The 56264-nt window shown below is 72.7% G+C and carries 52 protein-coding genes and 1 pseudogene (1 of these 53 only partly in view); 18 read left to right on the top strand and 35 right to left on the bottom strand.

Annotated elements, in window-relative coordinates:
- Positions 1-646, top strand: the 3' portion of a protein-coding gene (locus ACIREO_RS15965; protein WP_404109703.1) for an ankyrin repeat domain-containing protein. It extends 455 nt beyond the left edge of the window; only the last 646 of its 1101 coding nucleotides appear in the window; its start codon lies off the left edge, out of view; the stop codon is at positions 644-646.
- 107 nt (positions 647-753) lie between these two features.
- On the opposite strand, the gene ACIREO_RS15960 is transcribed toward ACIREO_RS15965, so the two are convergent.
- From ACIREO_RS15960 to ACIREO_RS15950, 3 genes are all read right to left on the bottom strand, one after another.
- Positions 754-2409 carry a DEAD/DEAH box helicase gene (locus ACIREO_RS15960; RefSeq protein ID WP_404109700.1) on the bottom strand — a complete coding sequence of 552 codons (1656 nt, stop codon included), beginning with the start codon at positions 2407-2409 and terminating at the stop codon, positions 754-756.
- A gap of 197 nt (positions 2410-2606) precedes the next feature.
- Complete coding sequence (locus ACIREO_RS15955) at positions 2607-2810, bottom strand: cold-shock protein (protein WP_015607926.1); 204 nt, start codon at positions 2808-2810, stop codon at positions 2607-2609.
- 498 nt (positions 2811-3308) lie between these two features.
- Positions 3309-3824: a pyridoxamine 5'-phosphate oxidase family protein gene (locus ACIREO_RS15950; protein WP_404109697.1), complete on the bottom strand. Its 516-nt coding sequence runs from the start codon at positions 3822-3824 to the stop codon at positions 3309-3311.
- A 163-nt stretch (positions 3825-3987) separates the two neighbouring features.
- On the opposite strand from ACIREO_RS15950, the gene ACIREO_RS15945 reads away from it, so the two are divergent.
- Both ACIREO_RS15945 and ACIREO_RS15940 read left to right on the top strand, forming a co-directional pair.
- Positions 3988-4902, top strand: coding sequence for a rhomboid family intramembrane serine protease (locus ACIREO_RS15945; protein WP_404109694.1), 915 nt, complete (start codon positions 3988-3990; stop codon positions 4900-4902).
- Between the two features lie 77 nt (positions 4903-4979).
- Positions 4980-6239 (top strand): SLC13 family permease, encoded by a 1260-nt coding sequence (locus ACIREO_RS15940; RefSeq protein ID WP_404109691.1) that lies wholly within the window; start codon positions 4980-4982, stop codon positions 6237-6239.
- A 121-nt stretch (positions 6240-6360) separates the two neighbouring features.
- On the opposite strand, the gene ACIREO_RS15935 is transcribed toward ACIREO_RS15940, so the two are convergent.
- The 3 genes from ACIREO_RS15935 to ACIREO_RS15925 all read right to left on the bottom strand — a co-directional run bounded on the left by ACIREO_RS15935 (position 6361) and on the right by ACIREO_RS15925 (position 13507).
- Complete coding sequence (locus tag ACIREO_RS15935; RefSeq protein WP_404109688.1) at positions 6361-7821, bottom strand: glutamate synthase subunit beta; 1461 nt, start codon at positions 7819-7821, stop codon at positions 6361-6363.
- Complete coding sequence (gltB, locus tag ACIREO_RS15930; protein WP_404109685.1) at positions 7814-12394, bottom strand: glutamate synthase large subunit; 4581 nt, start codon at positions 12392-12394, stop codon at positions 7814-7816. Before gltB ends, ACIREO_RS15935 begins: the two co-directional genes overlap by 8 nt.
- Before the next feature lie 381 nt (positions 12395-12775).
- Positions 12776-13507 carry a VIT1/CCC1 transporter family protein gene (locus ACIREO_RS15925; RefSeq protein ID WP_404109683.1) on the bottom strand — a complete coding sequence of 244 codons (732 nt, stop codon included), beginning with the start codon at positions 13505-13507 and terminating at the stop codon, positions 12776-12778.
- Positions 13508-13732: 225 nt separating this feature from the next.
- On the opposite strand from ACIREO_RS15925, the gene ACIREO_RS15920 reads away from it, so the two are divergent.
- The 7 genes from ACIREO_RS15920 to ACIREO_RS15890 all read left to right on the top strand — a co-directional run bounded on the left by ACIREO_RS15920 (position 13733) and on the right by ACIREO_RS15890 (position 21612).
- Positions 13733-14905 carry an ADP-ribosylglycohydrolase family protein gene (locus ACIREO_RS15920; protein ID WP_404109680.1) on the top strand — a complete coding sequence of 391 codons (1173 nt, stop codon included), beginning with the start codon at positions 13733-13735 and terminating at the stop codon, positions 14903-14905.
- Between the two features lie 65 nt (positions 14906-14970).
- Positions 14971-16227, top strand: coding sequence for an ADP-ribosylglycohydrolase family protein (locus ACIREO_RS15915; protein WP_404109997.1), 1257 nt, complete (start codon positions 14971-14973; stop codon positions 16225-16227).
- The gene (locus ACIREO_RS15910) at positions 16163-17356 is read left to right on the top strand and encodes an ADP-ribosylglycohydrolase family protein (RefSeq protein ID WP_404109677.1); all 1194 of its coding nucleotides are present in this window, start codon (positions 16163-16165) and stop codon (positions 17354-17356) included. The genes ACIREO_RS15915 and ACIREO_RS15910 overlap by 65 nt, the downstream gene beginning before the upstream one ends.
- Positions 17353-18720, top strand: coding sequence for an ADP-ribosylglycohydrolase family protein (locus ACIREO_RS15905; RefSeq protein ID WP_404109674.1), 1368 nt, complete (start codon positions 17353-17355; stop codon positions 18718-18720). Before ACIREO_RS15910 ends, ACIREO_RS15905 begins: the two co-directional genes overlap by 4 nt.
- Complete coding sequence (gene rbsK, locus ACIREO_RS15900; protein ID WP_404109671.1) at positions 18717-19601, top strand: ribokinase; 885 nt, start codon at positions 18717-18719, stop codon at positions 19599-19601. The genes ACIREO_RS15905 and rbsK overlap by 4 nt, the downstream gene beginning before the upstream one ends.
- A complete protein-coding gene (locus ACIREO_RS15895; RefSeq protein ID WP_404109669.1) occupies positions 19598-20794 on the top strand; it encodes a CaiB/BaiF CoA transferase family protein in 1197 nt (398 codons plus the stop codon). The genes rbsK and ACIREO_RS15895 overlap by 4 nt, the downstream gene beginning before the upstream one ends.
- Positions 20791-21612, top strand: coding sequence for an HpcH/HpaI aldolase/citrate lyase family protein (locus tag ACIREO_RS15890; RefSeq protein WP_404109666.1), 822 nt, complete (start codon positions 20791-20793; stop codon positions 21610-21612). The genes ACIREO_RS15895 and ACIREO_RS15890 overlap by 4 nt, the downstream gene beginning before the upstream one ends.
- An 80-nt stretch (positions 21613-21692) precedes the next feature.
- Here ACIREO_RS15890 and lgt read toward each other — a convergent pair whose 3' ends face one another.
- From lgt to hisI, 11 genes are all read right to left on the bottom strand, one after another.
- Positions 21693-22685 (bottom strand): prolipoprotein diacylglyceryl transferase, encoded by a 993-nt coding sequence (gene lgt, locus ACIREO_RS15885; protein ID WP_404109664.1) that lies wholly within the window; start codon positions 22683-22685, stop codon positions 21693-21695.
- Positions 22686-22788: 103 nt separating this feature from the next.
- Positions 22789-23604 (bottom strand): thioredoxin domain-containing protein, encoded by an 816-nt coding sequence (locus tag ACIREO_RS15880; RefSeq protein WP_404109661.1) that lies wholly within the window; start codon positions 23602-23604, stop codon positions 22789-22791.
- Between the two features lie 75 nt (positions 23605-23679).
- Entirely contained in the window at positions 23680-24492 is an 813-nt protein-coding gene (gene trpA / locus ACIREO_RS15875) for a tryptophan synthase subunit alpha (RefSeq protein ID WP_404109659.1), read from the bottom strand.
- On the bottom strand, positions 24489-25769 hold the full coding sequence (gene trpB / locus ACIREO_RS15870; RefSeq protein WP_404109656.1) for a tryptophan synthase subunit beta: 1281 nt from the start codon (positions 25767-25769) through the stop codon (positions 24489-24491). The genes trpA and trpB overlap by 4 nt, the downstream gene beginning before the upstream one ends.
- Positions 25770-25905: 136 nt before the next feature.
- Positions 25906-26082, bottom strand: coding sequence for a tryptophan biosynthesis modulator TrpM (gene trpM, locus ACIREO_RS15865; protein WP_404109994.1), 177 nt, complete (start codon positions 26080-26082; stop codon positions 25906-25908).
- 47 nt (positions 26083-26129) lie between these two features.
- On the bottom strand, positions 26130-26939 hold the full coding sequence (gene trpC, locus ACIREO_RS15860; protein ID WP_404109654.1) for an indole-3-glycerol phosphate synthase TrpC: 810 nt from the start codon (positions 26937-26939) through the stop codon (positions 26130-26132).
- 116 nt (positions 26940-27055) lie between these two features.
- The gene (locus tag ACIREO_RS15855; RefSeq protein WP_404109651.1) at positions 27056-27535 is read right to left on the bottom strand and encodes a DUF2752 domain-containing protein; all 480 of its coding nucleotides are present in this window, start codon (positions 27533-27535) and stop codon (positions 27056-27058) included.
- A 104-nt stretch (positions 27536-27639) separates the two neighbouring features.
- The gene (locus tag ACIREO_RS15850; protein WP_404109649.1) at positions 27640-27891 is read right to left on the bottom strand and encodes an HGxxPAAW family protein; all 252 of its coding nucleotides are present in this window, start codon (positions 27889-27891) and stop codon (positions 27640-27642) included.
- Between the two features lie 94 nt (positions 27892-27985).
- Positions 27986-28645, bottom strand: a complete 660-nt coding sequence (locus ACIREO_RS15845; RefSeq protein WP_404109647.1) for a TIGR02234 family membrane protein — start codon at positions 28643-28645, stop codon at positions 27986-27988.
- A 14-nt stretch (positions 28646-28659) separates the two neighbouring features.
- On the bottom strand, positions 28660-30153 hold the full coding sequence (locus ACIREO_RS15840; protein WP_404109645.1) for an anthranilate synthase component I: 1494 nt from the start codon (positions 30151-30153) through the stop codon (positions 28660-28662).
- Between the two features lie 11 nt (positions 30154-30164).
- On the bottom strand, positions 30165-30545 hold the full coding sequence (hisI, locus tag ACIREO_RS15835; RefSeq protein WP_404109642.1) for a phosphoribosyl-AMP cyclohydrolase: 381 nt from the start codon (positions 30543-30545) through the stop codon (positions 30165-30167).
- Between hisI and ACIREO_RS15830 the strand changes: the two are divergent.
- Positions 30451-31182, top strand: a pseudogene (locus tag ACIREO_RS15830) (TIGR03085 family metal-binding protein); the annotation flags it as partial. The gene hisI and the pseudogene ACIREO_RS15830 overlap by 95 nt on opposite strands.
- A gap of 129 nt (positions 31183-31311) precedes the next feature.
- Here the strand turns inward: ACIREO_RS15830 and ACIREO_RS15825 are convergent.
- The 3 genes from ACIREO_RS15825 to ACIREO_RS15815 form a co-directional block, all read right to left on the bottom strand.
- Complete coding sequence (locus ACIREO_RS15825) at positions 31312-32907, bottom strand: cation acetate symporter (protein ID WP_404109639.1); 1596 nt, start codon at positions 32905-32907, stop codon at positions 31312-31314.
- 217 nt (positions 32908-33124) lie between these two features.
- Complete coding sequence (locus ACIREO_RS15820; protein WP_404109636.1) at positions 33125-34477, bottom strand: PucR family transcriptional regulator; 1353 nt, start codon at positions 34475-34477, stop codon at positions 33125-33127.
- Positions 34478-34702: 225 nt separating this feature from the next.
- Entirely contained in the window at positions 34703-37453 is a 2751-nt protein-coding gene (locus ACIREO_RS15815) for an AAA family ATPase (protein WP_404109633.1), read from the bottom strand.
- Between the two features lie 160 nt (positions 37454-37613).
- Between ACIREO_RS15815 and ACIREO_RS15810 the strand changes: the two genes are divergently transcribed.
- Positions 37614-38387, top strand: a complete 774-nt coding sequence (locus ACIREO_RS15810; RefSeq protein ID WP_404109630.1) for an alpha/beta fold hydrolase — start codon at positions 37614-37616, stop codon at positions 38385-38387.
- Positions 38388-38449: 62 nt separating this feature from the next.
- Here the strand turns inward: ACIREO_RS15810 and ACIREO_RS15805 are convergent, their stop codons facing one another.
- From ACIREO_RS15805 to hisD, 10 genes are all read right to left on the bottom strand, one after another.
- Positions 38450-39379, bottom strand: a complete 930-nt coding sequence (locus ACIREO_RS15805; protein ID WP_404109627.1) for an alpha/beta hydrolase family protein — start codon at positions 39377-39379, stop codon at positions 38450-38452.
- A 324-nt stretch (positions 39380-39703) separates the two neighbouring features.
- Positions 39704-40636, bottom strand: a complete 933-nt coding sequence (locus ACIREO_RS15800) for an alpha/beta hydrolase family protein (RefSeq protein ID WP_404109624.1) — start codon at positions 40634-40636, stop codon at positions 39704-39706.
- 190 nt (positions 40637-40826) lie between these two features.
- Positions 40827-41582 carry an imidazole glycerol phosphate synthase subunit HisF gene (gene hisF, locus ACIREO_RS15795; protein WP_404109621.1) on the bottom strand — a complete coding sequence of 252 codons (756 nt, stop codon included), beginning with the start codon at positions 41580-41582 and terminating at the stop codon, positions 40827-40829.
- Positions 41579-41977 carry a RidA family protein gene (locus ACIREO_RS15790; RefSeq protein ID WP_404109618.1) on the bottom strand — a complete coding sequence of 133 codons (399 nt, stop codon included), beginning with the start codon at positions 41975-41977 and terminating at the stop codon, positions 41579-41581. Before ACIREO_RS15790 ends, hisF begins: the two co-directional genes overlap by 4 nt.
- On the bottom strand, positions 41974-42699 hold the full coding sequence (gene priA / locus ACIREO_RS15785; RefSeq protein ID WP_404109615.1) for a bifunctional 1-(5-phosphoribosyl)-5-((5-phosphoribosylamino)methylideneamino)imidazole-4-carboxamide isomerase/phosphoribosylanthranilate isomerase PriA: 726 nt from the start codon (positions 42697-42699) through the stop codon (positions 41974-41976). Before priA ends, ACIREO_RS15790 begins: the two co-directional genes overlap by 4 nt.
- Entirely contained in the window at positions 42699-43340 is a 642-nt protein-coding gene (gene hisH / locus ACIREO_RS15780) for an imidazole glycerol phosphate synthase subunit HisH (protein ID WP_404109612.1), read from the bottom strand. The genes priA and hisH overlap by 1 nt, the downstream gene beginning before the upstream one ends.
- A 12-nt stretch (positions 43341-43352) precedes the next feature.
- Positions 43353-43520 (bottom strand): hypothetical protein, encoded by a 168-nt coding sequence (locus ACIREO_RS15775; protein ID WP_014156783.1) that lies wholly within the window; start codon positions 43518-43520, stop codon positions 43353-43355.
- The gene (gene hisB / locus ACIREO_RS15770; protein WP_031098999.1) at positions 43517-44110 is read right to left on the bottom strand and encodes an imidazoleglycerol-phosphate dehydratase HisB; all 594 of its coding nucleotides are present in this window, start codon (positions 44108-44110) and stop codon (positions 43517-43519) included. Before hisB ends, ACIREO_RS15775 begins: the two co-directional genes overlap by 4 nt.
- A complete protein-coding gene (locus ACIREO_RS15765; protein WP_404109609.1) occupies positions 44107-45225 on the bottom strand; it encodes a histidinol-phosphate transaminase in 1119 nt (372 codons plus the stop codon). Before ACIREO_RS15765 ends, hisB begins: the two co-directional genes overlap by 4 nt.
- The gene (hisD, locus tag ACIREO_RS15760; RefSeq protein ID WP_404109606.1) at positions 45222-46544 is read right to left on the bottom strand and encodes a histidinol dehydrogenase; all 1323 of its coding nucleotides are present in this window, start codon (positions 46542-46544) and stop codon (positions 45222-45224) included. The genes ACIREO_RS15765 and hisD overlap by 4 nt, the downstream gene beginning before the upstream one ends.
- A 160-nt stretch (positions 46545-46704) precedes the next feature.
- Between hisD and ACIREO_RS15755 the strand changes: the two genes are divergently transcribed.
- From ACIREO_RS15755 to ACIREO_RS15735, 5 genes are all read left to right on the top strand, one after another.
- A complete protein-coding gene (locus ACIREO_RS15755) occupies positions 46705-48306 on the top strand; it encodes an oxidoreductase (RefSeq protein ID WP_404109603.1) in 1602 nt (533 codons plus the stop codon).
- 222 nt (positions 48307-48528) lie between these two features.
- A complete protein-coding gene (locus tag ACIREO_RS15750; RefSeq protein ID WP_404109601.1) occupies positions 48529-49563 on the top strand; it encodes a hypothetical protein in 1035 nt (344 codons plus the stop codon).
- 11 nt (positions 49564-49574) lie between these two features.
- Complete coding sequence (locus ACIREO_RS15745) at positions 49575-50351, top strand: LON peptidase substrate-binding domain-containing protein (protein WP_404109599.1); 777 nt, start codon at positions 49575-49577, stop codon at positions 50349-50351.
- Between the two features lie 17 nt (positions 50352-50368).
- Positions 50369-50869, top strand: coding sequence for a Cys-tRNA(Pro) deacylase (gene ybaK, locus ACIREO_RS15740; RefSeq protein ID WP_404109596.1), 501 nt, complete (start codon positions 50369-50371; stop codon positions 50867-50869).
- A gap of 118 nt (positions 50870-50987) precedes the next feature.
- Complete coding sequence (locus tag ACIREO_RS15735) at positions 50988-51332, top strand: TraR/DksA family transcriptional regulator (protein ID WP_404109593.1); 345 nt, start codon at positions 50988-50990, stop codon at positions 51330-51332.
- 45 nt (positions 51333-51377) lie between these two features.
- On the opposite strand, the gene ACIREO_RS15730 is transcribed toward ACIREO_RS15735, so the two are convergent.
- The 5 genes from ACIREO_RS15730 to ACIREO_RS15710 all read right to left on the bottom strand — a co-directional run bounded on the left by ACIREO_RS15730 (position 51378) and on the right by ACIREO_RS15710 (position 55683).
- Positions 51378-51551: a hypothetical protein gene (locus ACIREO_RS15730; protein ID WP_404109590.1), complete on the bottom strand. Its 174-nt coding sequence runs from the start codon at positions 51549-51551 to the stop codon at positions 51378-51380.
- Between the two features lie 118 nt (positions 51552-51669).
- Positions 51670-52395, bottom strand: a complete 726-nt coding sequence (locus tag ACIREO_RS15725; protein WP_404109587.1) for an ABC transporter permease — start codon at positions 52393-52395, stop codon at positions 51670-51672.
- Between the two features lie 34 nt (positions 52396-52429).
- Complete coding sequence (locus ACIREO_RS15720; RefSeq protein WP_404109584.1) at positions 52430-53278, bottom strand: ABC transporter permease; 849 nt, start codon at positions 53276-53278, stop codon at positions 52430-52432.
- Between the two features lie 55 nt (positions 53279-53333).
- Complete coding sequence (locus ACIREO_RS15715) at positions 53334-54317, bottom strand: ABC transporter ATP-binding protein (protein WP_404109991.1); 984 nt, start codon at positions 54315-54317, stop codon at positions 53334-53336.
- Positions 54318-54423: 106 nt separating this feature from the next.
- On the bottom strand, positions 54424-55683 hold the full coding sequence (locus ACIREO_RS15710; protein ID WP_404109581.1) for an NYN domain-containing protein: 1260 nt from the start codon (positions 55681-55683) through the stop codon (positions 54424-54426).
- A gap of 267 nt (positions 55684-55950) precedes the next feature.
- Here ACIREO_RS15710 and ACIREO_RS15705 point away from each other — a divergent pair, with 267 nt between their 5' ends.
- A complete protein-coding gene (locus ACIREO_RS15705) occupies positions 55951-56130 on the top strand; it encodes a hypothetical protein (protein WP_404109579.1) in 180 nt (59 codons plus the stop codon).
- The last annotated feature ends 134 nt before the right edge of the window (positions 56131-56264 follow it).

Raw genomic sequence — 56264 nt, 5'->3', positions numbered from 1 at the left:
ATCGGTGCACACCGTACGGGCCCTGCTCAGGCACGGCGCCCGTGACCTGTCCCCCGCGCTGGAGGAGGCCAGGCGCATGCTCACGCAGGACGTGGAGCGGGAGCTGCGTGACGCGCTGCGCCGCATGTACGGGGACGGGGGCCACGGGAGTGTGGTGCGCCGTGCACCGGTGGACGGCGGGGTGACCGTCACGGTCGAACTGCTGCGGGGCGGGGAGCCGTTCGCCTCGCAGGACCTGCAGACGGGTCACGGGGCGATCGCGACGCTCCTGGAGGGCGAGCTGGGTCTGCGGTCCCCGTTCGAGGAGCTGGCCGTCCGGGCGCTGCGGGAAGGAGATCCCGGGCTGGACAACTGGCTGGTGGCGGCCGAGGCGCTGTGGCTGCGCGGCGACGAGGAGACGTTCCAGGCGGCGGCCGCCTGGACGGCGAGCGAGGATCCGCTGCTGCAGACGTTCGGCGTGGATGTGCTGGCGCGGCTCGGATTCGGCACCGGCGGAAGGCCGTTCGCCGACCGGGCGGTTCCGCTGCTGCGGGAGCTGGCCCGGACCGCGGCCCCGGCGCCGGCCGGTGCGGCCGCGCGGGCGCTGGTCCTGTACGAGGGTGAGCCCGGGGACAGCGGCCGGGCGGAGGATGAGCCAGGGGACTGAGGCCGGGCGCGAGGGAACCTGGCAGCGGGGCCCGACACGGGAACGCCCGGGGAACAGAGCCGGGGGCGGGTGCGGTGGCCGGCGGGACCGGTCACCGCACCCTGCGGTTACGCTGCCCGGCGGCCACGGCTGGGAGCACTGCCGCGCCCCGTGCCGCCCGCCCTGCCCGCGCCGGCGGAACGCGCGGATCCGCCCGCACCACCGGCGCCGCCACGTGCACCGCCGCCCGCGCCACCGCGGGCCGCGCCGCCGGCGCCGCCCTGTGCGGCGCCCGAGCCCGTGCCCGTGCCGCCGCGTCGGCCTCGGCCCCGGCTGCCCGCGCGGAAGGACCCGCCGGCCGCCGTGCCGGAGCCCTGGCTCCCGCCGCGCGTACTCGGCTTGGGCTGCGCCTGCTGCGGCACCTCGATGACAATCGCGACGCCGGACGGCTCACGGGCCCCCGTGATCCGGCTGAGCTCCTCGTCGCCGGACTTGATCCGGGTGGTGCGCGGCGCGATGCCCGCGTCCTGCATCAGCCGGGTCATCTCGCGCTTCTCCTCGGGCAGCACGAGGGTGACGACGCTGCCGGACTCCCCGGCGCGTGCCGTGCGCCCGCCGCGGTGGAGGTAGTCCTTGTGGTCGGTCGGCGGGTCCACGTTGACGACGAGGTCGAGGTCGTCGATGTGGATGCCCCGGGCCGCCACGTTCGTCGCGACGAGTGCGGTGATCTGGCCGTTCTTGAACTGGTCCAGGGTCCGGTTGCGCTGCGGCTGGGACCGGCCGCCGTGCAGGGCCGCCGCCCGCACGCCGCTGGCGAGGAGCCGCTTGGCGAAGCGGTCGGCGGCACGCTTGGTGTCGACGAACATGATCACCCGGCCCTCGCGGGCGGCGATCTTCGTGGCGACGGCCTTCTTGTCCGTCTCGTCCAGGACGTGGAGCACGTGGTGCTCCATCGTGGTGACCGCACCGGCGGACGGGTCGACCGAGTGCACGACCGGGTCGGTGAGGAACATCTTGACCAGCCGGTCGATGTTCTTGTCGAGGGTCGCGGAGAACAGCATCCGCTGCCCGTCCGGCTCGACCTGCTTGAGCAGGGCGACGACCTGCGGCATGAAGCCCATGTCGGCCATCTGGTCGGCCTCGTCGAGGACGGTGATCGCGACCTGGTCGAGCCGGCAGTCGCGGCGCTCGATGAGGTCCTTGAGCCGGCCCGGCGTGGCGACGAGCACCTCGGCGCCGCGGCGCAGCGCGCCGGACTGCCTGCTGATCGACATGCCACCGACGACGGTGGCGACGCGCAGGTTCACGGAGGTGGCGTACGGCGTCAGCGCGTCGGTGACCTGCTGGGCGAGCTCACGGGTGGGGACGAGGACGAGCGCCAGCGGAGCGTGCGGCTCGGAGCGACGTCCCGCGGTGCGGGCGAGCAGCGCCAGGCCGAAGGCCAGGGTCTTGCCCGAGCCGGTCCGGCCACGGCCGAGGATGTCCCGGCCGGCCAGCGAGTTCGGCAGGGTGGCGCCCTGGATGGGGAAGGGGTCGGTCATGCCCTGTGCGGCGAGGGTCTTCAGCAGCGCGGCGGGCATGTCCAGCTCGGCGAACGCGTCGACGGCGGGCAGCGCGGGCGTGAGGGTCTCCGGCAGGGCGAACTCGCCGCCCTGGGCGGGCGCGGGCCTGCGGCGGGCCGGTGCCTTGCCGGATCCTCGGGTGTTCGCCTGCGGCCGGTCGGTACCGCGGCCCCTTATCGGGCGGTTGCGGGCGGGTCGGTCCTGGCGTTCGGAGCGGGTCATACGGAATTGCCCTCCTGGGGGATTCCTGGGGTTACTGCCGACTGCTGTGGACTGCTTGATGTGCGCCCCAGGATGCAAGCACAGAGCAGATGTCCCGATTGCGGAACCGAACCGGGAAAGGATGAGTCGGAAACAGCACAAACCGGGGCCCGCACCTTCACGGTGCGGGCCCCGGTTGCGAGGTACGCGTCCGGCAATTAGGCCGGGACGATGTTCTCCGCCTGCGGGCCCTTCTGGCCCTGCGTGACGTCGAAGGAGACCTTCTGGCCCTCCTGGAGCTCACGGAAGCCCTGGGTGGCGATGTTCGAGTAGTGGGCGAAGACGTCGGCGCCGCCGCCGTCCTGCTCGATGAAGCCGAAGCCCTTTTCCGAGTTGAACCACTTCACGGTTCCAGTAGCCATGTCATTCTCCTAAAAGAGGTGCAGTGCCGGAAATCCGCACTTTACGAATTCCAAGTCGCCGCATTGAGCCCCATCCGGAGAAAGCCGGAAAACAATAAAGCGCCTGAGGAGGGTTCCCGTCAGGCGCACATAAAGTTCATGGGTACCAAAACTGCAACTCGACAACCGTAGCACGTTCTGTCGGCGGGAGGCAGGTCACTCCGCCCCGGCGCGTCGAAAGATCCGCTGACCAGCAGGGGGGCGGGGACCGTTCATGACGGGTTCCGGAATCGTTCCCGGACGCTTCCTGGCCCGTTCCCCCAAGGACAGGGCGCCCTCCGGCGGACGGCGGAAGACGCCGTTCCGGCGGGCGGTCCGTGAAGGGCCGGGCGCCCTCGTCCGGGAGCCGGATTCACCTGGATGCCGTATCGGCTCGCTTCGGGCCCGTGCGTCGCCCGGCAGCCGGGCCCCGCGGAAGGGGTTACGCCGAACGGGTAGCCCGCCCCGTGGTGAGCCGTGTCAGCCCTCTCGTACCGGACTGTCGTCGTTGCCCCTGCGCAAGGTGCGCGAGGGGCGGCCGGGGCGCCAGACCTGTACGACGATGTCGTCGCCGTCGATCCCGGTGCGGACCACCTCGGTGGGGTCGGCGCGGAAGAGGAGGAAGGGCTCCGGCGGCACCGCCTCCTGGACGAAGCGGGCCAGCAAGGCGGTGTCGGTGATCTCCACGGCCTGCCCCGAGATGCGTACGTCCCCGTCGGCCATCTCCGCGTCCGGCCCCGGATTGGCGTGGATGGCGAAGCGCGGGTCCCGTCGCAGGTCCAGCGCCTTGCGGGAGTTCGGCATCATGCCGAGCCACAGGGCGCCCATACGGAAGTCCGCCTCCAGGCCGGTGACCCGGGGTGAGCCGTCCGCGCGCAGGGTCGCGAGGACGTGGTGCTTGTACTGCTCGAACCGTTTCCGCACGGTGTCGGCGAAGACGGGTTCCGCCGTGTGGAAGTCCTGCCACGAAGTGGGTGTCGATGTCATGGGCGCCATGGAACCCCGTAATCAGGACATCCTCTGTCGTGTTTCCCGCTACGTCACCGGATCGGGCTCCCGGCAGCCCCCGGCACCCAGGTGTGCCGGGCTTCACCCGCGTTCGCTATCTTGAGCGCCGCCGCCCCCTGCGGCCGTCCGTCCACGAATGAAGGAGCCGGCCATGGAGGCCGCCGCCACCACGTGTTATCGCCACCCGTCGGTCGAGACGTACGTGCGCTGCACGCGTTGCGACCGGTACATCTGCCCCGGCTGCATGCGTGAGGCGTCGGTGGGGCATCACTGCGTGGAGTGCGTGCAGGAGGGCCGGCGCTCGGTCCGGCAGGCCCGCTCACTGTTCGGCGGCACGGTGCCGAGCGGGGCGGCGCCGGTCGTGACGTACGTACTGATGGCGCTGAACATCATGGCGTACGTCGTCGAGGTCTTCCGGTCCGAGACGGTGGACCGGTTCGGGATGCTCGGGGCGGCGCTGACCGGGCCGGACGGCAAGCTGTACGTGTACGAGGGCTGGACCTCGCCCGGCTTCGAGCTGACAGGGGTGGCCGACGGGGAGTGGTACCGGCTGCTGACGGGCGCCTTCCTGCATCTCCCGCCCGACGCCTCGTTCGGTGTGATGCACCTGGTCTTCAACATGCTCGCGCTGTGGAATCTCGGCCGTGTCGTGGAGGGGCAGCTCGGCCGGGCACGGTATCTGGCGCTGTATCTGCTGTCCGCGGTGGGCGGTTCGGTGCTGGTGTACCTGGTCTCGCCGGAGACACCTGCGGTCGGCGCGTCGGGCGCGGTCTTCGGCCTGGCGGCGTCCTTCTACGTCATCAGCCGGCGCCTGGGCAGGGATATGCAGGCGGTCAACCGCTTCATGGCGGGGTTCCTGCTCTGGATGGTGATCTCCGCCGTGTTCACCTCGTGGGAGGGGCACCTCGGCGGGCTGCTGACCGGCGGTCTGGTGACCTACGGGCTCGCCTACGCGCCGGCGAAGCTGCGGACGTCCGCGGTGCAGCTGGCCGGCGGGGCGGTCCTGGTCGTGCTGCTGGCGGCGGTGGTGGCCGTACGCACAGCCGCTCTGACGGGCGCGGGCTGACGGTACGGGCTGACGGGTACGGCTGACGCGAACTCGCCGGTCCATGAACTGATTCCACTTTCTGAGACCATCGTCCCATGATGAGAGAGGTGTCCGGAGGGTCCCCGCAGGCAGGGGACGACGGGGCGGCTGAAGGCCCCGGCGGCGGCCTCGGGCGGCTGCACCCGCTCGACTGGCTCGCGGGCGCTCTGCTCGCCCTGGGGCTGCTCGCGGTGGTGACCGGGCTGCTGCCCTCGGAGCCCGCCGCGGAGGAGATGCGGCGGGTCGGGCCGCTGGTGGTGTTCCTGGGCACCGTGATCGTGATGGCCGAGCTGACGGGCCGGGCGCAGGTCTTCGATGTGGTGGCGTCCTGGGTGGCGCGTGCGGGTCGGGGTCGCTATCCGCTGCTCTTCGGGCTGTGCGTGGCGTTCGCCTCGCTGACCACGATCGCGCTGAACCTGGACACCACGGCGGTGCTGCTCACCCCGGTCATGCTGGCGCTGGCCACCCGGGTGGGGATCGCACCGGTGCCGCTGGCGATGACGACGGTGTGGCTCGCCAACACCGCGAGTCTGCTGCTGCCGGTCTCGAACCTGACGAATCTGCTGGCCGCCGACCGGGTGGCGCTCTCGCCGTCGGGTCTCGCCGCGGTGATGTGGCTGCCCCAGCTCGCGTCGATCACTGTGACGGCTCTCTGGCTGTGGGTCTTCTACTGGCGGCGTGGCCGGCGCGGCGAGGGCCAGGACCGGTACACACCGCCGAAAGCGCCGGTGGCCGGGGACCTCGTCCTGCTGCGGATCTGCGCGGTGGCCTGTGCGGGCTTCCTGCTGGCGATCCTGGTGGCGGACGTTCCGCTCTGGTCGGCGTCGCTGACCGCGATGGCGGTGGTCGTGGTGGCGTTCGCCGTGCGGCGTCCGCGGGAGCTGCGGCTGTCGCTGGTGCCGTGGCGGCTGCTGGTGATGGTCCCTGGGATGTTCCTGGTGGTGGCGACGGTCGACGCGCACGGCCTGCACGAGCTGCTGGAGTCCGCGCTGGGCTCCGGCAACGACTTCGTCGGACTGCTGCGGTCGGCGGCGGTGGGGGCCGGGCTGTCGAACGTCCTGAACAACCTGCCGGCCTATCTGGCGGGCGAGGCGGTCGTCCCGGCGGAGAACCACGAGCAGTTGCTGGCCCTGCTGATCGGCGTCAACGTGGGGCCGCTGGTCACCCCGTGGGCGTCCCTGGCGACGCTGCTGTGGTTCGAGCGGTGCCGCTGGCACGGGACGCGGATCGCCATGGGCCGGTTCCTGGGTACCGGTCTGCTGCTGTCGGTGACGGGCACCCTGGCAGCCGTGTCTGCGCTGGCGCTGGTCAGCTGACGCGTTCCCGGCCGGTGCGCCCGGGAACGCGTCGCGGCGCCCGCCCTTGTCCGGTCGGGGACGGGGGCGGGCGCCGCGTTCAGTTCCGTACGCCGTTGTACGGGACGTCTGTGTGCCGTGATCAGACCATCAGGGAACGGTCCGTCGGGCGGATCGGGGCGTGCAGGGCACTGGTCCCGGTCAGGAAGCGGTCCACGCCGCGCGCCGCGGAGCGGCCCTCGGCGATGGCCCAGACGATGAGGGACTGGCCGCGGCCGGCGTCGCCGGCGACGTAGACGCCGTCGACGTTGGTCGCGTAGTCCTCGTCGCGCGCGATGTTGCCGCGGGCGTCGAGCTCCAGGCCGAACTGCTGGACGAGGCCGTTGGCCTGGTCGGTGCCGGTGAAGCCCATGGCCAGGGTGACGAGCTGGGCGGGGATGACGCGCTCGGTGCCGGCCTTCTGCTCCAGCTTGCCGTCCTTGAACTCCACCTCGATGAGGTGGAGGGACTGGACGTTGCCGTCCTCGTCGCCCTCGAAGTGGGTGGTGGAGACGGAGTAGATCCGCTCGCCGCCCTCCTCGTGCGCGGAGGTGACCTTGTAGAGCATCGGGAAGGTGGGCCACGGCTGGCTGGCGTTACGCTCCTCGCCAGGCTGCGGCATGATCTCCAGCTGGGTGACGGAGGCCGCACCCTGCCGGTGGGCGGTGCCGACGCAGTCGGCGCCGGTGTCGCCGCCGCCGATGACGACGACGTGCTTGCCCTCGGCGGTGATCGGGGAGACCGTCAGGTCGCCCTCCTGCACCTTGTTGGCGAGCGGGAGGTACTCCATCGCGAAGTGCACGCCGTTCAGCTCACGGCCCGGGACGGGCAGGTCGCGGGAGACGGTGGCACCGGCGGCGATGACGACCGCGTCGTAGCGGCGGCGGAGCTTCGCGGCGTCGAGGTCCTTGCCGATCTCCACCTCCGTACGGAACTTGGTGCCTTCCGCGCGCATCTGCTCGATGCGGCGGTTGATGTGCGACTTCTCCATCTTGAACTCGGGGATGCCGTAGCGGAGGAGTCCTCCGATGCGGTCCGCGCGCTCGAAGACGGCGACGGTGTGGCCGGCCCGGGTCAGCTGCTGGGCGGCGGCGAGACCCGCCGGGCCGGAGCCGATGACGGCGACGGTCTTGCCGGAGAGGCGCTCGGGCGGCTGCGGGGTGACGTCGCCGCTGTCCCAGGCCTTGTCGATGATGGAGACTTCGACGTTCTTGATGGTGACGGCCGGCTGGTTGATGCCGAGGACGCACGCCGACTCGCACGGAGCGGGGCACAGGCGGCCCGTGAACTCCGGGAAGTTGTTCGTGGCGTGCAGGCGCTCGGACGCCGCCGACCAGTCCTCACGGTAGGCGTAGTCGTTCCACTCGGGGATGAGGTTTCCGAGCGGACAGCCGCTGTGGCAGAACGGGATGCCGCAGTCCATGCAGCGGCCGGCCTGCTTGCTGATGATCGGGAGCAGCGATCCCGGAACGTAGACCTCGTTCCAGTCCTTGACGCGCTCGCCGACGGGGCGGGTCTCGGCGACCTCGCGTCCGGTGGTCAGGAAGCCCTTGGGGTCAGCCATTGGTCGCTGCCTCCATCATCTTCTCGGTGGTCTCCTGCTCGGAGAGACCGGCGAGCTCAGCGGCGTCCTTGGCGGCGAGCACTGCCTTGTAGGCGGACGGGATGATCTTGCTGAATCGGGTGACCGCGGAGTCCCAGTCGGCCAGCAGCTTCTCGGCGACCGTGGATCCGGTCTCCTCCTGGTGGCGGCGCACGACGTCGTGCAGCCACTGCCTGTCGGTGTCGTCGAGGAGCTCTACGGCGCCGACGTTGCCGGTGTTGACGTTGTCGAGGTCGAGGTCGATGACGTACGCGACACCGCCGGACATGCCCGCGGCGAAGTTGCGTCCCGTCTCGCCGAGGACGACGGCGTGGCCGCCGGTCATGTACTCGCAGCCGTGGTCGCCCACGCCTTCCGAGACGACCGTGGCACCGGAGTTGCGGACGCAGAAGCGCTCGCCCGTCCGGCCGCGGAGGAACAGCTCGCCGCCGGTGGCCCCGTAGCCGATGGTGTTGCCGGCGATGGTGGAGTACTCGGCGAGGTGGTCGGCTCCGCGGTCCGGGCGGACGATGACGCGGCCGCCGGAGAGGCCCTTGCCGACGTAGTCGTTGGCGTCGCCCTCCAGGCGCAGCGTCACACCGCGCGGTACGAACGCTCCGAAGGACTGGCCGGCGGACCCGGTGAAGGTGATGTCGATGGTGTCGTCGGGCAGGCCCGCACCACCGAACTTCTTGGTCACCTCGTGGCCGAGCATGGTGCCGACGGTCCGGTTGATGTTGCGGATCGCGATCTGGGCCCGGACGGGCTGGGCGGCTTCGGCGCTGTCGGCGCCCAGGGCGTCGGCGGCGAGCTTGATCAGCTCGTTGTCGAGGGCCTTGGCCAGTCCGTGGTCCTGCTCGGCGATCTGGTGGCGCACCGCGCCCTCGGGGAGCTCGGGCACGTAGAAGAGGGGCTCGAGGTCGAGGCCCTGTGCCTTCCAGTGGGTGACGGCCCGCTCGGTGTCGAGGAGTTCGGCGTGGCCGACGGCCTCCTCGATGGTGCGGAAGCCGAGCTCGGCGAGGATCTCGCGGACCTCTTCGGCGATGAACTCGAAGAAGTTGACGATGTACTCGGCCTTGCCGGAGAACCGGTCGCGCAGGACGGGGTTCTGGGTGGCGATGCCGACCGGGCAGGTGTCGAGGTGACAGACGCGCATCATGACGCAGCCGGAGACGACGAGCGGCGCGGTCGCGAAACCGAACTCCTCGGCGCCGAGCAGTGCGGCGATGACGACGTCGCGGCCGGTCTTGAGCTGGCCGTCGGTCTGGACGACGATGCGGTCGCGCAGGCCGTTGAGCAGCAGGGTCTGCTGGGTCTCGGCGAGGCCGAGCTCCCAGGGGCCGCCGGCGTGCTTGAGCGAGGTGAGCGGCGAGGCGCCCGTGCCGCCGTCGTGGCCGGAGATGAGGACGACGTCCGCGTGGGCCTTGGAGACGCCCGCGGCGACCGTTCCGACGCCGACCTCGGAGACCAGCTTCACGTGGACGCGGGCCGCCGGGTTGGCGTTCTTGAGGTCGTGGATCAGCTGAGCCAGGTCCTCGATGGAGTAGATGTCGTGGTGCGGCGGGGGCGAGATCAGGCCGACGCCCGGGGTGGAGTGCCGGGTCTTGGCGACCCACGGGTAGACCTTGTGGCCGGGCAGCTGGCCGCCCTCGCCGGGCTTGGCGCCCTGCGCCATCTTGATCTGGATGTCGTCCGCGTTGACCAGGTACTCGCTGGTGACACCGAAGCGGCCGGAGGCGACCTGCTTGATGGACGAGCGGCGTGCCGGGTCGTAGAGGCGGTCGGAGTCCTCGCCGCCCTCACCGGTGTTGGACTTGCCGCCCAGCTGGTTCATGGCGACGGCGAGCGTCTCGTGCGCCTCCTGGGAGATGGAGCCGTACGACATGGCGCCGGTGGAGAAGCGCCTGACGATGTCGGTGGTGGACTCGACCTCGTCGATGGAGATCGGCTCGCGGCCGCTCTTGAAGCCGAAGAGTCCGCGGAGCGTCATGAGGCGCTCGGACTGCTCGTTGACCCGGCCGGTGTACTTCTTGAAGATGTCGTACCGGCGGTTGCGGGTGGCGTGCTGGAGGCGGAAGACCGTCTCCGGGTCGAACAGGTGCGGCTCGCCCTCGCGGCGCCACTGGTACTCGCCGCCGATCTCCAGCGCGCGGTGCGACGCGGAGATGCCGGAGGCGGGGTACGCCTTGGTGTGCCGGGCGGCGACCTCCTTGGCGACGACGTCGAGTCCGGCGCCGCCGATCTTGGTGGCGGTGCCGTTGAAGTACTGGGCGACGAAGGCCTCGTCGAGGCCCACGGCCTCGAAGACCTGGGCGCCGCGGTAGGAGGCGACGGTCGAGATGCCCATCTTGGACATGACCTTCAGGACGCCCTTGCCGAGGGCGTAGATCAGGTTGCGGATGGCCAGCTCGGCGTCGATGCCCTCGATGAACGTACCGGCGCGGACGAGGTCCTCGACGGATTCCATCGCGAGGTACGGGTTGACGGCGGCGGCGCCGTAACCGATGAGGAGCGCGACGTGGTGGACCTCGCGGACGTCTCCGGCCTCGACCAGCAGGCCCACCTGGGTGCGCTGCTTGGTGCGGATGAGGTGGTGGTGGACGGCCGAGGTGAGCAGCAGCGAGGGGATCGGTGCGTGCTCGGCGTCGGAGTGCCGGTCGGAGAGCACGATGAGGCGGGCGCCGTCCTCTATGGCGGCGTCGACCTCGGTGGTGATCTGCTCGATCCGGGCGGCGAGGGCCTCGCCGCCGCCGCTGACGCGGTAGAGGCCGGAGAGGGTGGCGGCCTTCATGCCCGGCATGTCGCCGTCGGCGTTGATGTGTATGAGCTTGGCGAGCTCGTCGTTGTCGATCACCGGGAAGGGCAGCGTGACGCTGCGGCACGCGGCGGCGGTCGGCTCCAGGATGTTGCCCGCGGGGCCGAGGGTGGAGCGCAGCGAGGTGACGAGCTCCTCGCGGATGGCGTCCAGCGGCGGGTTGGTGACCTGGGCGAAGAGCTGGGTGAAGTAGTCGAAGAGCAGCCTGGGGCGCTCGGAGAGCGCCGCGATCGGCGAGTCGGTGCCCATGGAGCCGAGGGGTTCACCGGCGGTGCGGGCCATCGGGGCGAGGAGGACGCGGAGCTCTTCCTCTGTGTAGCCGAAGGTCTGCTGGCGGCGGGTGACCGAGGCGTGGGTGTGGACGATGTGCTCGCGCTCGGGGAGGTCCTCGAGCTCGATCTCGCCGGTTTCCAGCCACTCCGCGTACGGGTTCTCGGCGGCCAGGGACGCCTTGATCTCGTCGTCCTCGACGATGCGGTGCTCGGCGGTGTCGACGAGGAACATCCTGCCGGGCTGGAGGCGGCCCTTGCGGACGACCTTGGCCGGGTCGATGTCCAGGACGCCGACCTCGGAGGAGAGGACGACGAGGCCGTCGTCGGTGACCCAGTAGCGGCCGGGGCGCAGACCGTTGCGGTCGAGGACCGCGCCGACCTGGACGCCGTCGGTGAAGGTGACGCAGGCCGGGCCGTCCCAGGGCTCCATCATCGTGGAGTGGTACTGGTAGAAGGCGCGGCGGGCCGGGTCCATGGAGGCGTGGTTCTCCCATGCCTCGGGGACCATCATCAGCACCGAGTGGGGCAGCGAGCGGCCGCCGAGGTGGAGGAGCTCCAGGACCTCGTCGAAGGAGGCGGAGTCGGAGGCGTCCGGGGTGCAGACGGGGAAGATCCGGTCGAGCTGCGCGCCGCTGTGCTCGTCGTCGGCGGAGCCGAACAAGCTGGAGGCGAGCTGGGACTCGCGGGCCTTCATCCAGTTGCGGTTGCCCTTGACCGTGTTGATCTCACCGTTGTGCGCGACGAAGCGGTACGGGTGGGCGAGCGGCCAGCTGGGGAAGGTGTTGGTGGAGAAGCGGGAGTGGACCAGCGCGACCGCGGTGGCGAAACGGCGGTCGGAGAGGTCCGGGAAGAACGGCTCCAGCTGCCCGGTGGTGAGCATGCCCTTGTAGACGATCGTGCGTGCGGAGAGCGAGGGGAAGTACACCCCGGCCTCACGCTCGGCGCGCTTGCGCAGGACGAATGCCTTGCGGTCCAGGACGACGCCGGTGCTCTGGCCGTCGGCGACAATCAGCTGGCGGAATTCGGGCATCGTGGCGCGGGCGCCCTTGCCGAGGATGTCGGGCGTGACCGGGACCTCGCGCCAGCCGAGGACGTCGAGGCCCTCTTCGGCGGCGATCTTCTCGATCTGCTTGACGGAGTCGGTGGAGTCGTCCGCGGGGAGGAAGGCGATGCCGACGGCGTAGGAGCCGGCCTCGGGGAGCTCGAACGCGGCCTCTTCGCGGAGGAAGGCGTCCGGGACCTGAAGGAGAATGCCGGCGCCGTCACCCGAGTCGGGCTCGGATCCTGTGGCGCCGCGGTGTTCGAGGTTGCGCAGTACGGTCAGCGCCTGCTCGACCAGCTCATGGCTGGCCACACCGGTCAGAGTGGCCACGAACCCGACGCCACAGGCGTCGTGCTCGTTACGGGGGTCGTACATCCCCTGCTGGACAGGGCGACCGTCCATGGGCGACCAGGCGTCGGAACGCATTGGCTCTCCCGTCGTCGTCGTGGCATGTGCTGTGCCGAGGGACGACGCTGGCCCTCTGCGAAATTTCGTGCAGGTTACATGATGGAACGCTTCTCAAAAAGCGAATAGCCCGTTCCAACATGCGGACACCACGGAGTCGCGGTGCGGGTGGGTCATGATCGGAAGGATCATGTGGATCACTGTCCGGGGGAGACCGCAGAGAGCAGGCGTCGTTGCCCGCTGGTGTCTACGGCTCTTGCCCGGCGGTCATGGAATCGAAACCGCCGAGTAACGGCTACTTATGTGTAGCACTGCATAGCGTCTCATTTTACGGCGGGCATCCCCCATCCGCCCAGTGACGTGCGCCAAGACGTACGTCACACCGGTGCGGCGCCGTGGGTGTCAGCCGACGGCCACACCGAACAGTGCCCCCAGACCGTACGTGATCGCGGCGGCGGCGCCGCCGAGCACGAGCTGGCGCAGTCCGCTGAACCACCAGGTGCGGGCCGTCACCCTGGCCACCACCGCCCCGCAGCCGAAGAGGCCGGCCAGGGCGAGCAGCACGGCGGGCCACATGACGGTGGCGCCGAGCAGATAGGGCAGCACGGGCAGCAGGGCGCCCAGCGCGAAGGCGCCGAAGGAGGAGAGGGCGGCGACGAGGGGCGAGGGCAGGTCGCCCGGGTCGATCCCCAGCTCCTCGCGGGCGTGTATCTCGAGCGCCTGCTCGGGGTCCCTGGACAGCTGCCGCGCGACCTCCTGGGCGAGCGCGGGCTCGACCCCGCGGGACTCGTAGAGCGCGGCGAGCTCCCGCATCTCGTCCTTGGGGTGCTTGCGCAGTTCGCGGCGCTCGACGGCGAGCTCGGCCTCGACGAGCTCGCGCTGCGAGGCGACGGAGGTGTACTCCCCCGCGGCCATCGAGAACGCACCGGCGGCGAGCCCGGCCAGGCCGGTGATGACGATGGTCTGCTGGGAGACCGCCCCTCCGGCGACGCCCGTCATCAGGGCGAGGTTGGAGACGAGACCGTCCATGGCGCCGAACACCGCGGGCCGCAGCCAGCCACCGTTGACGTCGCGGTGCGTGTGGTTGTCGCGGTGGGCCTCGTGCAGTACGGCGTCGGTCTCGATGATGGACACAGAGCTCTCCCCTTCTCCGGGAGCGGTCCCCGTGTTTCGCCTCCCGCTCCGCACCGTCGAAAGTACGCACGAAAACCCCCTCCCGCCAGCAAGGAAGGCCGAACTTACCTGCCGCTCGGGCGTCACTCGGGCGGCCGATCTGTACGAAATGCGAGCCTGTCTTCGGTGGGATCGGGGATACCTCGTACATCCGGTTGTTCCGGGTGCGAGGGAAGGGCCGACACGATGGAGCTCATGGCGGACAGTCCGGCGGCCGGCACGGGAGACCGGGCGCGGGGGGCGCTGCTGGGACTCGCGGTGGGGGACGCGCTCGGCGCACCGGCGGAGAACATGCGCCCGTCGGAGATCCGCCGCCGCTGGGGACGTATCGAGGGCTTCGTCAGCGACGATCCGGCGGGGACCGACGACACCGAGTACGCGATCTTCTCCGGGCTGCTGCTGGCCAGGCACGGCTCGGCGCTGACCGTCTCGCATGTCGAGCGGGCCTGGCACCACTGGATCGCCGATCTGGACGAGGGCCCGTTCCGGGGCGCGGGATTCAGCGAGCGCGGGACGCTGGAGAACCTGCGACGCGGTCTGGCCGCCCCGATCTCGGCCCAGCACCGGCACGCCTGGAGCGACGGTCTCGCGATGCGGGCGGCGCCGTTCGGGGTGTTCGCGGCGGGCCGTCCCGCCGAGGCCGCCCGGCTGGTGGCGGTGGACGGGCGGGTCAGCCATGAGGGGGAGGGCATCTACGGCGGCCAGGCGGTCGCGGCGGGGGTGGCGGCCGCGATGGTCGGAGCCGGGCTCGCGTCCGTGATCGCCGCCGCCCTCTCGGTCGTGCCGATGGATTCCTGGACGGCCCGCTCGCTGCGCCGCGCGGTCACAGCCGCGCAGCGCTCGTATCCGGACCGGCTGACCGGGGAGCGCGCGGTGCGGTCCGCGGTGGTGATCGGCGGCTACCCGTGGACGGATCTGGCGCCGGAGGCGGTGGGCCTGGCCTTCGGCGCCCTCACCGCGGCGCGCGGTGACTTCCGCGGCGCGGTGCTCACGGCGGTGAACATGGGCCGGGACGCCGACACCACGGCCGCGGTGGCGGGCGCGCTGGCCGGTGCCCTGCACGGGGCGTCGGCCATCCCCCGGGACTGGGCGGCGGCGATCGGCCCGGTGCGGGGCAGCTGCCTGCCGTCGATGCGCGGCTATCACGTCCTGGACATCGCGGAGCTGCTGACCCCGGACGACGGGGAGGACCCGTCGCCGGACCGGGAGCCCGCGGCCGCGCCCTTCTCCTCCCTGCACGAGCCCTCCGGCGCCCCGCCGTCCGAGGCACCGCCAACCGGGGCGCGGACACCGGGCACCGCGTGGCACACACCTGTGCGCACCGCTCCGGCCGCCGGTCTCCGGCAGGGCGCACGGTGACCGCCGCCCCCCGTCCCCCACGGGACGCGCCCGCCCCGCCGGCGGATTCCGCCTCACACGTGGCCATCAGGATCACCTCAGGACCGGCGCCCGACAGCGGTGCCGGTGGCCGCGGCGCACCGGACAGGCAGGCCAGGATCGAGGGGCTGCTGCTCGGACTGGCCGCCGGCGACGCCGCCGGATGGCCGGCCGCGAGGCACCGGGCGGCACGGATGCCGGAGTGGACGAGGCGGCTCACCCGGGAGCTGGACACCTTCGCGGAGCAGAACGCGACGACGACGCTCCCCGTGCCCATCGCCCTCAACCAGCCGCCTGAACCGCTGCGGCTCGGCCCGTCCGACGACGCCGAGTGGGCCGCGTTCACCGCCCGGACCGTGCTGGCCGCCGCCGCCGACCACGCACCGGACCTCTCCCCCGGCCACCGGATGCGGGACGCGGTCGACCGGTCGTGGAACGCGCTGGCGGCGAAGGTGGCCGCCGCGAGCGCCCGGGCACCCGAGGTGGAGTCGGCCGTGCTCCCGCTCCGGGCCCGGATCTCCGTACGGGCCGGTCTCGGCAATCTGGCCGCCGGGCTACGCCCGCCCGCCACCGGCCACGACAACCCGCACTACTTCGACGACGCGGCCTGCGGGCGGGCCGCCGTGCTCGCCGTGGTGCACCCGGGCGACCCGGCGGCGGCGGCCGCGCTCGCCGAGTTCGACGCCCGGTACACCCAGGACGGTGACGGAGTGCACGGCGCGCGTGCGATCGCAGCCGCGATCGCGGTGGCCCTTGCCGGGGCGGACGTCGACACGGTGGTGAACGCCGCGCTCGACCAGCTCCCCGACGGCACCGAGATCGCCCGCAACGCCGTCCACGCCGTGCGGCTGGCCCGGGAGTTCGCGGACGAGGCGGCGGGCGCCTTCGCGCTCGTCCCCGTGCTGGAGCATCAGATCGTGGACCACGTCTACAGCTACGGGATCGCCGCCGCCGAGACCGTGCCGGTCGCCCTCGCCCTGACGACCGCCGCCCGGGGCGAGTTCGCCCAGGCCGTGCCCGCGGCGGCCTGTCTGTCCCGGGTCGCCGATTCGGCTCCCGCGCTCGCCGGGGCCCTGACCGGGGCGCTGGGCGGGACGGCTACCGTGCCCGCGGGCTGGCGGGAGGCCTGCCGGACGCTGGCAGGGTGCGCGCTGCCCCGGCTCGCCGGTACGGACCTCATCGAACTCGCCGGGCTGCTGGCAGCCACGGAACCGGCCACCCCGGGTGGACAATTCCGGCATGGCACACAAAACATCCGCACCGCCCGTGGCCGGTACGACCACCACGACGCTCACCCTGGATGAACGCATCACCGGAGCCCTCGTCGGCGCGGCCGTGGGGGACGCGCTCGGCGGCCCCGTCGAGGGCTGGACACCCGAGCAGATCGCCGAGCGCCACGGCGGCCGGGTGACCGGGGTCGTCGGGCCCTGGTACGGCGACGACTGGCGCACCGCACGCCCCATCGCCCCGTACCACAAGGGCGACGGCCACGTCACCGACGACACCCTGATGACCCACGCGCTGATCCGGGTCTACGAGAGCGTGCGCGGCCATCTCGACGCGTACGCCGTCGCCGACCACCTCGTCCCGGACCTGATGACACGGCCCCGCTGGATCCCGGAGCTGGAGGCCGATGCGCTCCCCCTGCAGCGGATCTTCCTCGCCGAGAAGTGGATCGTCACGCGGCTGCACTACGGACACGCCGACCCCCGCGAGGCCGGCTCGGGGAACATCGTCAACTGCGGGGCGGCGATGTACATGGCCCCGGTCGGCCTGGTGAACGCCGCCCACCCGGAGGCCGCGTACGCGGAGGCGCTCGATGTGGCGGGTGCCCACCAGTCCTCGTACGGCCGGGAGGCGGCGGGGGTCCTGGCCGCCTCCGTCGCCGCCGCGTGCGCGCCGGACGCGACCCCCGCGTCCGTCGTCGGGACCGCTCTGGCCCTGGCCAAGGACGGCACCCGGTCGGCGATCGAGGCGGTGTGCGAAGTGGCCTCCCGCTACACGGACTTCGAGTCCGCGCTGGTGCCGCTGCGCGACGCGGTCGCTCCGTTCGACACGGTGGGGCCGCACTACCGCGACCCCTCGCTCGGCGCCCGCCGGCCCTCACGGCTGCACTCCATCGAGGAGCTGCCGGTCGCGCTCGGCATGCTGCTCGTCGGCGGCGGCGACTACCGTCGCACGGTGCTCGGCTCGGTCAACTACGGCCGTGACTGCGACTCGATCGCCACGATGAGCGGCGCGCTCGCGGGAGCCCTCCACGGCGAGCAGGCGATCCCCGCGGCCTGGGTGAAGACGGTCGCCGAGGCCAGCCGTCTCGATCTGCACGCCCCCGCGCGGGCGCTCGCGGAGGTGGCCCGCGAGGTCTTCGTGCAGGACACCGCCCGCCGCCGCGCGCACGAGGCGGCGTTCGCGGCGCTGGCCGGCCCCCGATGACCGTACGGCTGACATGGGTCCAGCCCGAGGACCTGGTGGGGCACGAGCTGCGCCAGGCCGCACAGGACGGCCGGGACGCCGGGGACGTCGAGCGGCGCTGGCACGCGGCCGGCGGCTCTCCCGCACCTGGGCGTGCGGGGGCCTCGGAGTCCCCCGCGTCCCCCGGGCTGCGGGCGCTCGCCGGGCGGCTGCTCGACGAACTCGCCCTGCTGGAGAGCCCGCTGGCCGGCGACGAGCCGACCGGGCTGTCCGGGATCCGGGCCGCCTGCCCCCGCTGGCCGGCCCCGCGCACCCGCCCGGCGTCCTCCGGGCCCGAACGGCTGCACGCCGCCTGGCTGGGGCGGGCCGCCGGCTGTCTGCTGGGCAAGCCGGTGGAGAAGCTGCCCCTGGCCGGCATCCGCGCGCTGGCCCGCGCCACCGGTAACTGGCCGCTCACCACCTGGTTCACCGCCCGGGGGCTGCCCGGCGAACTGACGGCCGCCTATCCGTGGAACCGCCGCTCGGCACCCACCTCACTCGCCGAGAACATCGACGGGATGCCGGAGGACGACGACCTCAACCACCCCGTGCTGACCGTGCTGTTGCTCCAGAGGCACGGCCACGGTTTCAGCACGTCCGACCTGGCCCGGCTGTGGCTCGACGAGCTCCCGGCGGGCCGTCTCTTCACCGCCGAGCGGGTCGCGTACCGCAATCTGCTCGACGGCGTCGAGCCACCGGACACCGCACGTCACCGCAACCCGTTCCGTGAGTGGATCGGCGCCCAGATCCGGGCCGATGTGCACGGGTGGACCCACCCCGGCGACCCTGGAGCCGCCGCGGAGCAGGCCCACCGGGACGCCGTCCTCACCCACACGGCCAACGGGGTCTACGGCGCGATGTTCACCGCCGCCGCCCTCGCCGAGGCCGCCGCCGGCGAGACCGATGTGCACGGCTGTCTGGCCGCCGGGCTGCGTGTGGTGCCGCCGAGGTCCCGTTACGCGCACGCGGTGCGGCTCGGCATCCGGACGGCCCGCGCCGAGCCCGACTTCGACACGGTCGTGGACCGCCTCCACGACGCGTACGGGTCCACCCACCACTGGGTGCACGTCCTGCCCAACGCGGCGTTGCTCGCCGCCGCCCTCACCCACGCGGACGGGGACTTCGGCCGCTCCATCGGCTGCGCCGTGTCCGGCGGCTGGGACACCGACTCGAACGGCGCCACGGCCGGCTCCCTCGCGGGACTGCTCGCCGGGCGGGCCGCCGCGCTGCCCGACCACTGGACCGCCCCGCTCAAGAACCGCCTTTCCACGTCCGTACCCGGCTTCGGCTCCATCGGCTTCGACACCCTCGCGGAACTGACCCATCAGGAGGTACGCCGCCCATGACAGCGATCGCGGTGCTCGGCAGCACCAACATGGACCTGGTCGCCTACGTCGCCCGGGCACCCGGGCGCGGGGAGACCGTCACCGGCCGGGAGTTCCGGACCGTCCCCGGCGGCAAGGGGGCCAACCAGGCCGTCGCCGCGGCCCGCGCGGGAGGAGAGGTGGTGATGATCGGGGCGGTCGGGACCGACGAGTACGGCTCGTCGCTCCGGACGAATCTGGAGCACGCCGGTGTGGACACGGATCTGCTGCACACCGTCGCCGGGCCCAGCGGCACCGCGCACATCGTCGTCGACGACGAGGGAGCCAACGCGATCGTGGTGATCCCCGGCGCGAACGGCACCGTGACCGCGCTCGGCCCGGGCGAGCAGGCCGCCGTCGCCGCCGCAGGCCTGCTCCTTCTCCAGCTGGAACTCCCGCTCTCCGCCGTGACGGAGGGAGCGCGGACCGCCAAGGCCCGGGGTGTACGGACGATCCTCACCCCCTCCCCCGTGCAGCCGCTGCCGTCCGGTCTCCTGGACGACGTCGACCTGCTGATCCCCAACGAGCACGAGGCCGCAGCGCTCACCGGGTACGCGGAACCGCACGCCGCCGCCGAGATCCTGCTGCGGCAGGTCCCCGAGGTCGTGATCACGCTCGGCCGGAAGGGCTGTCTGTACGCGGCCCGGGGCGGCGAACCCGTCCTCTTCCCCGCCCCCGAGGTCACCGCCGTCGACACGACGGGCGCCGGGGACACGTTCGTCGGCACGCTCGCCGTGGCGCTCGTCGAGGGCCGGTCCGTGCCGGAGGCGCTGGCCTGGGCCTCCGCGGCGGCCGCGCTCTGCGTGCAGCGGCCCGGCGCCTCGACCTCCATGCCGTACCGCAGCGAGATCGAGGCAGCATGACCACGACGACCGCTCCCCTCGCCGGCCTGCGGGTCCTGGACCTCGCCACCCTCTTCGCCGGGCCGCTCGCCGCCACGATGCTCGGCGACTTCGGGGCCGAGGTCATCAAGGTCGAGCATCCGCGCAAGCCCGACCCCTCACGCGGGCACGGCCCCTCCAAGGACGGGATCGGCCTGTGGTGGAAGCTGCTCGGCCGCAACAAGCGCACCCTGACCCTCGACCTGTCCGCCCCGGGCGGCCGGGACGTACTGCTGCGGCTGGCCGCCGGCACCGATGTGATCATCGAGAACTTCCGGCCCGGGACCCTGGAGCGCTGGGGACTGGGCTGGGAGGAACTGCGTGCCGTCAATCCCCGGCTGGTGCTGGCCAGGGTCACGGGCTTCGGGCAGAAGGGCCCGTACGCGCACCGGCCCGGCTTCGGCACGCTCGCCGAGGCGATGAGCGGCTTCGCCGCCGTCACCGGCGAGCCGGACGGGCCGCCGACCCTGCCGCCGTTCGGGCTCGCCGATTCGATCGCGGCGCTCACCACGGCGTACGCGGTGATGACGGCCCTGTCCGGCCGTGACCGTACCGGGCAGGGGCAGGTGGTCGACATGGCGATCATCGAACCGATCCTGACCGTGCTGGGACCGCAGCCGCTCTGGTACGACCAGCTCGGATACGTCCAGCCGCGGACCGGGAACCGCTCCCGCAACAACGCCCCGCGCAACACCTACCGCACCTCCGACGGGCACTGGGTCGCCGTCTCGACCTCCGCCCAGTCGGTCGCGGAACGCGTGATGCGTCTGGTGGGACGCCCGGAGCTGACCGAGGAGCCGTGGTTCGCCGCGGGGAGCACCCGTGCCGAGCACGCCGACGAACTCGACGAGGCGGTGGGCCACTGGATCTCCCGGCGCACCAGGGCGGAGGCGGTGGACTCCTTCGAGAAGGCCGAGGCGGCGATCGCGCCGATCCATGACGTACGGGATGTGATGGAGGACCCCCAGTACCGGGCTCTGGGCACGATCACCGAGGTCGACGACCCCGAGCTGGGACCGCTGCGGATGCAGAACGTGCTGTTCAGGCTCTCGGAGACACCAGGGGCGATCCGCTGGGCCGGCCGGCCCCACGGGGCGGACACGGACGAGATCCTGGCGGAGCTCGGCCTCTCCGCTCCGGCGGTCGAGGCGCTGCGGGACGAGGGGGCGCTGTGAGCGCCCCGGCGGTGGCGCTGACCTGGCTGTACGTTCCCGGTGACCAGCCGGAGACGGTCCGTAAGGCGCTCGGCTCGGGCGCGGACGTGGTGATCGTCGACCTGGAGGACGCGGTCGCACCGGACCGCAAGGAGTACGCGCGGTCGGCGACGGCGGAGCTCCTCTCGGATCCGGTCACGGCGGACCCGATGGCGGTGCCGGTCCATGTCCGGGTCCACGGCGAGGATGACGTGAAGGCGCTGGCGGGGCTGCCGGGGCTGTCCGGGATGCGGCTTCCCAAGATCACCCATGCGGCGTCCGTGCACCATGTCGAGGCCCTGGCGCCGGGTGTGCCGCTGTATCCGCTGCTGGAGTCGGCGCTGGCGATCGAGCACGCGTACTCGATCGCCGGGGCCCATCACGCGGTACGGGGCATCGCGCTGGGTGAGGTGGACCTGCGGGCGGATCTGGGGGTGCGGGGCGACGCCGGCCTCGACTGGCCGCGCAGCCGTGTGGTGGTCGCCGCCCGGGCGGCCGGGCTGGCCCCGCCCGTCATGTCGGTGTACCCGGACGTCCGGGACCTGTCCGGGCTGCGGGCCTCCTGTGCGCACGGCCGGGATCTCGGGCTGCTGGGGCGGGCGGCGATCCACCCCCGGCAGCTGCCGGTGATCGAGCGGGCGTTCCGGCCGACGCCCCGGGAGGTGGAGGCGGCGGAGCAGATCGTGGAGGCGTCGCGGGCCGAGGCGGGGGCGCAGGCCCTGCCTGACGGGAGATTCGTCGACGCAGCGGTGGTGGCGACCGCGGAACGCACGCTCTCGTTGGCGCGCTCGGGCCGCTGAGGCCTGGACATGCGCGAAGGGGCCGCCGGACCGTGGTGGTCCGGCGGCCCCTTCGCCACATGTGCGGGGCCGGGGGAGCGTCAGCTCCTGTCGGCCTTCTGCGGTGTCCCGTCGGCCTCCGGCGTCTGTGCCTCGGAGTCGTCGCCTGTCCCGTCGGAGGTACCGGCGGACTTCTCGAAGGCGTCGTCGGCCTTCTCGGAGTCGTCGGCTGCCTTGTCGGAGTCGTCGGCTGCCTTCTCGCCGTCCTTGGTCAGGCCCACCGCGGCCGGCTCGACGATCTGCTCGCGGCCGGGGCGTACCTTCGCCGAGATCACGATGTACACCACGGCGAGCACGAACACGACGATCGCGGTCCACACGTTGAGCCGGAGACCCAGCACATGGTGCGCCTCGTCGACGCGCATGTACTCGATCCATCCGCGGCCCGAGCAGTACGCCGCGACGTACAGCGCGAAGGCCCGGCCGTGCCCGAGCTTGAAGCGGCGGTCCGCCCAGATGACCAGGAGCGCGACGCCCACGCACCACAGGGACTCGTACAGGAACGTCGGGTGGTAGGTGCCCTCGACCCGGTTCGTGCCCTCGCTGATCTTCAGCGCCCAGGGCACGTCCGTCGGCTTGCCGTACAGCTCCTGGTTGAACCAGTTGCCCCAGCGGCCGATCGCCTGGGCGAAGGCGAGACCGGGGGCCAGCGCGTCGGCCCAGGCCGGGAGCGGGATCCCACGGCGGCGGCAGCCGATCCAGGCACCGACCGCGCCGAGCGCGACCGCGCCCCAGATGCCGAGGCCGCCCTCCCAGATCTTGAAGGCGTCCACCCAGTTCTCACCGTCGCTGAAATACAGCTGATAGTCGGTGATCACGTGGTAGAGCCTGCCGCCGACCAGGCCGAAGGGCACGGCCCAGACGGCGATGTCGGCGACCGTGCCGGCTTTGCCGCCTCTGGCGAGCCAGCGCTTGTTGCCGAACCAGACGGCAACGAAGACACCGATGATGATGCAGAACGCGTAGCCGCGGAGCGGGATCGGGCCGAGCTCGATCACCCCGGTCGACGGGCTGGGAATGAAGGCAAGGTTCATGACGGGGTCGACGCTACCCTGCCGGACGGGACGTACGGCAAGCCGTCCGGCAACTTCTGGGTAACGGGCCCCGGCGGAGTATCCGCCGAAGCGCGGTCCGGTCCTAGGGAGTGGCCCCCACGGTGCCCGGCTTCTTGCCCTTGTTGGCCTCCGCGACCCACTTCTTGAGGTTGGCCACGGAGATCTGTTCGTTCCCCTTCTTCGGGAAGACCGACTCACCGTTGAGCAGCGCGGCCGGCGTGCCTTCGAACCCGCCCTCGGTGAACGCCTTGTTGGATTTCTCGACCCAGCTGTCGTGCGTGCCGTCCTCCACGCAGCTGCGGAAAGCCGGTGTGTCGAGGCCGTCCACCTTGCCGGCCAGCTCGATCAGCTTGCTGTTCTTGCCGAAGGCGTCGTCGGTCTCCTCGGGCTGACTGCTGTAGAGCACGTCGTGGTAGGGGGCGAACTTCCCGGCGTCCTGGGCGCACGCGGCGGCGTTGGCCGCGCGCAGTGATCCGCTGCCGCCGACGTTGCCGTCGATGATCGTGGCCAGGTGGTACTCCACCTTGAGCTGCCCGCTGTCGGCGAGCTCCGTGATCGTGTCGCGGAAGGCGGTCTCGAACTGGGCGCAGACCGGGCAGCGGAAATCCTCCCAGACCGTGAGCGTGGACGGTGCGTCGTCGGCCCCGACCTGGAGGGCGAGTCCGTCCTTGCCCATCGCCCCGGACGGGGTGACGGCGGGCCCGGCCTCGCTGTCCTTGTCGTTCTTGCCGGCGTTGGCGGCGATCACGCCGATCACCGCTGCCAGCGCCAGCACCCCCACCACGGCGGTCGAGACGATCAGCGTGCGGCGGCGGCGGTCCCGCGCCCGGTCCTGCTCACGCTGCTGGACGAGCCGGTCGCGCGCGGCTCTTCTACCTCGGTCTTGGTTCTCGCTCACACCGCGCAAACGAACCGGGGAGGCACGTCAGCGCCTCCCCGGTCCCAGGTCCACCCGTAAGGATGACGCCTGCTGTCAGCGCTTTCGAACGCCTTCGGCCAGTTCGGCCGCCAGCGCGCGGACGGCGGCGAGACCGGCGGCCTCGTCCGGGGCGTCCAGCATCCGCTTGACGAAGGCCGAGCCGACGATCACCCCGTCGGCGAAGCCGGCGACCTGCCGGGCGTGCTCGGCGGTGGATACGCCGATGCCCACGCAGACCGGCAGGTCCGTGGTGGCGCGGGTGCGGCGCACCAGGTCCTGCGCCTGCTCGCCGACCGATTCCCGGGTGCCGGTGACACCCATCAGCGAGGACGCGTACACGAATCCGGAGCCCGCCGCCGTGATGGTGGCGAGGCGCGCGTCCTTGCTGCTCGGGGCGACGACGAAGACAGTGGCGAGACCGTGCTTCTCGGCGTGCTCCCTCCACAGCCCGGACTCCTGGACCGGCAGGTCGGGCAGGATGCACCCGGCGCCGCCCGCCTCGGCGAGCTCGGCGGTGAAGCGCTCCACGCCGTACCGGTCGATGGGGTTCCAGTACGTCATGACGAGGATCGGCGCGCCCGTCGCCTCGTGCGTCTCGCGGACCGTGCGCATGATGTCGGCGATCTTCAGGCCGCCGCGCAGCGCGATGTCGTCCGCGGTCTGGATGACCGGCCCGTCGAGCACCGGGTCACTGTGCGGGAGTCCCACCTCGACGACGTCGGCACCGCCCGCGACGGCCGCCTTGACGGCCGCGATGCCGCCGTCGACGGTCGGGAAGCCGCCGGGCAGGTAGGCGATGAGCGCCGCCCGGTCCTCGGAAGCGGCCCTGGCCAGCGTCGATTCGAGAAGCTCTCGGTTGCCGCTCACTTGGTGACCTCTTCCTCTCCGTCGGCCACGTCGGCCTCGACGACCGCGTCCGCGCCGTCGTAGAGACCGAAGTACCGCGCTGCCGTGTCCATGTCCTTGTCGCCGCGGCCGGACAGGTTGATCAGGATCAGCCCGTCCGGGCCGAGCTCCCGTCCGACCTCCAGGGCCCCGGCCAGCGCGTGCGCGCTCTCGATGGCGGGGATGATCCCCTCGGTGCGGGAGAGGAGACGCAGCGCCTGCATGGCGGCGTCGTCGGTGACGGCGCGGTACTCGCCGCGGCCGATGTCCTTGAGGTAGGCGTGCTCCGGGCCGATGCCCGGGTAGTCGAGCCCGGCCGAGATCGAGTAGGGCTCGGTGATCTGGCCCTCCTCGTCCTGGAGGACGTAGCTGCGTGAGCCGTGCAGGATTCCGGGTTCGCCCGCGGTCAGGGTCGCCGCGTGCTCGCCGGTCTCCACACCGTGCCCGGCGGGTTCGCAGCCGATCAGCCGGACGTCCGCGTCCGGGATGAAGGCGTGGAAGAGGCCGATGGCGTTGGAGCCGCCGCCGACGCAGGCGACCGCGGCGTCCGGCAGCCGGCCGGCGCGCTCCAGGATCTGGCGGCGGGCCTCGACGCCGATCACCCGGTGGAAGTCACGGACCATCGCCGGGAAGGGGTGCGGTCCGGCGACCGTACCGAAGAGGTAGTGGGTGCGGTCCACATTGGCGACCCAGTCGCGGAACGCCTCGTTGATGGCGTCCTTGAGGGTCCTGGAGCCGGACTTCACGGCGACGACCTCGGCACCGAGCATCCGCATGCGCGCCACGTTCAGCGCCTGCCGCTCGGTGTCGATCTCGCCCATGTAGATGGTGCACTCGAGCCCGAAGAGGGCGCAGGCGGTCGCCGTGGCGACGCCGTGCTGGCCGGCTCCGGTCTCCGCGATGACGCGGGTCTTGCCCATGCGCTTGGTGAGCAGGGCCTGGCCGAGCACGTTGTTGATCTTGTGCGAGCCGGTGTGGTTGAGGTCCTCACGCTTGAGGAAGACGCGGGCCCCTCCGGCGTGCTCGGCGAAGCGCGAGACTTCGGTCAGCGCACTGGGCCGCCCCGTGTAGTCGGCCATGAGCTGATCGAGTTCGGCGGCGAACGCGGGGTCCGCCTTGGCCTTGTCGTATTCGACGGCCACCTCGTCGACGGCGGCGACCAGCGCCTCCGGGATGAACTTGCCACCGAACGCGCCGAAGTAGCCCTCGGCGCTGGGGATCAGACCCTCGGGGTCCGGGATGAAGAAGTCGGACGACATGCGACGTGCTCCTCGAATCGCAACGGGTGATGACACCGTATGCGCCGTGAGCTGAGCGCCACGCCGGCCGGTGGACGGTCGGTGCGGTGGGGCGTGCGGATCCCTGTACGGAGGGACGGGCGACGGCCGGGGCTCGCTACGGCGCGGACCCCGTGCGCCATCGCATGCCGTTGACCTGTCCTGGTTCGTCGCCGATCACATAGCGGACGCGCCTGCCGTGCACACGCCTGGCGGGGGCGCGGCAGCCGCGGGGGCGACAGCCGCGCGCCAGCGGCGCGTGCGGGTCCTGCGCACCCTGTCCGGCGGAGCGCAGGCCCGGCCGGACGAGTGCGGCGGGACGGTCGGCGGGCACGGTCGGGATCAGCCCCGTCCGTGCCGGAGCGCCGGGTGGGCACCGGCGGCGACCAGGTCGGCGACGGCGGACCTGGGGTCGCGGCCGGTGACGAGGGACTCGCCGACGAGCACGGCGTCCGCGCCGGCGTTGGCGTAGGCGATCAGGTCGTGCGGGCCCCGGACGCCGGACTCGGCGACCTTGACGATGTGGTCGGGGATCTCGGGGGCGACGCGTTCGAAGGTGGAACGGTCGACCTTGAGGTCCTTGAGGTTGCGCGCGTTGACACCGATGATCTTCGCTCCGGCGTCCACCGCGCGCTCCGCCTCCTCCTCGTCGTGGGCCTCGACGATCGGCGTCAGGCCGATCGACTCGGCCCGCTCGATCAGGGAGACCAGGGCCTCCTGGTCGAGGGCGGCGACGATCAGCAGGGCGAGGTCGGCGCCGTGGGCCCGTGCCTCCCACAGCTGGTACGAGGTGACGATGAAGTCCTTGCGCAGGACCGGGATGTCGACCTTGGCGCGGACGGCCTCCAGGTCGGCGAGCGAACCGCCGAAGCGGCGCTCCTCGGTGAGGACCGAGATGACGGACGCCCCGCCGGCCTCGTAGTCAGCGGCGAGCGCGGCCGGGTCGGCGATGGCGGCGAGAGCCCCCTTGGAGGGGCTGGAGCGCTTGACCTCGCAGATGACGGTCACGCCCTCGCCGCGCAGTGCGGCGACTCCGTCCTTGGCCTGGGGAGCGCGCGCGGCGCGTTCCTTGAGCTCGTCGAGGCTGACACGCGCCTGCCGCTCCGCGAGGTCGGCGCGAACGCCGTCGATGATCTCGTCGAGCACACTCACGCGAGCGGCCCCCTTCCGAAGCGGTGATGGGTACAGGATCAGCCATCCCGATGGTATCCGCAGGAGGGCTCAGGGCCCGCATCCAACGGCGTTACGTCCCAGTACCTGGTCATTGTTCACGGCGCCAGCGCCGAGCCGACGGGCAGATTCCTGACCACGGAGAAGACCAGCAGCACCGCGCCGATGCCCCACCAGTAGCGGGGTGCGAGGCCGATCCGCATCGTCCGGCCGCGGCTCGCACGCACCGCCCAGAGCAGCCAGACCGCGGCGAGGACGAGATAGCCGACGACGGCCATGGCATTGGCACCCAGGGCGGCGGCCAGGTCTCCGTGGGCGAACGCGTGGGCGCTGCGCAGCCCTCCGCATCCGGGGCAGAGCACTCCGGTGAGGCGGAGCATCGGGCAGACCGGGTAGTGGCCGGGCTCGTTGGGGTCGACCGTGGCGACGTAACCGAAGGCTCCGACGACGACGGCCATGACTCCGACGGGCGTGGCGAGCCGGCGGAGCCGGGAGACCGGGGCGGGGGCCGGCAGGCCTGGCCCCGGCACGGGGGCCGGGTCCGGGGCGGCGGCTGCGGGAGATGCTGAGGCGTCCACGGGGCGATTGTCCCCGCTCGCGAGGAAAGGCGCAGCCCGGTCCGGGCTGCGCCTCGCGTCGTGTCCTGGGGCCGGCGAGAACCGCCGGAGGCCCCGGGTGCCTGTCAGGCCGTGACCTGGGCCTCGGAGGCTCGGTCCCTGGCGGCCGTCATCTCGGCGGACTCCTTCGGCATGCCGAGGCCGGCCATCTTCATGGCGAGACCGACGACCCCGCCGAGGACGACGACGACGAGACCGGCCCAGAAGCCGAGCGTGTTCGCCGCGACCATGAAGAGGCCGGCGATGCAGAAGCCGATGAAGGAGATGATGACACCGGTCCAGGCGGCCGGGGTGTGTCCGTGGCTGCTGCCCGCCATGAGTTGCTCCTTGTTGGTGTTGCGCTGAAGGTGTCGCTGCTGAGAGAGCTTGCTCCCATTGTCCCGTACGCGCCGGTGGAGGTGAGGCTGGGGGTCATGCCTCGCGCGTCGGGTCCTCGCCGCGGTCCAGGGCCTTCCACAGTTCCTCGGGCCGGTCGGGGTCCGGGGCTGTGCGGGGGGCCTTGCGGGGGCGGGGGGTGCCGTCGCGTTCGTACCGTCCCGACATGGCGGGCCAGCGGCTGCCGTAGCGCAGGGCGAGCAGTCCGGCGAGCAGGAGGAGCAGTCCGCCGGCCGCGGTGACGTAGGGCCAGGCGGTGTGGCTGAGGGCGTCGACGGTGGCTGCGGTGTTGCCTGTGGTCTGCGCGGCCTGCTCGTCCAGGGCCGCGCGGTCCGAGGCGCCGGCGTAGGCGCTCAGGCCGGCGCCGAGGCCGGAGAGAGCCAGCAGTCCGGCGACGATCAGCCTGCCGCCGCCACGGACGGCGAAGACGGCGACGAGGGCGGCCAGGCCGACGACGGCCAGGGCGGCCGGGACGCCGGTGACGTCCTGCCCGTCGGCGCTGAGTGGCAGGGTGCCTCCGCCGACGGCCGCCCTGCCCTCGGCCCAGGTCTGCCCGGAGGCGAGGAGGACGACGGTGGCGCCGGCCGCCCCGAGGAGCAGGGCGGCGGCCAGGCTTCGGCGGCTTCCTGCGCTGTCGGGCGCGGAGGCGGCTCGGGCACGGGGCTGGGGTACGGGGACAGCACTCACGTACTCCACTATCCCCTACCGGCTCAGACGGACGGGAGCCGGTTCGCCGTATGCACGGCCCGCAGGACCGCGGCGGCCTTGTTCCGGCACTCCATGTCCTCGGCGACCGGGTCGGAGTCCGCGACGATGCCCGCGCCCGCCTGGACGTACGCGGTGCCGTCACGGAGCAGGGCGGTCCGGATGGCGATGGCGGTGTCGGAGTCGCCGGCGAAGTCGAGGTAGCCGACGCAGCCGCCGTACAGGCCTCGGCGGCTGGGTTCGAGCTCCTCGATGATCTGCAGGGCACGGGGCTTGGGCGCGCCGGAGAGGGTGCCCGCGGGGAAGCACGCGGTGAGGACGTCGAAGGCGCTGCGGCCCCCGGCGACGCGTCCGGTGACGGTGGAGACGATGTGCATCACGTGCGAGTACCGCTCGACCGACATGAAGTCGAGGACCTCGACGCTGCCGGGCTCGCAGACCCGTCCCAGGTCGTTGCGGCCGAGGTCGACGAGCATCAGGTGCTCGGCGCGTTCCTTGGGGTCGGCGAGGAGCTCGTCGGCGAGGGCCTGGTCCTCCTGCGGGGTGGCGCCGCGGTGCCGGGTACCGGCGATCGGGTGGACCATCGCCCGGCCGTCCTCGACCTTGACGAGCGCCTCGGGGCTGGAGCCGACGACGTCGAACCCGTCGAAGCGGAAGAGGTACATGTACGGCGACGGGTTGGTGGCGCGCAGGACCCGGTAGACGTCCAGCGCGCTCGCCGTGCAGGACGTCTCGAAGCGCTGGGAGGGGACGACCTGGAAGGCCTCGCCGGCCCTGATGCGCTCCTTGACGTCCTCGACGGCGTCCTTGAACGCCTCGCCGCCCCACAGTGCGGTGTAGGGCGGGAGCTCGGAGGGCGGCAGCGCGGCGGGGGTGTTCTCCACGGGCCGGGACAGGTCGCGCTCCATGGCGTCGAGCCGGGCGACCGCGTCCTGGTAGGCCTCGTCGATGCCGGTGTCCAGGTCGTTGTGGTTGATCGCGTTGGCGATCAGCAGGACGGTGCCGTCCCCGTGGTCGAGCACGGCCAGGTCCGAGGTGAGCAGCATGGTGAGCTCGGGGAGCTTCAGGTCGTCGCCCCCGTGCTCGGTGATCCGCTCCAGCCGGCGTACGACGTCGTAGCCGAGGTAGCCGACCATGCCGCCGGTGAACGGCGGCAGACCGTCGTCGCCGACCAGGTCGCGGGGGGTGTGCAGGGTCTCGATCGTGGCCCGCAGGGCCTGGAGCGGGTCGCCTTCGACGGGGACGCCGACGGGCGGGGTGCCGAGCCAGTGCGCCTGCCCGTCGAGCGAGGTCAGGGTGGCGGCGCTGCGTACGCCGATGAAGGAGTAGCGGGACCAGGTGCGGCCGTTCTCCGCTGATTCGAGGAGGAACGTGCCGGTGCGTTCGGCCGCGAGCTTGCGGTACAGCCCGACCGGGGTGTCACCGTCCGCGAGGAGCCGGCGGCTGACGGGGATGACACGCCGGTCGACGGCGAGCTTGCGGAACGTCTCGAGATCCATGGCGGCTGACCTTACCGGGGTGCCGCGACCGGAAGGACGTCCTTGTCGAAGCAGGTGCGGTCGCCGGTGTGGCAGGCGGCACCCGTCTGGTCGACCTTCACCAGGACGGTGTCGGCGTCGCAGTCCAGCGCGACCGACCTGACCCGCTGGATGTGGCCCGAGGTGTCGCCCTTGACCCAGTACTCCTGGCGGCTGCGGGACCAGTAGGTGCAGCGGCCCGTGGTGAGGGTGCGGTGCAGCGCCTCGTCGTCCATCCAGCCGAGCATGAGCACCTCGCCGGTGTCGTACTGCTGGGCGATGGCCGGGAAGAGCCCGTCGGGGCCGCGCTTGAGGCGGGCGGCGACGGCCGGGTCGAGGTTGCTGGCGGGCGTGGAGCCGGGCGTACTGGTCATGGGCCCCATTGTGCCGCGCCTAGCGGGGCCGTCCGGCCGTGCGTCCACTGGGCGGACCTCGGGCGGCGGTCGTACGCTGGCGGGCATGTCGACCCATGCGAAGCGTGAACGTCTTCTGCTCGCTGACCTGTTGGAAGCGGCGGGTCCCGAAGCCCAGACCCTGTGCAACGGCTGGAAGACCCGTGACCTGGCCGCCCATGTAGTGGTGCGTGAACGCCGTGCTGACGCGGCGGGCGGGATCATGCTGGGTGCCCTGAAGAACAGGCTGGAGCGGGTCCAGGCCGAATTCGCCGCCAAACCGTACGAGGAGCTGATCCAGCTCATCCGTACGGGTCCCCCGCGCTTCTCGCCCTTCGGCCTGAAGCAGCTGGACGAGGCGGCCAACACCGTCGAGTTCTACATCCACACCGAGGATGTGCGCCGGGCCCAGCCCGACTGGTCGCAGCGGGACCTCGATCCCGTCTTCGCCGATGTGCTGTGGTCGCGCACCGAGAAGACGGCGCGGATGCTGGGCCGCCGGGCCCCGGTGGGCCTGGTGCTGCGGCGCCCGGACGGCCAGACGGCGGTGGCCCACAAGGGCACCCCGGTGGTGACGGTCACCGGGGAGCCGGGTGAGCTGCTGCTGTTCGCCGCGGGGCGGCAGGACGCGGCGCGGGTGGAGCTGGACGGCGACAAGGACGCGCTGGCCCGGCTGCACACGGCCGAGCTCGGCCTGTAGCCCGGGGCCGGGCTCCCCCGGGCGCCGTCCGCGCCCCGTACCGGCCGCTCACGCCCCGTCGCGGGCACGTACGGGCGCCCGGTGGGGGCGGTGGCGGTCGTCGGGCGCCGCGTCCGGGGCCTGTCCCGATCCCAGCAGTCCGAGGAGGAATCCCGCCGGGATCGTGACGAGGCCCGGGGTCTGGAGCGGGAAGACGTCGAAGTCCCACTCCGGGAAGAGCGCGATCGGTGTGCCGGAGAAGGCCGGCGAGAGGACCATCAGGATCCCGATCAGCGGGAGCGTGCCGTAGACGGTCCATCGCACCCCGCGGGCGTTGAAGCGCGGCCGGAACAGGGCGTACAGCAGGACGGGCGGCAGGACCGAGGCCGCCGCCGCGAACGACAGGGAGAGCAGCACCTGGGGGTTCCGGTCGTGGGTGTACGCCGAGAGGAGGACGGCCAGCGCCCCGATGCCGACGACGGCCCAGCGGGCGCGCCTGATCTCCCTGCTGGAGGCCTTGCCCTCGCCCTGGGCGCCCGACTTCACCGTGAAGTCGCGGGCCAGGGACGAGGCGGCGGCCAGCGTGATCCCGGCGACGGCGGCGAGGGTGGTGGCGAACGCCGCGCATGCCACGAGCGCGAACAGGGGGCTGTCCCGTGGCCCGGCCGCACCCGGGTCCAGGGCACTGGTCACCATCAGCAGGGAGGTGCCGCCGGCCGGGTCGGCGGCGTGCAGCAGTTCCCGGCCCAGCAGCGCGGACGCGCCGAGTCCGACGACGACGATGCCGACGCACAGCAGGGCGACGGGGCTCACGGCCCAGATACCGGCCCGGCGGGCGGTCCAGGCGTCACGGATCGGGTGGAGCCGCATCATGATGTGCGGCATGCAGGCGGCGCCGAGCAGGAGGGTGGCCTGGAAGCCGACCAGGTCGAGCCCGCCCGCGAGCCCATGGCCGAACTGGAGCCCGGGGCGCGCGTAGTCGCCGCCCGCCTTGCTGCCTGCCCGGGCCGCGTCGAAGAGGGCGAACGGCGACCAGTCGAAGCGGGCGAGGACGAGCCCCGCGAGCAGGGTGACCGCTCCCAGGAGGACGGCCACCTTGAGGATCTGGATGTAGCCGGTGCCCCGCATCCCTCCGAACGCCGAGTAGCAGACCATCAGTGCGCCACTGGCGACGGTGCAGCCGGTGAGGGCACCCTCGGGCAGCCCGAACATGGAGGTCATGACACGCCCGGCGGTGGTGAGCTGTACGAGCAGCAGCGGGGCCAGTACGACGAGGGTGGCCACGCCGAGCGCACGGCGTACGGACCCGTCGCCGAGCCGGTCGGCGAGGAAGTCGCCCATGGTGAAGACGCCTTTGCGGCGCAGCCGTTCGGCGAAGAGACGCATCACTAGGGCCAGCGAGGCGACCGTCGCCACGGCGAACAGCAGACCGTCGAAGCCGGCGAGCGCGACGGATCCGGTGGTGGAGAGCAGTGTGGCGGCGGAGACGTAGTCCCCGGCGATGGCCAGTCCGGCGCCGACGGGGCCGAGGGTGGCGCCGCCCGCGTAGAAGTGCTCCGGGTCGTCCTGGTCGGCGGCGGCGAGTCCGCACAGCAGCAGGGACACGGCGACGAAGGCGAGGAAGATGACCACGGCGAGGGACCGGGCGTCGATCGCGCCGCTCACCGGATTCGCTCCGCCGGTACGGCTGTGCAAGGGGCAGCTGAAGGCATGCGCGCCATGGCATCAGCCGAGGCGGGTGCGGCACAGGGGGCCGGGACGGGGCGCGGCGCGGGTACAGCCGGCCCGGTGAAGGACTGTGCCGCCGCACAGTCGGCGGGCCCCGGTCCGGGGAGTACCGCCCCCGAGGCCAGGGCGCCCCCGCCTCCGCGCGCAGCCGCCCTCAGCCCGGCAGCAGCCGCCGCGCCGCCAGCGCCAGGGACACCTCGACCGCGTCGGACGGGCGTGTAAGACAGCGGCCCGTCAGTTGCTCGAACCGCCGTAGCCGGTTCAGCACCGTGTTGCGGTGGCAGTACAGCTTCGCCCCCGCCCGCTGCGCCGAGCCGTCCGAGTCGAGCCACGCCGTCAGCGTCTCGATGAGCACGTCCCGGTCCGCCGGGTCGAGCCGGTCCAGCGGCCCGAGTACCCGGTCGGCGAGCGCCGTCGCGAGGCCGGGCGAGGACACGACGAGCGCGGCCGGCAGATGCTCGTCGAGCAGCACGGTGCCGCCGGACGCCGGGCAGGCGCGGAGCGCCGTCTCGGCGTGGCGCCGCGCGTCACCGACGGAGGCCAGCCCCTCGACCACGGAGCTGATGCCGACGCGGGTGCCCGGAGGCACTGTCAGGCCCTTGGCGAGCGCCGCCAGTTCACCGTCGGGGACCGGGGCGGAGGCGCGCGCGGCCTCGGCGTCGCCGTCGCCGTCGCCCGCAGGCTCCGGCTCGTCCGCCACCGGCACCGTCCCCAGCGGCAGGATCGCCAGCTCCACGTCCCCCGCCGAGTGCCAGAGGGCGGGCGCCCCCTCGGCCAGGGCGAGCGGCGGACGCCCGGTGCCGTGCGGGGCGCGGCAGGCACCGGCGGCCGCGAGTACGGCGTACCGTCCCTGCACCGGAAGGCCCAGCATCGCCGCGGCGTCCGGCAGGTCCGCTATCCGGGCGGTGCCGTCCAGCAGGGCCGCCGTCATCAGGCGCTGCTGGTTCTCGCGCCGCCAGGAGAGCCGCCGTTCGGCCTGCCGGTAGGCCTCCGCCACCACGCCGCAGTGCTCGTCGACGAAGTTCCATACGTCCGCGGCGACATGGACCAGCAGCCGGGTGTCCTCGGGGTGGCGCCGGGCCGTGTCGTCGACCAAGTCCTGCCAGACCATCGCGCCACCCATCCGGAAGGCGTGCATCACCGCGTCGAGCGGTACGCCCTGCTCGGCCCGGGTCTCGCCGATCCACCGGGAGGTGCGGTGGGCGGCCTCCCGGAACTCGCGGGGCTGGATGAGGGAGGCGACGTTGTGCCGCAGGGAGTGGTGGACCTCCTGCCAGATCTCGGCGGGCTCGGTCTCCATCGCGGCACGGTAGGCCGGCTCCTGCTCCCGCAGCGCCTCGACCAGCCGGTCCGTGAGCTCCGGCAGCGCGTCCAGCAGCCCACGGGCCGCCCGGTGGAGCACCGCCACGGCCTCGCTGTCGGCCAGGGAGCGGACTCGGTGCGGCAACGGTGCTACGGGGGGCGGCCCGTGCAGCGCCCTGATCCGTGAACGTACGACCTGCGGCATGGCGGCCTCCACCGGGAATCGGCCGACCGAGGTTGGGCCGGCCCCGGTGTGCGCCCGGCCCGCACTGGGCGCGCGCACACCGATTGATCCTGACGACCGCAGAATGGCATACCGCCCGGTCGGTACCTAGAGGTATGCGCGGTTCTTCTCATCACGGTCCTGCAACCTCGCACCGCCCGAAGGCCTTTCGTCCGGATCGGGCCGGCCCGATCCGGACGGGAGACCTCAGCGGTCCAGCAGTCTGGAGAGCTCGGTCCGTGACCGGACCCCGAGAGCGGCGAAGACGTTACGGAGATGGTGGTCAACGGTCCGCGGGCTCACCGAGAGCCGCACCGCCACCTCACGGTTGGTGGCGCCCTCCGCGACGCAGCGGGCGATCCGCTGCTGCTGCGGGGTCAGGCCGGCCAGCGGCCCCGGGCCGCTCTGGTCCGGCACGTCCACCGCCTCCCCTGCGGCCCGCAGCTCCCCGCCCGCCCGTTCGGCCCAGACCCGGGCGGAGCAGCGTTCGAAGGCGACCAGCGCGTCACGCAGCGGGCCGCGGGCCTCCCTGGTACGGCGGAGCCGGCGCAGCAGCTTGCCGTGGAGCAGCTGGGTACGGCCGCGCTCGAAGTCGCCGCCCGCACGGTCGTGGTGGGCCAGCGCCTCCTCGTACAGGGCGGCGGCCTCCTCGGGCGGTGCCAGCAGGGCGCGGCAGCGGGCCAGCTGGGCGGGGACCTGGGGGTCGGTCGTCCGGGCGGTCCACAGGGCGAACTCGTCCACCGCTACGGCGAGTGCGCCGGCGCCGCCCTCCGCGCGGCCGGAGAGCGCCATCGCCTCGATGTAGCAGGGCACGGCGAGCATCCGGGTGGCGAAGTGCCCCGTCGCCGGTCCCGGCCTGACCAGCGGGCCGAGCCGGGCCGCCGCCTCGCCGGGCCGCCCGGCCGCCAGGTCCGCACGGGCCACAGCCCAGGTGGCGAGCATGGCGGCCTGGGCCAGACCGTGCGGCCCCGCCCCGGCCAGCGCTGCGTCGGCATGGGCGGCGCACGCCTCGGCGGGCCCCTCCACCGAGGCGGCGAGCGCGAGCACGGAGTGCAGATGGGTGGCGGAGTTCTGCTGCCCGGTCCGCCGGGCAGCGTGCAGCCCTTCCAGGGCGTGGGCGCGGGCCCTGGCGTGTTGCCCGGCCCGCAGTTCGGCGTAGGCGAGCTGCTCCAGGGCGTGCGGCAGCAGGGCTTCGGGCCCCCGGGTGCGTACGACGGCGAGTGCGCGGGCCCCCGCGCGGCAGGCCGCGTCGACCTCGCCGAGCACCAGGGCCGAGGCCCCCGCACGCAGGAGCTCCCCGGCGTCCTCGGCGCGGTCGGCGGCGTCGAGGCAGCACCGCAGGAGGGCGTGGCCCCGGTCGGGGTGCCCGGCGAGCACGGCGCACATTCCGGCGCGGTACTGCGCCATGGACCGGTCGGCGGCGGCGACGGGGATGCGGTTCATGGCATCCAGATAGGCGATGGCGTCCCCCATGCCCCACGCCGCCTCCGCCGCGCCGAACAGGGCGTCCAGGGTGCGGCGCGGATCGTGCGGGGCGAGCAGCTCCGCCGCGGTCAGGAGTGCCTCTCGGGCGTCGGCGGCCGGTCCGTCGCGCAGGGCGAGCATCCCGCGTACGTAGGGTGCGGCGCCTCCGGCGAGGTGGGGGCCGACGCGGGCCAGCATCGCGCGGGCCCGGCCGGTGTCGCCGGCCAGCCGCGCCTGCTCGGCGGCGGCGGTGAACCGTGCGGCGCGCAGGGTGTCGTCCGCGGAGAGCGCGGCGGCGCGGGCCAGCGCGGCGGACCGTTCGCCGTGCGGGCGCGGGGCCGCGGCGGCCCTCTCCAGCTGCCCGGCGAGTGCGGCGTCCGGCCCGGTCGCGGCGCAGGCCCGCTGGACGAGCGCGGGAAGCGGGGCCGGGCCGGGCCCGGTCAGCAGACCGGCGAGCAGCTCGTGCACGGCCCGGCGGCGGCCCGGCGGCGCCCGGTGCAGGACCGCGCGACGCAGCAGCGGATGGCTGAAGTGCACGCGGCTTCCCGCACGTTGGAGTGCCCCGGCGGTGCCGGCGGGCGCGAAGAGCACACGGTCGAGGTGTGCGGTGGCCAGCCCGGCCCGGGCGCCGGCCCGCAGCAGCAGGGCCGCGTCGGCACCGGCACCGTCCGGCTCGTGCTCCTCCGCGGCCGCGGCCAGCAGGAGGAGGGTACGGGTGTCGGGCGGCAGCCCGTCCAGATGCCCGGCGTGGGCGTCGAGGACACTCTCGGCCCCGGGGAGCGGGTACGGCAGCGCGGTGCGCCCCGCCAGCTGGCCCGGGCTGAGACGGCCGGCCAGTCCGGCGAGCAGTCTCGGATTGCCCGCCGCCTCGCGCAGGAGTTCGCTGCGTACGACGGGGTCGACATCGGCCGTGCCCTCGGTGAGCCGGTCCAGGAGCGCGGTCGCCGCGTCGTCGTCGAGCGGGCCGAGGCGCAGTGCGGGCAGTCCGGCGAAGGCGGTCTCGTCGGCCGCTCCGATCACCACCGCGACCCGGCTGCCCGCGCCGAGTCTGCGGGCGGCGAAGCCGAGTGCGGCGCGGGAGTCGGGGTCCCAGTCGTGCGCGTCGTCCACGCAGACCAGCAGGGGCTGTTCGGCCCCCAGACCCCGCAGGAGACCGAGCAGCCCGCCCGGGGTGATCCCCGAGCCCAGGATCGAGTCGGGGGTGACGGGCAGCGGGCCGGGGGCGGAGCAGAGCAGGGCGTGCAGCCCGCTGTAGGGCAGTCGGCGTTCGGTGGGGGCCGCGGCGGCGTACAGCACGGGGCCGCCGTGCCTTCCGAGGTAGTGTGCGGCGGCCTGCCGCAGCAGGGCGGTACGGCCGAGGCCGGGCGGCGAGGTCAGCACGAGCGCTCCGCCGTCACCTGCCCGCAGCCGAGTCAACAGGGTTGCCAGGATGGCCAGTTCACCGCTGCGGCCGTACAGCCGGAGCGGACTGTGCACGGTCGTCGATGAGGTCACGCCCTCACGTTACTTCCGCGTAAACAGCGTCGGAAGGCTCGCGTCCGCTCCCTGTTCCCGGTCGGCCCGGACAGGTGCGGGCTCCCAACGGAACGGCGTCCGCCCTGTGCGGGGGCACAGTCCGGGCCCGTTCCGTGGCCGCCGCCCGTAACGTCGCCGCATGACTGATGAATTGCGTACACACGACGGTTTGACCCTGCGTTACTGGTCCTGGTCGCGGAACCCGGACAGTGCCCTGCCCCCGGTGGTCCTGCTGCACGGCTTCGCCGTGCACGCCCGGCTGAACTGGGAGGCCCCCGGCGTCGTCGAGTCCCTCGTGGCGCAGGGGCGGCGGGTGTACGCCCTGGACGCGCGGGGCCACGGCGAGTCGGACCGTCCGCATGACGACACCCACTACGGCGAGTCGCTGATGGCCCGGGACGTGGGTCTGCTCATCGACCGTATCGGCGCGGACCATGTGCATCTCGTGGGGTACTCCATGGGCGCGGTGGTGGCGGTCCTGACGGCGGCACAGGACACGCGCGTCAGCCGGCTGGTCGCCGGGGGGATCGGTGCGGGCGCGGTCGAGGTGGGCGGCCTGGACACCCGGGTGATGCCTCCGGAGCTGGTGTCGGCGGCGCTGACGGCCGACGACGCGGCGGACGCGCCCGAGCGGACCCGCGCCTTCCGGGTGCTGGCCGACATGGCGGGCGGCGACCGGCTGGCGCTGGCCGCGCAGATACGGGCGGTACACCGGGACGCCCTGCCGCTGGACCGGATCGTGGTCCCGACGCTGGTCCTGGCCGGCGCGGACGACCCCCTCGCGACCCGGCCCCAGGTGCTGGCCTCGGCGATCGCGGGGGCGGAGCTGACGGTGCTGCCGGGAGACCATCTGACGGCGGTGCGCGATCCCGGATTCGCCGGGGCCATCGCCGCGTTCCTCTCGCGCGGCTGAGGCCGGGCAACGCGAGAGGGCCGGACCGCGGTACGCGCGGTCCGGCCCAGGTCGCCCCCGGATCAGTGCGGGCAGTTGCCCTTGTAGTCGGCGATCGTCAGGCTCGTCGACGGGATCGGGCAGAGGAACTGCTCGTAGCGGGTGTCGTTGTCGATGAAGCGCTTCAGCCACGAGATGCTGTACTTCGCGATCGTCGTGTTGGACGTGTTCGGGGTGAAGTGCGTGGCACCCCGGAGCTCCAGATACGCCTTGTCCAGCGAGCTCGGCAGCGAGTTGTAGAACGGCTTCGAGTGCGTGGTGACGGAAGCGACGGTGTCGCCGTCCGCCCCGACGACCAGGGTCGGGGTCTGCACCTCGGGCCAGGTCTTGTCCGTGTTCCAGCCGGTCAGCGGGATCGCCGCCTTCAGCGAGGGGCGGTCCTTCGCGGCCTCCAGCGTGCCGCCGCCGCCCATGGAGTGCCCCATCACACCGAGCCGGGAGGAGTCGACCCGGCTGCGCACCGAGCTGTCCCCGGTGAGGTAGTCCAGCGCGGCGAGCAACTGGTCGCCCCGGCTGGCCGGCTGGTCCAGCGTGGTGTTGGTGTCGATGGTGAACACCACGAAGCCCTGCGAGGCCAGACGCGGACCCAGCCAGGCGATGCTCGACTCGTAGGCGGTGAAGCCGGGCGAGATGACGACCGCGCCGAACGTACCGTCCGAGGTGGACGTCGGATAGTAGATCGTGCCGCCGCCGAAGCCTCTGACACTCAGCGAGGACACGGAGGTCTGGGACGTCGCGTACGAACCGCGGCTCGCCTCGATGCTCGAGTTGCTCGGGGCAGGACCGCGCTCGTACGGGTTGTCGGCGGCCTGGGCTCCGCCGGGGACGAGCGCGGTGAGCAGACCGGCGGTCGCCGCCGCTGCCACCAGGGCGCCCTTGACGGTGCGGGAGCGGCTCTTCGACATCCGGTGGGGGCGCGGGGAGATGTCGCCGGAGGGGAGGTGCTGCTGCACGGAGATTCCTCTCGGTTGCGGCGGGACCGGACCGTGGCAGCCGGCGGCCCCGTCGTCCGGGGACCCTCGGGCGTGCACCGCGTCGGTAGCGCCGTCCTTCATTGGCCTGCCGCCACTGTCGCGGGGGGTCCCCCGCGCGGACATCGGCGAGATCGCCGGTCTTCGCTCCGCACGGCCGGCGGGCGGGCGGGCTTTACCGGCCGGCCGGCCGTCCCGGACAACGCGAAGGGCCGGACAACGACCAGGGGCCGGACAACGACCAGGGGCCGGACAACGACCAGGGGCCGGACCGCGTGCACGCGGTCCGGCCCCTGGTCCTGTCGGTCAGGAGGTGTGCGGGCAGTTGCCCTTGTACTCGGCGATCGTCAGGCTCGTCGACGGCAGCGGGCAGAGGAACTGCTCGTAGCGGGTGTCGTTGTCGATGAAGCGCTTCAGCCACGAGATGCTGTACTTCGCGATCGTCGTGTTCGACGTGTTCGGGGTGAAGTGCGTGGCACCCCGGAGCTCCAGATACGCCTTGTCCAGCGAGCTCGGCAGCGAGTTGTAGAACGGTTCCGAGTGTGAGGCGACGGGTGCGATCGTGTCGCCGTCCGCGCCGACGACCAAGGTCGGGGTCTTCAGCTCGGGCCAGGTCTTGTCCGTGTTCCAGCCGGTCAGCGGGATCGCCGCCTGCAGCGACGGACGGTCCTTCGCGGCCTCCAGCGTGCCGCCGCCGCCCATGGAGTGCCCCATCACACCGAGCCGGGAGGAGTCGACCCGGGTACGGGCCGAGCTGTCCCCGGTGAGGTAGTCCAGCGCGGCGAGCAACTGGTCGCCCCGGCTGGCCGGCTGGTCCGCCGTGGTGTTGGTGTCGATGGTGAACACCACGAAGCCCTGGGAGGCCAGACGCGGGCCCAGCCAGGCGATGCTCGACTGGTAGGCGGTGAAGCCGGGTGAGATGACGACCGCGCCGAACGTACCGTCGGACGTGGACGTCGGGTAGTAGATCGTGCCGCCGCCGAAGCCGCTGACACTCAGCGAGGAGACGGTCGTCTGGGACGTCGCGTACGAGCCACGGCTCGCCTCGATGCTCGAGTTGCTCGGGGCGGGACCGCGCTCGTACGGGTTGTCGGCGGCCTGCGCGCCCGGCATCAGCGCCGTGACCAGACCGGCCGTGGCGGCCGCCGCGGCGACCGCGAACTTGACGGTGCGGGAGCGGCTCTTCGACATCCGGTGGCGGTGGGGGGAGATGTCGCCGGAGGGGAGGTGCTGCTGCACGAGGGGGGATCCTCTCGGTTGTGGCGAACCACACCGCGGCATCCGGCGGCCCCGTCGTCCGGGGGCCATCGGGGGAGCACCGCGTGGGTGGTGCCGTCATTCGTTGACGGCGCCACTCTGGCGGCGCTCCCTCCGGGCCCACATCGGCGAGATCGCCGGTCTTCGCGACCGGCGATCTCCCCGACCGGGCTCAGCGAACGGGGTGTCCGGCCTCGCGCAGAGCGCCCTTGACCTCGGAGATCCGCAGGTCACCGAAGTGGAAGACGGACGCGGCGAGGACCGCGTCGGCACCCGCGCCGACGGCCGGGGCGAAATCCCCCAGCCGGCCCGCGCCGCCCGAGGCGATGACGGGGACGGTGACCTGGGCACGTACCGCCTTGATCATCTCGGTGTCGTAGCCGTCCTTCGTGCCGTCGGCGTCCATCGAGTTGAGCAGGATCTCCCCCGCCCCGAGCTCGGCCGCCCGGTGCGCCCACTCGACGGCGTCGATGCCGGTGCCCCTGCGGCCGCCGTGGGTCGTCACCTCGAAGGTGCCCTCGGGGGTGCGCCTGGCGTCGACGGAGAGCACCAGCACCTGGCGCCCGAACCGTTCGGCGATCTCGCGGATGAGGTCGGGGCGGGCGATGGCGGCGGTGTTGACCCCGACCTTGTCGGCCCCGGCGCGCAGCAGCTTGTCGACGTCGTCGGGGGTGCGGACCCCGCCGCCGACGGTGAGCGGGATGAAGACCTGCTCGGCGGTGCGGCGCACCACGTCGTACGTCGTCTCGCGGTCACCGCTGGAGGCGGTGATGTCCAGGAAGGTCAGCTCGTCGGCGCCTTCGGCGTCGTACAGCTTGGCCATCTCGACGGGGTCGCCCGCGTCGCGCAGGTTCTGGAAGTTGACGCCCTTGACGACACGGCCCTTGTCGACGTCCAGGCACGGGATGACCCGTACGGCGAGGGTCATCGCTCACCTGCCCGGTAGGCCTCGACCTCGACCTCGACGACGAGGGAGGGGTCGACGAAGCCGGACACGATGATCATGGAGGCGGCGGGACGGACGTCGTCGAAGAGCTCCTTGTGGGCGCGGCCCACCTCGTCGACGTCGCGGGCGTGCGTGATGTACATCCGGGTGCGGACGACGTCCTCACGGCCGAGCCCGACCTGCTTCAGGGCGTCGAAGGCGAGCTGGAAGGAGCCGACGGCCTGCTCGTACGGACCGCCTGCGGAGATCTCGCCGCTGACCACGGACGTGCAGCCCGCGACGAGGACGAGCCCGTTCGGCAGCTGGACCGCGCGGGAGTAGCCGAACTTCTCCTCCCAGGGCCCGCCCGAGGAGACGCGGCGTACGGAGTCCGTCATCCGGCGACCGCCTTGAGGGCCTCTTCCAGGGTGAACGCCTCGGCGTACAGCGCCTTGCCGACGATCGCTCCCTCGACGCCTTCCGGGACGAGCAGGGAGATCGCGCGGAGGTCGGCCAGCGAGGAGACGCCGCCGGACGCGACGACGGGCTTGTCGGTGGCGGCGCAGACGTCCCGCAGGAGGGCGAGGTTGGGGCCCTGCAGCGTGCCGTCCTTCGCGATGTCGGTCACGACGTAGCGCGCGCAGCCCTCGGAGTCGAGGCGGGCGAGCGTCTCGTAGAGGTCGCCGCCGTCGCGGGTCCAGCCGCGTCCGCGCAGCGTCGTGCCCCGGACGTCGAGGCCGACGGCGATCTTGTCGCCGTGCCGGGCGATGACCTTGGCGACCCACTCGGGGCTCTCCAGGGCGGCGGTGCCGAGGTTGACCCGGCGGCAGCCGGTGGCGAGGGCGGCTTCGAGGGAGGCGTCGTCACGGATACCGCCGGAGAGCTCGACCTTGATGTCCATGGCGCCGGCCACCTCGGCGATCAGCGCGCGGTTGTCGCCGGTGCCGAAGGCGGCGTCCAGGTCGACGAGGTGCAGCCACTCGGCGCCGGAGCTCTGCCAGGCGAGGGCCGCCTCGAGCGGGGAGCCGTAGGAGGTCTCGGAGCCGGACTCGCCGTGCACGAGGCGGACGGCCTGTCCGTCGCGGACATCTACGGCGGGGAGCAGTTCAAGCTTCGGCATTACAGCGTCTCGATCCAGTTGGTCAGCAGCTGGGCGCCGGCATCGCCGGACTTCTCGGGGTGGAACTGGGTGGCCCACAGCGCGCCGTTCTCGACGGCGGCCACGAACCGCTCTCCGTGGGTGGCCCAAGTGACCTTGGGGGCACGGATCTTGGCGTTGGTCACTTCGAGGGACCAGTCGTGCGCCGCGTAGGAGTGCACGAAGTAGTAACGGGCCTCGGCGTCCAGACCTGCGAAGAGCCGGGACCCCTCGGGGGATTCGACGGTGTTCCACCCCATGTGCGGCACGACGTCGGCCTTCAGCGGTCCCACGGTGCCGGGCCACTCGTCGAGGCCCTCCGTCTCGACGCCGTGCTCGATGCCACGCTCGAACAGGATCTGCATCCCGACGCAGATGCCCATGACGGGACGGCCGCCGGACAGCCTGCGGCCGACGATCCATTCGCCGCGCGCCTGCTTCAGGCCCGCCATGCAGGCGGAGAAGGCGCCGACACCGGGGACGAGCAGCCCGTCGGCGTTCATCGCGGTGTCGAAGTCGCGGGTGATCTCCACGTCCCCGCCGACGTGGGCGAGGGCCCGCTCGGCGGATCGGACGTTGCCGAAGCCGTAGTCGAAGACGACGATCTTCTTCTTGTCGCTCACAGTCCTCTTACCTCAGTCCCAGAGTCCCTGGATCCGCATGACGCCAGCCACCAGGCACATCACGGAGCCGATCCCGAGGAGCACGACGACGCCCTTGGGCATGCCCTGCTTCCAGAAGGAGTACACGCCGCCGGCCAGGAAGAGACCGACGAGGATCAGAACGGTGTTGAGGCCGGTCACAGTGCGCCCTTCGTGGACGGAAGGATTCCGGCTGCGCGCGGGTCGTGCTCGCTGGCGTAGCGCAGGGCGCGGGCCAGCGCCTTGAACTGGCACTCCACGATGTGGTGGGCGTTGCGGCCGTACGGGACGTGGACGTGCAGGGCGATCTGCGCCTGGGCGACGAAGGACTCCAGGATGTGCCGGGTCATCGTCGTGTCGTACTCGCCGATCATCGGCGCCATCTTCTCCGGCTCGGTGTGCACCAGGTAGGGGCGGCCGGAGAGGTCGACGGTGACCTGGGCGAGCGACTCGTCCAGCGGGACGGTGCAGTTGCCGAAGCGGTAGATGCCGACCTTGTCTCCGAGCGCCTGCTTGAAGGCGGCGCCGAGCGCGAGGGCGGTGTCCTCGATGGTGTGGTGCGAGTCGATGTGCAGGTCGCCCTCGGTCTTGACCGTGAGGTCGAAGAGCCCGTGCCGGCCGAGCTGGTCGAGCATGTGGTCGTAGAAGCCGACCCCGGTCGCGACATCGACCTTGCCTGTGCCGTCGAGGTTGATCTCGACGAGCACGGAGGTCTCCTTGGTGGTCCGTTCCACCCTGCCTACGCGGCTCATGCGTCGTGCTCCTTCTTCAGTTCGCGCACCGCATCGAGGAACGCGTCGTTCTCTGCCGGGGTTCCCGCGGATACCCGCAGCCACCCCGGTACGCCGTTGTCCCGGACCAGGACGCCCCGGTCGAGGATCTGCTGCCAGGCGGTGTGGCTGTCGGCGAAGCGGCCGAACTGGACGAAGTTGGCGTCCGAGTCGGTGACGGCGAAGCCGAGCTCCCGCAGGCCGTCGACCAGCCGGTCGCGCTCGCGCTTGAGCTGCGCGACGTACCCGAGCAGCGTATCGGTGTGCTCCAGGGCGGCGAGCGCGGTGGCCTGCGTGATCGACGACAGGTGGTACGGCAGGCGCACCAGCTGGACCGCGTCGACGACGGCGGGGGCCGCCGCGAGGTAGCCGAGGCGCAGGCCCGCCGCGCCGAACGCCTTGGACATGGTGCGCGAGAGCACCAGGTGCGGGCGGCCCTCGATCAGCGGGAGCAGCGAGGGGTGGTGGCTGAACTCGCCGTACGCCTCGTCGACGACGACCATCGAGGGCCGGGCGGCCTGGGCCGCGTCGTACAGGGCGACGACGGTGTCCGAGTCCACGGCGGTGCCGGTGGGGTTGTTGGGCGAGGTGATGAAGACGACCTCGGGCCGGTGCTCGGCGACGGTCTTCTTCGCGGCCTCCACGTCGATGGTGAAGTCCTCGTTGCGCGGTCCGGAGATCCAGCCGGTGCCGGTGCCGCGGGCGATGAGGGCGTGCATGGAGTACGAGGGCTCGAAGCCGATCGCGGTGCGCCCGGGACCGCCGAAGGTCTGCAGCAGCTGCTGGAGGACCTCGTTGGACCCGTTGGCCGCCCAGACGTTGGCCGCGGCGACCTCGTGTCCCGCGGTGCGGGTGAGGTAGCGGGCGAGCTCGGTGCGGAGCTCCACGGCGTCGCGGTCGGGGTAGCGGTTGAGGTCTCGGGCGGCCTCGCGGACCCGCTCGGCGATGCGGTCGACGAGGGCGTCGGGCAGGGAGTACGGATTCTCGTTGGTGTTCAGCCGGACCGGCACGTCGAGCTGGGGCGCCCCGTACGGTGACTGGCCGCGCAGTTCGTCGCGGATCGGGAGCGCGTCCCAGGCGTTGCTGCTGTTCGTCACGCTTGCGGAACCTTCCAGCCGAACCTGGCCTTGAGCGCGGCGCCGTGGGCGGGGAGGTCCTCCGCCTCGGCGAGGGTCACCACGTGGTGGGTGACCTCGGCGAGGGCGTCGCGGGTGTAGTCGACGATGTGGATGCCGCGCAGGAAGGACTGCACGGACAGGCCCGAGGAGTGGCAGGCGCAGCCACCGGTGGGCAGGACGTGGTTGGAGCCGGCGCAGTAGTCGCCGAGGGAGACGGGCGACCAGGGTCCGACGAAGACCGCTCCGGCGTTGCGGACCCGGCCGGCGACGGCCGCGGCGTTCTCCGTCTGGATCTCCAGGTGCTCGGCGGCGTACGCGTCGACGACCTTGAGGCCGTCCTCGATCGAGGAGACCAGGACGATCGCGGACTGGCGGCCGGCCAGCGCGGGCTCGATCCGGTCCGTGACGTGCTTGGTCGCGGCGACCTGCGGCTTCAGCTCGGCCTCGGTGGCGGCGGCCAGTGCCTCGGAGTCGGTGACGAGGACGGCGGCGGCCATCGGGTCGTGCTCGGCCTGGCTGATCAGGTCGGCGGCGACATGGACCGGGTCGGCGCTCGCGTCGGCGAGGATCGCGATCTCGGTGGGTCCGGCCTCGGCGTCGATGCCGATGCGGCCCTTGAGGAGGCGCTTGGCGGCGGCGACGTAGATGTTGCCGGGGCCGGTGACGAGGTTGACGGGCGGGCAGTCCTCGGTGCCGTACGCGAACATCGCGACGGCCTGGGCGCCGCCCGCGGCGTAGACCTCGTCGACGCCGAGGAGGGCGCAGGCGGCGAGGATCGTGGGGTGCGGCAGTCCGCCGAACTCCTTCTGGGGCGGGGACGCGACGGCGATGCCCTCGACGCCGGCCTCCTGGGCCGGGACGACGTTCATGACGACGGACGAGGGGTAGACCGAGCGTCCGCCGGGGACGTAGAGCCCGACGCGCTCGACGGGCACCCACTTCTCGGTGACCGTGCCGCCGGGGACGACCTGGGTGGTGTGCGTGGTGCGGCGCTGCTCACGGTGGACGAGGCGGGCGCGGCGGACGGACTCCTCGAGCGCTGCCCGCACGGCGGGGTCGAGACGCTCCAGCGCCCCGGTGATCGCGTCGGCGGGCACCCGGACCGAGTCCAGGCGCACACCGTCGAATTTCTCTCCCCACTCGATCACTGCCGCCGATCCACGATGGCGTACGTCCTCGCAGATGGGCCGCACCGTCTCCAGGGCGGCTTCCACGTCGAACTCGGCACGGGGCAGCAGGTCGCGCAGGGCGCCGCCCTCGGGGAGGGCGGTACCGCGCAGATCGATTCGAGAGATCACACCGCAATTCTCTCAGACCGCTTCAGGCGTCCGGTCGCCCGTATCACTGGCTGATACATGTCCCGGCTGTCACTGCTGACCATTAGCGTTCACTTGGTCACACAGAGGGAAGAACGACTGTACGAAGCGCGGGTCGGACCGCGCAGGCGGAGGTGAGGCAGTGACCGAACCGCACGACGGCGAGATCCCCGACGGGCTCAGCGCCGCGGAGCTGGGTATGTGGCAGTCCTTCCGTAATGGCACGACCTACGATCTACGTGTCCACGATCCGGTGCGCGACGACCCCTTCGCCCCGCACACCTGGGGCCCCGAGCGCAGTGTCGGCGCGCGTACGGTGGCGCGCCTGCTCCTCGACGGCCCGCCCGCACGGCCGGGGCGGGTGGCCGCGCTGAAGCTCCGGGGCGTGCGGATCACCGGGAAGCTGGACCTGGCGGGCGGCCGGGTGTCTCCGTACGTCGAGCTCACGGCCTGCCGCTTCGAGCAGGAGGTCGTCCTGCCCGAGTGCCACTTCACCACGCTGCGGATGGTGAGCTGCGCGGTGCCGAGGCTGGACGCGGCCCGGCTGCACACGGAGGGCGATCTGCATCTGCCGCGCTGCCGGATCGAGCGCGGTATCCGGCTGACCGATGCCCAGATCGGCACGGACCTGCTGATCAACCAGATCGCCATCGGCCCCGACCGGCGTGGCCGCGCCTTCGTGGGCGACGGGATGTGTGTGGCGCAGGACCTGCAGGCCGAGATGATCGAGACGCGCGGTGAGCTGAGCCTGCGCGGGGCGAAGGTCGGCGGTTCGCTGAGCCTGCGCGGCAGCAGGCTGCGCGCCACGGACGGGCGGCGGGCGCTGAACGCCCCGCAGCTGAGCGTGGAGCGCACGCTGTACATGACCGAGGCCTGGGTGAGCATCGACACGGGGAACCAGGGCACCACTCCCCCGTTCGGTATCGCGCGTGGCGGGGGTCCGGCGCGCGCGGCGCGTGCGCAGGTCTTCGAGTGCCGGGGCGCCGTGCGGCTCGACGACGGCCGGTTCGGGGACGCGGTGGACCTGCACAAGGCCCGGTTCGTGCTCGGCGACCGCGAGGAGTTGTCGATGCGCCGGATCGTGACGCCCGAGCTGCGCTTCAACGCGGAGCGCCCGCAGGAGGGCAGGGTCGTGCTGAACGGCGCGAAGGTGGTCACGCTGATCGACGTGTCGACCAGCTGGCCCGGCCCGGGCGGCCTGGCGATGGGCGGCTTCGTCTACGAGAACCTCGTGCCGTACGGCCATTTCCCGCTCTCCCGGCGCCTGGAGTGGGTGCTGGCCGCGACCCCGGAGTACGTGCCGGAGCCGTACGAGCGTCTCGCGGCGGTGCTCCGCAGCTGCGGGGAGGACGCGGACGCCCGGGAGGTGCTGCTGGCCAAGCAGCGGCGCCGGCGCGAGACACTGCCGCCCGCCGGGAGGATGTGGGGCTATCTGCAGGACTGGACGGTGGCGTACGGCTACCGGCCGGGGCGCGCGCTGGTCTGGATGGCGGTGCTGTGGGCGGCGGGGGCGGTGGCCTTCTCGCAGTACCGCCCGGAGTCGATCAAGGGCAGCGAGCATCCGGAGTGGAATCCCGCGCTGTACGCGCTGGATCTGCTGGTGCCGGTGATCGATCTCGGGCAGGACGGTTACTGGCTGCTGGAGGGCGGCTGGCAGTGGACAGCGGCCGCCCTCGTGCTGCTGGGGTGGATACTGGCCACGACGGTGGCGGCGGGCGCGTCCCGGCTGCTGCGGCGAGGCTGACCGGGGAGCGGCGCCCCGCCCGGCCGGACCCCTGTCGGCACAGCGGTCGAAAGGCTGATCGAGGTCCGGCCGGACGGGCGGTTATCGGCAACCGTACGGTCGGAATCAAGCCGGCCAAACCCGCTTCCTTTGCCCTTTCTTGACCTCGTTCAGGGCAACCCTCCCACTCGCTACAGAAGCTTCACAGTGCCCCTCTGGCGCAGCCCCCACCAGGGCTTTTCAATGGTCTGCACCATGGCTTTCCTCCGCGCACTGCTGAGCTCCGCGCGCACGTTCCGGTACGGCCCCGGGCTGACGGCCGAGCTGCCGGCGGACGACGCGGTGATGCTCGACGCCCCCGACGAACGGCTCTCCCCCGCGCTGGTGGCGGCGGCCCTGGGTGACTTCGAGCCCGCGGCGAAGCTCCTCGCCACCACCCGGGACGCCGCCGACTGGGAGATCCGCGACCGCACCCTGGCGCGGCTGGTCGCCTTCGCGCGCAGCCGCGACGGGTGGCTCACCTGCTGGCTGGCCGCGGCCCCGCGCGACCCGGACGCCCTGCTCGTCAAGGCGGCGCTGGCGGTGCGCCGCGCCTGGGAGTCCCCCGCCCACGCCGAGCTGCTGCGCGAGATGGGCCCGCTGATCACCGCGGCGGCGGAGGCCGATCCCCATGACCCGGTGCCGTGGCGGCTCGCGCTCGACCACGCGCGGGGCACGCATGCCCCGCACACGGTCTTCGAGTCGCTGTGGGAGCAGGCCGTGCGCCGCTCCCCGCACCACTACGGCAGCCATGTCGCCGCTCTGCGCTACCTCTCGGCCGAGTGGTACGGCTCCCACCGCGAATGCTTCGACTTCGCCGAGCGGGCCGCCGAGGACGCCGCCGGGGACTCCCTGGTGCAGGCGCTCCCCGTACGGGCGGCCTTCGCCCTGTTGCGGGACGGGAGGGCGGCCGCCCGGGCGACCTCCGTGCAGACGGACCGGATCGATGCCGCTGCCGACCTCGCCATCAGGCTCTCTGCCGGGTTCCCCGCCGGTGATCCCTGGCCGGCGGAGGCCCGTAACCTCCTGGCCTACGTCCTGGTCGCGCGGGGCCGCGCGGTGGAGGCACTGGAGCAGTTCCGGCTGATCGGGCCGTACGCGACATCGTTCCCGTGGGCGTCCGTGACAGGGGAGGCGCTCGGCGGATTCCTCGACGCGCGGGCGGATGTCCGGCTCCGGGTGGCCTCTTCCACGCCCCTGTGCGGGCGGCCGGAACACAACGGGCGCCGCGGCCATTAGGCTTGGCCGTTGTGACCACCGCTCGCCTGCCCCTCTTCCCGCTGAACGCGGTGCTGTTCCCCGGCCTCGTGCTGCCGCTCAACGTCTTCGAGGAGCGTTATCGCGCCATGATGCGCGTCCTCGTCGAGATCGACGAGGACGAACCGCGCCACTTCGTGGTGGTCGCGATCCGCGACGGCCGCGAGACCGCCCCGACGACCACCGGAATGCCGGACACGGCCGCTGTCGCGCCCCCCACGGAGCGCGCCCCGGCCGACGGCTTCGGCCCCGATCCCATCCAGACCTTCCACCGGGTCGGCTGCGTCGCGGACGCGGCGAAGATCCGTGAGCGCGCCGACGGCAGCTACGAGGTCCTGGCGACCGGCACCACGCGGGTCCGGCTGCTCTCCGTCGACGCGAGCGGCCCCTTCCTGACGGCCGAGGTCGAGGAGCTGCCCGAGGACCCGGGGGCCGCGGAGGGCGAGGACTCGCCCACGGACGAGGCGGGGGCACTCGCGGAGGGCGTCCTGCGCGCCTTCCGCAGCTACCAGAAGCGGCTGGCCGGAGCGAGCGAGCGCTCCCTGACGACCGGCGCGGACCTGCCCGACGACCCGTCCGTCGTCTCGTATCTCGTGGCCGCCGCCGCCGTGCTCGACATCCCGACGAAGCAGCGGCTGCTCCAGGCCCCGGACACCGCGACCCGGCTGCGCGAGGAGCTGGCGCTCCTGCGCAGGGAGACGGCCGTCATCCGGCACCTGCCGTCGCTGCCGGCTTCCGAGCTGACCCGCGACCCGACGTACCCCAACTGACCCCGAGGACCTGCCCGGTGGCGAAGAAGTCCAGGAAGCAGCAGCCCGGCTCCACCCCTGCCACGGTCACGCTGACCGCGTCCGGCACCGCGTTCACGGTCCACTCGTACGACCACGACCCCTCGTCCCCGTCCTACGGCGAGGAGGCGGCCGAAGCGCTCGGGGTCTCCGCCGACCGGGTGTTCAAGACCCTGGTCGCCGACGTCGACGGCGAGCTGGTCGTCGCCGTCGTCCCCGTCGCGGGATCCCTGGACCTGAAGGCGCTGGCGTCGGCGGTGGGCGGCAAGCGGGCTGCCATGGCGGACCCGTCGGCGGCGGAACGCACCACGGGCTATGTGAGGGGCGGCATCTCCCCCCTGGGCCAGCGCAGACGCCTGCGTACGGTGCTGGACGCGTCGGCCGGGTCGCACCCCACGGTCTGCGTCTCGGCGGGCCGCCGCGGCCTGGAGGTGGAACTCTCCCCCACGGACCTGGCGGCCCTGACGGACGCCACCCTGGCGCCGATCGGCCGGACGTAGACGCGCGCCCCCTCCGACGTCTGCCGGAGGGGGCGCGCGGAATGCGGACCCGGACGCGATCGTTGCCGCACAGGTGAACGAATTTCCTTCTCCGGAGCGTGCCGGACCGGACGAACGCGTGTCCGCCAGCGAGCGGCTGCTCGCGGAACGCCGTGACACGGAGTCCCTGCTCGCGGCCCTTCAGCGTGATTTCGACGGGATCGTCGAGGCGAACGCGCTGGTGGCGGTCGACGACGAGCACGACCCGGAGGGATCCAGCACCGCCTTCGAGCGGGCCCATGTCGCCTCACTGCTGGACCGGGCGCGGGACCACCTGGAAGAGGTGGCCCGGGCCCTGGAACGGCTGGAGCGGGGCGAATACGGTCGCTGCGAGGCGTGCCGTGAGCCGATCCCACCGGACCGGCTGGAGGTACGTCCGGCAGCGACGACCTGTGTGCGGTGCGCTGCCGCCGCACCCCGCTGACGTACACCGGACCGGAGACACGGACCGCCTCCGCGGGCACCCGGTTCAGCGCTTGAAGACGCCCTTCGACTTCTCCTTGGTGTCCCGGCCCTTGCCCCGGGCCTCCAGGGCCGCGCCCTTGGCCGCGGTGGTCTCGTCACCGACCGCGTGGGCAACCTTGCGTACGGCCTTCCCGACGATCTGCTCGGTCTTGGCCTTGCTCTTCTCTCCGGCGCTCATGTCGGTCCTTTCGTAGGAGCTCACCCAGTCGCCTGCCCCTGACCGCGAGGCGGAAACGACCCGGACGCGAGCGGAAGGACAGCGCCGGGAAAAACCCGTACGAGGCCTCCGGGAACCGCTACGGACGCCCTGGGTCCGGCTTGTCCGCCGGCAGGCCGTCCTCGGCTCCCGGCCACTCGGCACCACCGGCAGCGGGCTCGGCCCGTTCCTCGGCCTGGGGCGCACCGTAGGTGAGCTCCCACTCCGGCTCAGGATCCCGCGGCCCGAACAGCCCGGTCAGCCCCAGGTGCACGAGCATCGCCGCGATGGGCCAGGCGAGCATCGCCGCCCCCACCGCGTGAAGCTCCAGCGGCGCGTCGAAGGTGACACCCTTGCCGGCCTCCTTGGCGTGGGCCACCACATCGGAGGTCGGCCCGAACCAGGTGCCGATCCCCCACGCCAGCAGGGAGCCGAGCAGCCCGCCCAGGGCGAGACCCACCACCAGCGGAACGCCCCCGCGCCGGCGCAGGAGGAACACGACGGCGGCCGAGACCAGGCCGAAGGCGAGGGCCAGCAGGACGAAGGTGCCGTCGGCCCCGATGGCCTCCTCGCCCTCGCTGTTCTTGAGGAACACGGCGGTGTCGTCGGAGACCAGCGGCACCCGCGGAGCCAGCCACAGCCAGAGCAGCCCGAGTCCGGCACCCGCAACCGTCAGCACCGCGGTGATCACCGCGCCCTGCCGTAGCTCCGCACGCAGTTCGTGCGGGCCCGGCCGCTCGCCGGGCACGGCATGCGACCCGGAGGGCGGGGCCTGCCACGGGTCGTCGGGCTGGGGCTGGTGCGGCGGCGTCAACGGTGCGGTCACGGTGCCATCGTGCCAGGCCGACACGTGCGCCGCCTCACCGGACCGCCGCACGCCGGTACGCCCACGTGGCCACGGCCAGCGAGAGCACACCGACCGCCGCGCACACCGCGAGGTCGAGGGCGACGACCGCCCAGTCGGGGTGTGCGTCGAAGGACCGGGCCAGCGCCTCGACGCCGTAGGTCGAGGGAAGCAGGTCGCGCGCCCACCCGACCGGCCCGGGCAGCCGCTCGGCCGGCAGCACCCCCAGCAGCAGCGCCGCTGACATGCCCAGCTGCCCGAGCAGCGTCGCGACCTCCTGCCGTGGCGCCAGCAGCCCGAGCGCGGCGCCCAGGCCGGAGAGCGCGGCCCCGGAGAGCGGGATGACGGCGACGAGCACCCACAGGTGCGTCATCGGAAGGCCGAACAGCGCGCTGCCCGCCACCGCCGTGACGATCGTGCCGGGCACGGTGAACGAGGCGTACGCGCCCGCCGCCCCCAGCACCACCGCGGCCGGCGGCACCGGCAGCGTCGCGTAGTGGTCGAGCCCGCCGCCGGCCCGGAGCTGGCCGAAGTACTGGGCGAGCAGGTTGAGCGCGACGAAGGCCACGACCAGCACGCTGGAGCCCGCGACGACGGCCCGGGCCTCCGCACCGCCGTCGACGACGCCACGCATCAGCACCATGATCCCGACGGACTGGAAGGTCGCCACGAAGAGCAGCGGGATCCGCGCGACCCTCGCCCGCGAGAGCTGCGCCCGGTACACGGCGGCCAGCGACGGAAACAGCCTGGCCCTCGGCGCGAGGGCCGCGGGCGCGGTATGTGCGGGCCGGCCGTTCCGCGCCGGGGAGGTCCGCACCTTCGGCCCGGTGACCTTCGCGGACTCCGTGGGAACGATGCTCGTCACCTGGCAGTGCTCCCGTTCGACTCCGACACGTATCGCGACACGTTCACCGTCCTGCTCACGCCTTCACCAGACCGTCGGTGGCCCGGGCGGCGTCCCCGCCGAGCGCCAGGTAGACGTCCTCCAGGCTGGGCGTGGCCAGCGTGAAGTCGTCGAGCGAGGAGAAGGCCGCCCCGCCGGTCACCGCGGCCACCGCGGCACGCGCCTCGTCGGGTCCGAGCCGCAGCACCCACTTGCGCCCCGATTCCTGCGCGGACTCGCGGAGCGCGGCCACCTCGGGGACGTCCAGCGGTGCGCGCTCGCGCCAGACCAGCTCGACGCGCACCTCGCCGGCCACCCGTTCCTTCAGCCCGGACGGGGTGTCACAGGCGATGACCTTGCCGCGCTCCATGACGGCCACCCTGTCCAGCACGGTCTCGGCCTCGATGACGTTGTGGGTCACGAGCAGCACCGTCGCCCCGTGCTCGGCCCGCCGCCGGTCGACGGCGGACCAGACGGAGCGCCGGGCGACGGGGTCCATACCGGTCGTCGGCTCGTCCAGCACCAGCAGGGGGCGGGCGCCGACCAGTGTCGCGGCGAAGCAGGCGAGCCGCCGCTGCCCGCCGGACAGCTTCTTCAGCGGGCGTCCGGCGAGGCCGGTGATCCCGAGCTCCTCCAGCACGTCGTCGCGGGCGGCGCGGGCCTCCCGTACGGGCAGTCCCCTGAGCCGGCCGGTGGTCTCGGCGGCGAGCGACACGGTCAGCTCGTCGAGGGCGGTGGACTCCTGGCCCAGGTAACCGATGAGCCGCGAGGCCCGCTCGGGGTGGCGCACGAGGTCGTGGCCCAGCACCTCGACGCTCCCGGAGTCGGGGCGCATCAGTCCGGTGAGCTGGCGTACGAGCGTGGACTTGCCGGCGCCGTTGGGCCCGAGCAGTCCGAAGATCTCGCCGCGCCGGACATCGAGGCGGACCCCGTCGGTGGCGCGCACCTCGGGGGTGGCGGCCCGGCCGCGGCGGCCGCGGACGGCGGGGTAGGTCTTGACCAGATCACGCACCGCGCACACGGTCCCGGTCTGTGCCTGTGCCTGTGCTGTGCCCGTACTCACGAGGGATGAGCCTACGGGGTCGGATGCCCCGTATTGCGTCCGGGGCGGGGCAGTGGCGCCCCGCTCACTCCCCCGCGGTGGCGGGCTCGGCGGCGGCCCGTACGTCGATCTCACGCCAGAACCCCGCCCGGATGGCATAGCGGTCGTGCTCGTCGATCTGGTCGTCCTTGTGCGCGAGCAGCCCGAAGCGGGCCGCGTATCTCAGCACTTCGCCGTCGATGCGGTGCGGGATGCGCGGGTACATCGTCGAGAGCTTCTGCAGGTGGACGGCTTCAGGCAGCCGTTCCATCCAGCGCCGGGCGAAGACCTGGCCGACCTCGAAGGGGTCGCCGCCGACGGTGGTGATGTCCTCCTCCCGGTCCGCCCAGCGCTGTTCGGCGCTGGTGAGCTGGGCCAGGGTCGGCAGGGAAGCGGTCTCGGCCGGCTCGCCGAGGGGCCCGCCTCGCTCGACCCAGCCCCTGTCGGACGACCAGCGCAGCGTCGCGTTCGGGGCAGGCGGCTGCGCGGTGTGCTGCGCGGTCTGTGTTCCGGGTGCGCGCAGGCTCGCCAGGTCCTTGGGCGTGGGGACGCCCTTGTGCGCGGCGGCGGGCGGAGTGTGCGGGGCGGTCTCCGTGTCCGCCGCGCCGGTGCCGTTACGGGCCGCGGCGGCCTGGGCCTCCGACGCCCGCTCGGCGGAGGCGGCGAGGGCCGCCTCGGGCAGCGGGGCGGACAGGATCGCGGCGATCTCGGGGCGCGGGACGGGCGGGGGCGCGCACACGCCGCCCGTCTCCTTGGCCCGTACGGCCTTGGTGATCCAGGCCCGGTCGAGCACCCGCCGCTCGTCGGCCTCGGCGACGAGGTCCTCGGACTGGTTGTAGTCGCCGTCGGCGGCCTGGACGGCCCAGAGGTGGACGGCGACGCCGTGCTCCTTGGCCGACATGAGCCCGGGCAGCAGATCGCCGTCACCGGTCACGAGCACCACGTCGGAGCAGGCGCGGTTCCTCGCCAGCTCGGTCAGTTCGGCGTGCATGGCAGCGTCGACACCCTTCTGTGCCCACCGGCCGTCACTGCGGGTGAGAGCGCCGAGCCGGACGGTCACCCGAGGCATGACCCGCAGTCTGCGGTGCTCGGGCTGCGGCACACGGTCGGGGGCGCCGTCGAACCAGTAGATACGCAGCAGAGGCTGTTCCGTGTCGGCCTCCGCGCGCTCGCGCAGGCCCTGGATCAGGGCCGCGTGGTCAACGGTGATGCGGGAACGGGCGGGCTCCCCGGCCAGCAGACTCGCGGCTGCGCCCAGCAAGTAGCCGGCGTCCACCAGGACGACGCAACGGTCCACGCGTTCCACCCTCTTCCAATTCGGGAGCGGATCAGCGGGCCCTGACATGGGGGGTAGGTCCGCCGTCCCGGGTTCGCTTACTCAGGGTTTCCTTCGAGTCTGCCCGACGGCAGGGGGGTTAAGGTCCGGAACTCGATCATCGGCGTGGCGGATCCGGAAGCGGCGCATGATACCCCGCCTACTACGCTCGGTAATGATCCAACATGCGGCCTTTGCGGTGCCATGTGAGTCTGACAGCGGTTCTGGACCCCCAGATCCCCCACAGGAGGCATCACGATGGCGAAGAACAAGAACCGCAAGCAGGGCAGCGAGCAGGACCGCGCGTCCGCCGCCGAGCGCGGCGCCGAGGAGGCGAAGTCGACGGCGTACGAGTCGCAGACCCAGCCTCAGTCGCAGGCCCAGGGCAGCCCGGCCGATGTCGCGCGCAAGCACCAGAAGCGCTTCGGCCACAACTGACCGGCTCACCGGGCCGGCAGGCCGAGAGGGGCGGCCCCCCCCCGGGGGGGGGGCCCCCCCGGGGGGGGGGGGGGGGGGGGGCCGGGGGGGGGGGGGGGGGCGGGGCGCACCGTGAGGGGGGCGCACAGCGCCGG

This window comes from Streptomyces sp. NPDC102441, from assembly GCF_044765585.1.
GTDB lineage: Bacteria > Actinomycetota > Actinomycetes > Streptomycetales > Streptomycetaceae > Streptomyces.
This window is presented reverse-complemented; position numbering and strand designations above follow the sequence as displayed.

What these genes read in the sequence shown, in the direction of transcription:
- ACIREO_RS15960 (WP_404109700.1), bottom strand. Translation starts at nt 2,409, where the DNA reads ATGACCCGCTCCGAACGCCAGGACCGACCCGCCCGCAACCGCCCGATA.
- ACIREO_RS15955 (WP_015607926.1), bottom strand. Translation starts at nt 2,810, where the DNA reads ATGGCTACTGGAACCGTGAAGTGGTTCAACTCGGAAAAGGGCTTCGGC.
- ACIREO_RS15950 (WP_404109697.1), bottom strand. Translation starts at nt 3,824, where the DNA reads ATGGCGCCCATGACATCGACACCCACTTCGTGGCAGGACTTCCACACG.
- ACIREO_RS15945 (WP_404109694.1), top strand. Translation starts at nt 3,988, where the DNA reads ATGGAGGCCGCCGCCACCACGTGTTATCGCCACCCGTCGGTCGAGACG.
- ACIREO_RS15940 (WP_404109691.1), top strand. Translation starts at nt 4,980, where the DNA reads ATGATGAGAGAGGTGTCCGGAGGGTCCCCGCAGGCAGGGGACGACGGG.
- ACIREO_RS15935 (WP_404109688.1), bottom strand. Translation starts at nt 7,821, where the DNA reads ATGGCTGACCCCAAGGGCTTCCTGACCACCGGACGCGAGGTCGCCGAG.
- gltB (WP_404109685.1), bottom strand. Translation starts at nt 12,394, where the DNA reads ATGCGTTCCGACGCCTGGTCGCCCATGGACGGTCGCCCTGTCCAGCAG.
- ACIREO_RS15920 (WP_404109680.1), top strand. Translation starts at nt 13,733, where the DNA reads ATGGAGCTCATGGCGGACAGTCCGGCGGCCGGCACGGGAGACCGGGCG.
- ACIREO_RS15910 (WP_404109677.1), top strand. Translation starts at nt 16,163, where the DNA reads ATGGCACACAAAACATCCGCACCGCCCGTGGCCGGTACGACCACCACG.
- ACIREO_RS15905 (WP_404109674.1), top strand. Translation starts at nt 17,353, where the DNA reads ATGACCGTACGGCTGACATGGGTCCAGCCCGAGGACCTGGTGGGGCAC.
- rbsK (WP_404109671.1), top strand. Translation starts at nt 18,717, where the DNA reads ATGACAGCGATCGCGGTGCTCGGCAGCACCAACATGGACCTGGTCGCC.
- ACIREO_RS15895 (WP_404109669.1), top strand. Translation starts at nt 19,598, where the DNA reads ATGACCACGACGACCGCTCCCCTCGCCGGCCTGCGGGTCCTGGACCTC.
- lgt (WP_404109664.1), bottom strand. Translation starts at nt 22,685, where the DNA reads ATGAACCTTGCCTTCATTCCCAGCCCGTCGACCGGGGTGATCGAGCTC.
- trpB (WP_404109656.1), bottom strand. Translation starts at nt 25,769, where the DNA reads ATGTCGTCCGACTTCTTCATCCCGGACCCCGAGGGTCTGATCCCCAGC.
- ACIREO_RS15850 (WP_404109649.1), bottom strand. Translation starts at nt 27,891, where the DNA reads ATGGCGGGCAGCAGCCACGGACACACCCCGGCCGCCTGGACCGGTGTC.
- ACIREO_RS15840 (WP_404109645.1), bottom strand. Translation starts at nt 30,153, where the DNA reads ATGGATCTCGAGACGTTCCGCAAGCTCGCCGTCGACCGGCGTGTCATC.
- hisI (WP_404109642.1), bottom strand. Translation starts at nt 30,545, where the DNA reads ATGACCAGTACGCCCGGCTCCACGCCCGCCAGCAACCTCGACCCGGCC.
- ACIREO_RS15820 (WP_404109636.1), bottom strand. Translation starts at nt 34,477, where the DNA reads ATGCCGCAGGTCGTACGTTCACGGATCAGGGCGCTGCACGGGCCGCCC.
- ACIREO_RS15810 (WP_404109630.1), top strand. Translation starts at nt 37,614, where the DNA reads ATGACTGATGAATTGCGTACACACGACGGTTTGACCCTGCGTTACTGG.
- hisF (WP_404109621.1), bottom strand. Translation starts at nt 41,582, where the DNA reads ATGACCCTCGCCGTACGGGTCATCCCGTGCCTGGACGTCGACAAGGGC.
- ACIREO_RS15790 (WP_404109618.1), bottom strand. Translation starts at nt 41,977, where the DNA reads ATGACGGACTCCGTACGCCGCGTCTCCTCGGGCGGGCCCTGGGAGGAG.
- priA (WP_404109615.1), bottom strand. Translation starts at nt 42,699, where the DNA reads ATGCCGAAGCTTGAACTGCTCCCCGCCGTAGATGTCCGCGACGGACAG.
- hisB (WP_031098999.1), bottom strand. Translation starts at nt 44,110, where the DNA reads ATGAGCCGCGTAGGCAGGGTGGAACGGACCACCAAGGAGACCTCCGTG.
- ACIREO_RS15750 (WP_404109601.1), top strand. Translation starts at nt 48,529, where the DNA reads ATGGTCTGCACCATGGCTTTCCTCCGCGCACTGCTGAGCTCCGCGCGC.
- ACIREO_RS15730 (WP_404109590.1), bottom strand. Translation starts at nt 51,551, where the DNA reads ATGAGCGCCGGAGAGAAGAGCAAGGCCAAGACCGAGCAGATCGTCGGG.
- ACIREO_RS15705 (WP_404109579.1), top strand. Translation starts at nt 55,951, where the DNA reads ATGGCGAAGAACAAGAACCGCAAGCAGGGCAGCGAGCAGGACCGCGCG.